The organism is Thermosynechococcus sp. QS41, assembly GCF_031583515.1.
Taxonomy (GTDB): Bacteria; Cyanobacteriota; Cyanobacteriia; order Thermosynechococcales; family Thermosynechococcaceae; genus Thermosynechococcus.
Map to the genome: position 1 here is coordinate 631677 of NZ_CP134181.1, position 57671 is coordinate 689347.

General features: G+C 53.1%; 50 protein-coding genes, 2 tRNA genes and 2 pseudogenes (2 of these 54 cut by a window edge). 31 read left to right on the plus strand and 23 right to left on the minus strand.

Annotated elements, in window-relative coordinates; translation table 11 throughout:
• Positions 1 to 274 carry the end of a Crp/Fnr family transcriptional regulator gene (locus RHJ80_RS02920; protein WP_310744077.1) on the plus strand. It extends 329 nt beyond the left edge of the window, so 274 of the gene's 603 nt are visible here — the last part of the coding sequence; the start codon falls outside the window, past its left edge; its stop codon occupies positions 272 to 274.
• 98 nt (positions 275 to 372) lie between these two features.
• Here the strand turns inward: RHJ80_RS02920 and dnaG are convergent, their stop codons facing one another.
• Entirely contained in the window at positions 373 to 2451 is a 2079-nt protein-coding gene (gene dnaG, locus RHJ80_RS02925) for a DNA primase (protein ID WP_310801425.1), read from the minus strand.
• A gap of 192 nt (positions 2452 to 2643) precedes the next feature.
• Between dnaG and RHJ80_RS02930 the strand changes: the two genes are divergently transcribed.
• Positions 2644 to 3753: an ATP-dependent 6-phosphofructokinase gene (locus RHJ80_RS02930; RefSeq protein WP_310801426.1), complete on the plus strand. Its 1110-nt coding sequence runs from the start codon at positions 2644 to 2646 to the stop codon at positions 3751 to 3753.
• Positions 3754 to 3764: 11 nt separating this feature from the next.
• Here RHJ80_RS02930 and miaB read toward each other — a convergent pair whose 3' ends face one another.
• Complete coding sequence (gene miaB / locus RHJ80_RS02935; protein WP_310801427.1) at positions 3765 to 5117, minus strand: tRNA (N6-isopentenyl adenosine(37)-C2)-methylthiotransferase MiaB; 1353 nt, start codon at positions 5115 to 5117, stop codon at positions 3765 to 3767.
• A gap of 15 nt (positions 5118 to 5132) precedes the next feature.
• Entirely contained in the window at positions 5133 to 5819 is a 687-nt protein-coding gene (gene grpE / locus RHJ80_RS02940) for a nucleotide exchange factor GrpE (protein WP_226971942.1), read from the minus strand.
• A 326-nt stretch (positions 5820 to 6145) separates the two neighbouring features.
• On the opposite strand from grpE, the gene RHJ80_RS02945 reads away from it, so the two are divergent.
• From RHJ80_RS02945 to cobJ, 8 genes are all read left to right on the plus strand, one after another.
• Positions 6146 to 6592 carry a hypothetical protein gene (locus RHJ80_RS02945; protein WP_302677310.1) on the plus strand — a complete coding sequence of 149 codons (447 nt, stop codon included), beginning with the start codon at positions 6146 to 6148 and terminating at the stop codon, positions 6590 to 6592.
• Positions 6593 to 6739: 147 nt separating this feature from the next.
• Entirely contained in the window at positions 6740 to 7435 is a 696-nt protein-coding gene (locus RHJ80_RS02950) for an aldehyde oxygenase (deformylating) (protein WP_149820418.1), read from the plus strand.
• Between the two features lie 44 nt (positions 7436 to 7479).
• Positions 7480 to 8508 (plus strand): long-chain acyl-[acyl-carrier-protein] reductase, encoded by a 1029-nt coding sequence (locus RHJ80_RS02955; RefSeq protein ID WP_302677311.1) that lies wholly within the window; start codon positions 7480 to 7482, stop codon positions 8506 to 8508.
• A gap of 23 nt (positions 8509 to 8531) precedes the next feature.
• Positions 8532 to 9506, plus strand: a complete 975-nt coding sequence (locus tag RHJ80_RS02960; protein WP_206201000.1) for an acetyl-CoA carboxylase carboxyltransferase subunit alpha — start codon at positions 8532 to 8534, stop codon at positions 9504 to 9506.
• Positions 9503 to 10210: an SDR family oxidoreductase gene (locus RHJ80_RS02965; RefSeq protein ID WP_149820412.1), complete on the plus strand. Its 708-nt coding sequence runs from the start codon at positions 9503 to 9505 to the stop codon at positions 10208 to 10210. The genes RHJ80_RS02960 and RHJ80_RS02965 overlap by 4 nt, the downstream gene beginning before the upstream one ends.
• Positions 10211 to 10257: 47 nt before the next feature.
• Positions 10258 to 10932 carry a GTP cyclohydrolase I FolE gene (folE, locus tag RHJ80_RS02970; RefSeq protein ID WP_310801428.1) on the plus strand — a complete coding sequence of 225 codons (675 nt, stop codon included), beginning with the start codon at positions 10258 to 10260 and terminating at the stop codon, positions 10930 to 10932.
• Between the two features lie 89 nt (positions 10933 to 11021).
• Positions 11022 to 11510, plus strand: a complete 489-nt coding sequence (locus RHJ80_RS02975; RefSeq protein WP_310801429.1) for a TM2 domain-containing protein — start codon at positions 11022 to 11024, stop codon at positions 11508 to 11510.
• Between the two features lie 3 nt (positions 11511 to 11513).
• The gene (gene cobJ / locus RHJ80_RS02980) at positions 11514 to 13343 is read left to right on the plus strand and encodes a precorrin-3B C(17)-methyltransferase (RefSeq protein WP_310801430.1); all 1830 of its coding nucleotides are present in this window, start codon (positions 11514 to 11516) and stop codon (positions 13341 to 13343) included.
• Here the strand turns inward: cobJ and RHJ80_RS02985 are convergent.
• Both RHJ80_RS02985 and RHJ80_RS02990 read right to left on the minus strand, forming a co-directional pair.
• Positions 13340 to 13699: a phage holin family protein gene (locus RHJ80_RS02985; RefSeq protein ID WP_310801431.1), complete on the minus strand. Its 360-nt coding sequence runs from the start codon at positions 13697 to 13699 to the stop codon at positions 13340 to 13342. The genes cobJ and RHJ80_RS02985 overlap by 4 nt on opposite strands.
• Before the next feature lie 17 nt (positions 13700 to 13716).
• Positions 13717 to 13929 carry a hypothetical protein gene (locus RHJ80_RS02990; RefSeq protein ID WP_206201005.1) on the minus strand — a complete coding sequence of 71 codons (213 nt, stop codon included), beginning with the start codon at positions 13927 to 13929 and terminating at the stop codon, positions 13717 to 13719.
• Positions 13930 to 14069: 140 nt separating this feature from the next.
• Here RHJ80_RS02990 and RHJ80_RS02995 point away from each other — a divergent pair, with 140 nt between their 5' ends.
• Positions 14070 to 15317: a site-2 protease family protein gene (locus RHJ80_RS02995; RefSeq protein WP_310801432.1), complete on the plus strand. Its 1248-nt coding sequence runs from the start codon at positions 14070 to 14072 to the stop codon at positions 15315 to 15317.
• A 22-nt stretch (positions 15318 to 15339) separates the two neighbouring features.
• Positions 15340 to 16023 carry a type I restriction endonuclease subunit R gene (locus tag RHJ80_RS03000; protein WP_206201007.1) on the plus strand — a complete coding sequence of 228 codons (684 nt, stop codon included), beginning with the start codon at positions 15340 to 15342 and terminating at the stop codon, positions 16021 to 16023.
• Here RHJ80_RS03000 and RHJ80_RS03005 read toward each other — a convergent pair.
• The 3 genes from RHJ80_RS03005 to RHJ80_RS03015 form a co-directional block, all read right to left on the minus strand.
• Positions 16024 to 16096: transfer RNA gene (locus RHJ80_RS03005), tRNA-Trp, on the minus strand.
• Positions 16097 to 16104: 8 nt separating this feature from the next.
• Complete coding sequence (gene rplS, locus RHJ80_RS03010; protein WP_149820398.1) at positions 16105 to 16467, minus strand: 50S ribosomal protein L19; 363 nt, start codon at positions 16465 to 16467, stop codon at positions 16105 to 16107.
• A 65-nt stretch (positions 16468 to 16532) separates the two neighbouring features.
• The gene (locus tag RHJ80_RS03015; protein WP_149820396.1) at positions 16533 to 17129 is read right to left on the minus strand and encodes a nucleoside triphosphate pyrophosphatase; all 597 of its coding nucleotides are present in this window, start codon (positions 17127 to 17129) and stop codon (positions 16533 to 16535) included.
• 113 nt (positions 17130 to 17242) lie between these two features.
• Between RHJ80_RS03015 and RHJ80_RS03020 the strand changes: the two genes are divergently transcribed.
• The 5 genes from RHJ80_RS03020 to RHJ80_RS03040 all read left to right on the plus strand — a co-directional run bounded on the left by RHJ80_RS03020 (position 17243) and on the right by RHJ80_RS03040 (position 22835).
• Complete coding sequence (locus RHJ80_RS03020; RefSeq protein ID WP_310801433.1) at positions 17243 to 19219, plus strand: long-chain fatty acid--CoA ligase; 1977 nt, start codon at positions 17243 to 17245, stop codon at positions 19217 to 19219.
• Positions 19220 to 19224: 5 nt separating this feature from the next.
• Positions 19225 to 19671, plus strand: a complete 447-nt coding sequence (locus RHJ80_RS03025; protein ID WP_399375675.1) for a YlqD family protein — start codon at positions 19225 to 19227, stop codon at positions 19669 to 19671.
• Positions 19672 to 19736: 65 nt separating this feature from the next.
• Entirely contained in the window at positions 19737 to 21011 is a 1275-nt protein-coding gene (locus RHJ80_RS03030; protein WP_310801434.1) for a dihydrolipoamide acetyltransferase family protein, read from the plus strand.
• Between the two features lie 3 nt (positions 21012 to 21014).
• Positions 21015 to 21662 (plus strand): energy-coupling factor ABC transporter ATP-binding protein, encoded by a 648-nt coding sequence (locus RHJ80_RS03035; RefSeq protein ID WP_302677321.1) that lies wholly within the window; start codon positions 21015 to 21017, stop codon positions 21660 to 21662.
• 3 nt (positions 21663 to 21665) lie between these two features.
• Positions 21666 to 22835 carry a family 10 glycosylhydrolase gene (locus tag RHJ80_RS03040; RefSeq protein ID WP_310801435.1) on the plus strand — a complete coding sequence of 390 codons (1170 nt, stop codon included), beginning with the start codon at positions 21666 to 21668 and terminating at the stop codon, positions 22833 to 22835.
• Here the strand turns inward: RHJ80_RS03040 and ilvB are convergent.
• From ilvB to efp, 3 genes are all read right to left on the minus strand, one after another.
• Positions 22832 to 24640 carry a biosynthetic-type acetolactate synthase large subunit gene (gene ilvB / locus RHJ80_RS03045; RefSeq protein WP_302677323.1) on the minus strand — a complete coding sequence of 603 codons (1809 nt, stop codon included), beginning with the start codon at positions 24638 to 24640 and terminating at the stop codon, positions 22832 to 22834. The two genes, RHJ80_RS03040 and ilvB, sit on opposite strands and share 4 nt — an antisense overlap.
• 176 nt (positions 24641 to 24816) lie before the next feature.
• Positions 24817 to 25296: an acetyl-CoA carboxylase biotin carboxyl carrier protein gene (gene accB / locus RHJ80_RS03050; RefSeq protein ID WP_315863361.1), complete on the minus strand. Its 480-nt coding sequence runs from the start codon at positions 25294 to 25296 to the stop codon at positions 24817 to 24819.
• Between the two features lie 11 nt (positions 25297 to 25307).
• A complete protein-coding gene (gene efp, locus RHJ80_RS03055; RefSeq protein ID WP_149820380.1) occupies positions 25308 to 25865 on the minus strand; it encodes an elongation factor P in 558 nt (185 codons plus the stop codon).
• Between the two features lie 179 nt (positions 25866 to 26044).
• Here efp and RHJ80_RS03060 point away from each other — a divergent pair, with 179 nt between their 5' ends.
• From RHJ80_RS03060 to RHJ80_RS03080, 5 genes and pseudogenes are all read left to right on the plus strand, one after another.
• Positions 26045 to 26287, plus strand: a complete 243-nt coding sequence (locus RHJ80_RS03060) for a NifU family protein (protein WP_206201015.1) — start codon at positions 26045 to 26047, stop codon at positions 26285 to 26287.
• A 29-nt stretch (positions 26288 to 26316) separates the two neighbouring features.
• On the plus strand, positions 26317 to 26799 hold the full coding sequence (locus tag RHJ80_RS03065; RefSeq protein WP_310801437.1) for a CRR6 family NdhI maturation factor: 483 nt from the start codon (positions 26317 to 26319) through the stop codon (positions 26797 to 26799).
• A 15-nt stretch (positions 26800 to 26814) separates the two neighbouring features.
• Entirely contained in the window at positions 26815 to 28074 is a 1260-nt protein-coding gene (locus RHJ80_RS03070; protein WP_310801438.1) for an FGGY-family carbohydrate kinase, read from the plus strand.
• 186 nt (positions 28075 to 28260) lie between these two features.
• Positions 28261 to 28831: pseudogene (locus RHJ80_RS03075) on the plus strand (transposase).
• A 186-nt stretch (positions 28832 to 29017) separates the two neighbouring features.
• Entirely contained in the window at positions 29018 to 31666 is a 2649-nt protein-coding gene (locus tag RHJ80_RS03080; RefSeq protein ID WP_310801439.1) for a HEAT repeat domain-containing protein, read from the plus strand.
• Between the two features lies 1 nt (position 31667).
• Here RHJ80_RS03080 and RHJ80_RS03085 read toward each other — a convergent pair whose 3' ends face one another.
• The 5 genes from RHJ80_RS03085 to RHJ80_RS03105 all read right to left on the minus strand — a co-directional run bounded on the left by RHJ80_RS03085 (position 31668) and on the right by RHJ80_RS03105 (position 36501).
• Entirely contained in the window at positions 31668 to 33056 is a 1389-nt protein-coding gene (locus tag RHJ80_RS03085) for a GTP-binding protein (protein ID WP_310801440.1), read from the minus strand.
• Between the two features lie 51 nt (positions 33057 to 33107).
• Positions 33108 to 33181 (minus strand) — tRNA-Arg (locus RHJ80_RS03090).
• A gap of 38 nt (positions 33182 to 33219) precedes the next feature.
• Entirely contained in the window at positions 33220 to 33804 is a 585-nt protein-coding gene (locus RHJ80_RS03095; protein ID WP_302676859.1) for a peroxiredoxin family protein, read from the minus strand.
• 29 nt (positions 33805 to 33833) lie between these two features.
• Positions 33834 to 35018, minus strand: coding sequence for an NAD(P)H-quinone oxidoreductase subunit H (locus RHJ80_RS03100; protein WP_149820368.1), 1185 nt, complete (start codon positions 35016 to 35018; stop codon positions 33834 to 33836).
• 193 nt (positions 35019 to 35211) lie between these two features.
• Complete coding sequence (locus RHJ80_RS03105; RefSeq protein ID WP_302676858.1) at positions 35212 to 36501, minus strand: glucose-1-phosphate adenylyltransferase; 1290 nt, start codon at positions 36499 to 36501, stop codon at positions 35212 to 35214.
• 143 nt (positions 36502 to 36644) lie between these two features.
• Between RHJ80_RS03105 and RHJ80_RS03110 the strand changes: the two genes are divergently transcribed.
• From RHJ80_RS03110 to RHJ80_RS03130, 5 genes are all read left to right on the plus strand, one after another.
• Entirely contained in the window at positions 36645 to 36851 is a 207-nt protein-coding gene (locus RHJ80_RS03110) for a translation initiation factor IF-2 (RefSeq protein WP_206201021.1), read from the plus strand.
• A gap of 21 nt (positions 36852 to 36872) precedes the next feature.
• Positions 36873 to 37364 carry a photosystem II cytochrome c-550 gene (gene psbV / locus RHJ80_RS03115; protein ID WP_302676857.1) on the plus strand — a complete coding sequence of 164 codons (492 nt, stop codon included), beginning with the start codon at positions 36873 to 36875 and terminating at the stop codon, positions 37362 to 37364.
• Positions 37365 to 37393: 29 nt separating this feature from the next.
• Positions 37394 to 37921: a photosystem II cytochrome PsbV2 gene (psbV2, locus tag RHJ80_RS03120; protein ID WP_206201023.1), complete on the plus strand. Its 528-nt coding sequence runs from the start codon at positions 37394 to 37396 to the stop codon at positions 37919 to 37921.
• A 99-nt stretch (positions 37922 to 38020) separates the two neighbouring features.
• A complete protein-coding gene (gene petJ / locus RHJ80_RS03125) occupies positions 38021 to 38359 on the plus strand; it encodes a cytochrome c6 PetJ (RefSeq protein ID WP_302676856.1) in 339 nt (112 codons plus the stop codon).
• Between the two features lie 199 nt (positions 38360 to 38558).
• Positions 38559 to 42611: a GAF domain-containing protein gene (locus tag RHJ80_RS03130; protein WP_310801441.1), complete on the plus strand. Its 4053-nt coding sequence runs from the start codon at positions 38559 to 38561 to the stop codon at positions 42609 to 42611.
• Here RHJ80_RS03130 and RHJ80_RS03135 read toward each other — a convergent pair.
• From RHJ80_RS03135 to rpsF, 3 genes are read right to left on the minus strand one after another with little or no spacing between them, the layout of a single operon-like run.
• Positions 42608 to 43477 (minus strand): S-methyl-5'-thioadenosine phosphorylase, encoded by an 870-nt coding sequence (locus RHJ80_RS03135; protein ID WP_310801442.1) that lies wholly within the window; start codon positions 43475 to 43477, stop codon positions 42608 to 42610. The two genes, RHJ80_RS03130 and RHJ80_RS03135, sit on opposite strands and share 4 nt — an antisense overlap.
• 60 nt (positions 43478 to 43537) lie before the next feature.
• Positions 43538 to 45157, minus strand: coding sequence for an ABC transporter substrate-binding protein (locus RHJ80_RS03140; RefSeq protein WP_206201027.1), 1620 nt, complete (start codon positions 45155 to 45157; stop codon positions 43538 to 43540).
• 40 nt (positions 45158 to 45197) lie between these two features.
• Positions 45198 to 45542: a 30S ribosomal protein S6 gene (gene rpsF / locus RHJ80_RS03145; protein WP_206201028.1), complete on the minus strand. Its 345-nt coding sequence runs from the start codon at positions 45540 to 45542 to the stop codon at positions 45198 to 45200.
• Positions 45543 to 45657: 115 nt separating this feature from the next.
• Here rpsF and RHJ80_RS03150 point away from each other — a divergent pair, with 115 nt between their 5' ends.
• Positions 45658 to 46467: a fumarylacetoacetate hydrolase family protein gene (locus tag RHJ80_RS03150; RefSeq protein ID WP_206201029.1), complete on the plus strand. Its 810-nt coding sequence runs from the start codon at positions 45658 to 45660 to the stop codon at positions 46465 to 46467.
• Between the two features lie 102 nt (positions 46468 to 46569).
• Here RHJ80_RS03150 and RHJ80_RS03155 read toward each other — a convergent pair.
• A pseudogene (locus RHJ80_RS03155) lies at positions 46570 to 47375 on the minus strand (IS630 family transposase).
• Between the two features lie 148 nt (positions 47376 to 47523).
• Here RHJ80_RS03155 and phoU point away from each other — a divergent pair.
• On the plus strand, positions 47524 to 48162 hold the full coding sequence (phoU, locus tag RHJ80_RS03160; protein ID WP_310801443.1) for a phosphate signaling complex protein PhoU: 639 nt from the start codon (positions 47524 to 47526) through the stop codon (positions 48160 to 48162).
• Positions 48163 to 48294: 132 nt separating this feature from the next.
• Positions 48295 to 50172 (plus strand): caspase family protein, encoded by a 1878-nt coding sequence (locus RHJ80_RS03165; RefSeq protein ID WP_310801444.1) that lies wholly within the window; start codon positions 48295 to 48297, stop codon positions 50170 to 50172.
• Here RHJ80_RS03165 and RHJ80_RS03170 read toward each other — a convergent pair.
• Together RHJ80_RS03170 and yqeK are read right to left on the minus strand one after the other, a co-directional pair.
• Positions 50169 to 51014 (minus strand): ABC transporter permease, encoded by an 846-nt coding sequence (locus RHJ80_RS03170; RefSeq protein ID WP_149820969.1) that lies wholly within the window; start codon positions 51012 to 51014, stop codon positions 50169 to 50171. The genes RHJ80_RS03165 and RHJ80_RS03170 overlap by 4 nt on opposite strands.
• 45 nt (positions 51015 to 51059) lie before the next feature.
• Positions 51060 to 51710: a bis(5'-nucleosyl)-tetraphosphatase (symmetrical) YqeK gene (yqeK, locus tag RHJ80_RS03175; RefSeq protein ID WP_149820967.1), complete on the minus strand. Its 651-nt coding sequence runs from the start codon at positions 51708 to 51710 to the stop codon at positions 51060 to 51062.
• A 356-nt stretch (positions 51711 to 52066) separates the two neighbouring features.
• Between yqeK and RHJ80_RS03180 the strand changes: the two genes are divergently transcribed.
• On the plus strand, positions 52067 to 53635 hold the full coding sequence (locus RHJ80_RS03180; RefSeq protein ID WP_310801445.1) for a serine/threonine-protein kinase: 1569 nt from the start codon (positions 52067 to 52069) through the stop codon (positions 53633 to 53635).
• A gap of 23 nt (positions 53636 to 53658) precedes the next feature.
• Here RHJ80_RS03180 and nrdJ read toward each other — a convergent pair whose 3' ends face one another.
• Positions 53659 to 57671, minus strand: partial view of a ribonucleoside-triphosphate reductase, adenosylcobalamin-dependent gene (nrdJ, locus tag RHJ80_RS03185; protein ID WP_310801446.1) — the 3' portion only. 352 nt of this gene lie beyond the right edge of the window; only the last 4013 of its 4365 coding nucleotides appear in the window; its start codon lies off the right edge, out of view — the gene reads right to left on this strand; the stop codon is at positions 53659 to 53661.

Consider the following 57671-nt stretch of genomic DNA (forward strand, 5'->3'; position numbering starts at 1 on the left):
GCGTCATTTGGTGAGTCTTATAGAAGACCTTTCCTTTAGACAGGTGCCCCAACGCCTAGCAGCCTATTTGTTGCAACGATTGGCCACTAGCGATCGCCCAGATAGTATTACCCTAGATTTGAAAAAAACAGAGCTGGCCGCTTTGCTAGGCACTATTCCTGCAACGCTGTCGCGGGCGTTTTACGACCTGAATACCCAAGGCATTCTGAAGGTAGAGGGCAATGAGATTACCATCTGCGATCGCCAGCGGCTACAAAGATTGAGTGAAGAATAGTCGAGCTTTTTCCCCAAGGCTCAACCGGCTCAAAACCTTCAGAAACAATTTTGGGGAGCGATGAAGGGGCTCAGTATTGAACAGCGCCAGAACTAGACCTAGGTATAGCTGCGAATTGCGGCCAACGGCGGACAGCGCTGCTGATCCAATTGCTGCAGGTATTGGCGATGCTGGTAGTAGTCACGGCGCAGTTGGGCAAGCACTTGCAGTCGCTCTGGCGCCACACCGGGGATGTCCTCAATCGCAGGTTCGTTGTCGGTGAGTAGGCGATCCAAATACTGGCGCAGGGCTTCGCTGGCAAGGGATTCACTTAAAATCAGCGCGACAGTTTCCTGCCAAGCCCGGAGAATATAGCGACATCGCTTTTCAACAGCAATGCGCTCAAGGGCTGCTGCCGCTGCTTGGATCACGAGTTCAGGACGATCCAGACTCACGGCAGTCGTTTCATCCAAATGGAGTAGTGGAGTAATGAGGGCGGCCTCCTCCGCCTCATCGAGGCGATCAAAAAGGTGCGTGACCAAATCTAAATCCGTGAGTTGGGTTCCTGTTTCCGTGGGCGAATGAAGGGGCCACTCAGTGGTATAGGGATCATCGGGCGCTGGCAGACCGGCACAGTACGCTTCTTCAATGGCCAAGATCTGCCGCCACAGCCAACGATGGTGGGAGAGGCTAAATTCAATGTCCCGCGCTTGCAGGGCTTGGCGAATCAGGGGACGATAGTCGCCGCAGTGGAGGTAGAGGCGCAGCAGTTGTTCTTCCGCCGCTTGACGGAGGTTATAGTCCGCCGGACGTTGCCATTTTTGCGATCGCCCCTGCCAACGTTGACCCCGCACCTGTTGCCGCAGGGATTCTTCTAAACGGAGAACGAAGCGACTATCATGGCCTCCCAATAGCTCAGCACAGTGGTGAATGTAGTGGCTGCGCAGTGTGGCATTGGGCAGTTTTCCCAACAGTTGGCTCAGGGCTTGGCTCGCCTGCTGAAATTGATCACTTTGCTTGAGATCGTACTGCTGCACAATGGTTTGCATTTGCCAATCCAGCCACAGGGGCGCTTGATCCAAGAGAGCTTGGTAGTGCTCCCGCTGTGCTTCACCCGCGCTGAAAAAGTCAGCCGCATCTTTGCCCGCTGGTAATGTGAGAATTCGCAGTTGCAGATCACCCCGATAGGCCAAATCGGCAGCCTCACCAATGGCGCGATCGGCCGCCCGTTCTCCCGCTGGGTCGGCATCAAAGTTGAGAATAATTTGCTTCGACTCGGTGTAGCGCAGCAGTAATTTAATTTGAGCTTGGCTGAGGGCCGTTCCTAGACTGGCCACCGCTTGGGAAAACCCCGCTTGGTGCAGCGCCATCACGTCAAAGTAACCCTCGACAACAATTGCTTGATCTTTGCGGGCGATCGCCTGCCGCGCCTTATCCAGCCCAAAGAGCAACTGACCCTTGTTAAAAATCGGGGTTTCTGGGGAGTTGAGATACTTTGGCTCTTCGTTGCTGAGGGTACGACCGCCAAACCCCACCACCCGTCCTTGGGCATCCATAATCGGGATCATCAGGCGATCGCGAAAGCGGTCATAGTAGCCGTCCCCTGTCTGCCGAGGGATAATCAAACCGGCCTGTTCTACCAGCTGAGGGGGATACCCTTTTTGCTCCACAAGGTAGGTGTAGAGCACTTGCCAACCCGCAGGGGCATAGCCCAAGCGAAATTGCTGAATCGTCTCCTCTCGCAGATGGCGTTGCCGCTGCAAATAGTCTTGGGCGGCTTGGCCAATGGGTTGCCGCAGGGCATGTTCATAGAAACTGGTGGCGATCGCCAGAATCTCGTAGAGTTGCTCTTGAAGGGAGAGCCGCGCTTGTAGAGCGTGTTTTTGCTCACTATCGAGGGTGCGCACTGGAATCTGATGGCGTTGGGCAAGGTCGAGTACCACCTCGGCAAAGGAGCGTTTTTGCAGTTCCATCAGGAACTTAATGGCATTGCCGCCCGCCCCACAGCCAAAACAGTAATAAAAGCCCTTCAGGGGACTCACCGTAAAACTGGGGGTTTTCTCCTCATGAAAAGGACAACAACCCACGTATTCTTGCCCACGCTTGCGTAGGACAACGTGCTCGGCCACCACATCGACAATGTTGACCGCTTGGCGCACCGCCTCAATCGTATCGGGGTGTAGGCGAGGAATTTCCATAGATCACTAGTCTAAGCGATCCCCCTAATCAGATATTCCCCGCCGCAAAATTCAACGATTCCTAAGGATGTTGCAAGCTCTTAACTCAAGCAGTCAAGGGCGATTGACCTTCGCTAGGATGTTGACGGTGTCGTTGTTAGGCGCAGAGGCAGGCTTTGAGGCCATAACCGTTCACATAGGGAGCAAGGATTCATGAGTACCAGCCGCAAACGACTTGGTGTGTTTACGAGTGGCGGAGATTGCCCGGGTCTAAATACGGCCATCCGTGCTATTGTTGCCCATGCTACCTTAAGTTACGGTTGGGAGGTGCTTGGCATTCTCCACGCCACTCAGGGGTTAATTGAGCGGAAGGCGATCCCCCTCAATGCCGAGGGTCTCGGGGGAATGGATGTACTGCTCAACATGGGGGGAACCATTCTCGGAGCAATTAATAAGGGCGATACCCTTGGCCATGCCGATGAAGTCATTGCTGGGTACTATGAATTGGGCTTGGATGCTCTTATTGCCATTTGTGGCGATGGCAGCCTGAAAATTTTGCATCAACTGGCGCAAAAGGGAAACTGGAATTTCCTTGCCGTGCCGAAAACCATTGATAACGATGTCGCCTTGACCGATCGCGCCCTTGGCTTTGATACCGCCGTCAACATTGTGGTGGAAGCCCTGAGTCGGATTACCTCCACCGCCGCTAGCCATGATCGCGTCTTTGTGGTGGAAGTGATGGGGCGCACTGCCGGTCACTTGGCTCTGTATTCGGGGATTGCTGGGGGTGCCGATATGATCCTCATCCCAGAAATTCCTTACTCCATTGAAGGCATTTGCCAGCATCTGCAAAAGTTGCGCGATCGCTGGGGACGTAAGTTTGCCCTCATCGTCGTTGCCGAGGGTGTCAAAGAACTGGAGCAGGACGCCCACCAGCGCCGCCATTGCAGTATTGGTCAGTACATTGCCGATAAAATTGCCCAGCACAGTCCCATCCCCATTGAGCTGCGGGTTTCGGTGTTGGGGCATATTCAGCGGGGGGGTGCCCCCATGGCCATGGATCGGCTGTTGGCAGCGGGCATGGGCCATACCGCTGTGGATTTAGCCGCTCAAGGGACATTTGATCGCATGGTAGCCTGGCAGGCAGGACAGGTGGTCACTGTTCCCATTGCCGATGTGGTGGCTCAATGCCCACGCCATGTGGATCCCAATAGCTTTTTAATTCGCACGGCTCAAGGCCTAGGAATTTACGTTGGCGATAAGCCGATGCTGCCCTACGTGGATCCCACCCTCTGCCGCGATGAAGTGATTTGTGCGATCTAGCCCCCCCTAAATCAGCCAACCAAGGAATGAGCTGTAAGAGGCATGCCACTGAGGCTAAAGGCTCGCGCCTCGGTAATGCGGACCCGCACCAGTTGTCCCCGTAGGGTCTCAATATCGCCGGGCAGGTACGTGAGGCGGTTGCCATCCGTGCGGCCATAGACTTGTTGCGGATCCTTGGGATTGACCCCCTCCACCAGCACCACCTCTTCCCGTCCAAGATAGCGTTGGGAGCGATCGCTGGCGATCGTGGCCACTAAATGATTCAGCCGTTGCAGACGATCTTCTTTAATCTCTTCCGGTACTTGATTGTCCCAGGTGGCTGCTGGCGTATTCGGGCGCGGTGAATAGGCTGCCGTATTCAGTTGGTCAAAGCCCACCTCCGCCACCAGATCCAGGGTGCGTTGGAATTGGGCTTCTGTTTCGCCGGGAAAGCCGACAATGGCATCGGCACTAATGGCGGCATCCGGCATATAGCGGCGAATCGTTTCAATGATTTGTAGGTAACGCTCGCGAGTATAGCCCCGTGCCATTGCCCTAAGAATCTCATTATCTCCCGACTGAAAGGGAATGTGGAAATGCTTACACACCTTGGGCAGTTCGGCACAGGCTCGAATCAAGCGTTCTGTAAAATAACGGGGATGGCTGGTGGCAAAGCGAATCCGCTCAATGCCGGCCACATCGTGGATGTAATAGAGCAGATCCGTAAACGTGTGCTGTCGTCGCCCCTCTGGGGTAATTCCCGGCAAATCGCGACCGTAGGCATCAATATTTTGCCCAAGGAGCGTCACTTCCTTGTAGCCTTGAGCCGCCAGTTCCTCAATTTCAGCGCGGATTGCCTCGGGGCGGCGGGATTGCTCTTGCCCCCGTACCCCCGGCACCACACAGTAGGTACAGCGTTCATTACAGCCATAGATCACATTGACCCAAGCAGTGACCGTACTATCGCGGCGGGGTTTGGTAATGTCCTCAACAATGTGCAGTGGCTCCGTTGCCACCACTTGGCTGCCATTCCACACCTGCTCCAGCAGCTCGCCAAGGCGATTGGCATACTGCGGCCCCATCACCAGATCCACTTCAGGCACTCGCCGCAGCAATTGTTCCCCCTCCTGTTGAGCCACACAACCGGCCACAATCAGCGTTAGGTTGGGGTCTTGATGCTTGCGCTTGGCTTGCCGCCCTAGGTAAGAATAGAGTTTCTGCTCGGCGTTGTCGCGAATCGTGCAGGTGTTGTAGAGCAAGACATCGGCCTCATCCGGCTCGGCCACCGGTTCTAAGCCCATTGCTTCTAAGACCCCGGCCATGCGCTCGGAGTCGGCCTTGTTCATTTGGCAGCCAAAGGTGGTGATGTAGTAGCGGCGTGGCATTCCCTTGAAGTGCCCCTATACGTCCGTCACATCATTGGTGGGATTCGTGTCACTGGCACTACCCTCTTCAGGAGGAGCGGCCACTTTGACCATGGCATGGCGCAACACGCGATCGCCCAGCATATACCCCCGCTTTAATTCTTCAATGACTGTGCCTTCGGGGTGTTCATTGGTGGCTTCGCGCAGCACCGCCTCGTGGAGATTGGGATCAAAGGGCTTACCCTTGGCCTGCATGGCTGAAACACCAATGCGCTTAAGGCATTCCACCAGTTGCTTGTAAACCCCCTGATAGCTGCGGTGAATTTTTTCTTCCGCCTCTGTTTCGGTTTGAATGTGGGTGCGGGCTAGCTCAAAGCTATCCACCACCGGCAGTAAATCAGCAATGACGCTGCACTTAATCTGTAGCTCTAGTTCCTCTTTTTCTCGCTGGGTGCGTTTGCGGAAGTTTTCAAAGTCAGCGGCAAGGCGCATATATTGGCTATTGCGCTCCTCCACCACCTGCGAAAGACTAGCCTTGGCAGCTTCAAGGGCAGCAATTTTCTCTAGCAAGTCCGCTGCATCCGCAGGAGTATCCGTAGAGGTCGCCTCAGATGCTTGACCCTCTTCGCTCGTGGTGGCCTCTGCATGATTCTCAACGACATCGGGGGTAATTTCGCCTTCTTGGGCTTCAGCAGCGGGGTTGGTTACGGTTTCATCACTCATAGGTTGACTCAGGTTATGCCCTCTAGACTGTGGATTGCGCACCGCAGTGCGTTTAACTCGTGCAATCGTTTTAGCCTATCACTTTACCCATTGTATCAATAGGGGCGGGGCGTCCGTCTATTACGGACTTCTCTACTACGGCTCTTTTCCCAAGGCTGGCACGCAGCCAAAAACCTGAGGGGCACTATGGAAGAGGATTGCCTCCCCTTTATGGATCCCCTATTTTAGGACAAGGTTCATATTGGGTTTGGAACTGAAAGATTCAGTTGCTCGTCACTTAAGGGCATGACTGCCAAAGCAAAGTTTAGGAGTGGGAGTTTGCGTTGATGTCCTTTCACCCCATGACATTCAGCCTGATTCTAGCGTGCGCGTTGACAGGTATCAGTCCAGTGCTGGCACAGACAGAGCCACCACCACGGGAAAACTTTAATCCCTTTGGGGTAGATAATCCAGTCCTCCAGCGGGCACGGAATTGGGCACGACAGGCAGCAGAGCGGGCGAATGGCGGGTTGAGTCGCTACCGCGCTGAAGCCTCCATGTTTGGGCCTGCGAGTCAATCTCCCTACGTGGACAATGGTGATGGTACGTTTACCTTTCGCTTTCTAGGGGGGGCACCTGCGGAACCACCAACTATTGAAAGTATTGTCACGGTCAACCCCGACCCCAGCAATCCGATGATTCGCATTGACTACAATGGCCCTATTCAGTCGGTCGCTCCTCCCCCTCAGCTGTTGCCAGAAGTGCCACCCCCAAGCAATATGGGCAGTTTCTAGTGCTATCGGTGCATAGAGATTCGCCTATTCAGGAACTCGAAAATCTCTGGCACGCTGCCCCTCGTCAGGGGATCGCTGCTGCGCTATGATAACGGAAGCCCTGCTACCTCATAACTTCTAATAAATTTGTGTTTAGGAGAGTTCGCAATGACAACGGCTACCGCTACCCCTGAGTTGGACTACCATAGCGATCGCTACAAGGATGCCTACAGCCGCATCAACGCCATTGTCATTGAAGGTGAACAGGAAGCTCACGACAATTACATTGACCTAGCCAAGCTGCTGCCCGAGCACCAAGAAGAACTCACCCGCCTTGCCAAGATGGAAGCCCGCCACAGAAAGGGGTTTGAGGCCTGTGGTCGCAACCTGAGCGTGACCCCAGATATGGAATTTGCCAAGGCCTTCTTTGAAAAACTGCACGGTAACTTTCAAGCGGCACTCGCAGAGGGGAAAATTGCGACTTGCTTACTGATTCAAGCTTTAATCATCGAGTGCTTCGCGATCGCCGCCTACAACATCTACATCCCGATGGCAGATCCCTTTGCCCGCAAAATTACTGAGGGTGTGGTCAAAGATGAGTACAGCCACCTCAACTTTGGCGAAATCTGGTTAAAGGAAAACTTTGAGAGCGTCAAAGCGGAAGTTGAAGAAGCCAATCGCGCCAACCTGCCCTTGGTCTGGAAAATGCTCAACCAAGTGGAAGCAGATGCCAAAGTGCTTGGCATGGAAAAAGACGCCCTTGTGGAAGACTTCATGATTCAGTACAGTGGTGCCCTAGAAAATATCGGCTTTACCACCCGCGAAATTATGAAGATGTCGGTTTATGGCCTAACTGCGGCATAAGGGTGGCTTAACATATCGTTACATTTTAGTCACCGCACGCTTGTATGTTTGGATTAATTGGTCATCTGACGAATCTGGAGCACGCCCAAGCCGTTGCCCACCAGTTAGGCTATCCCGAATACGCCGATCAAGGCTTGGAATTTTGGTGTATGGCACCGCCGCAGATCGTCGATGAGATTACGGTGACAAGCGTCACGGGCAAAACTATCTATGGCAAATACGTCGAGTCCTGCTTCTTACCGGAAATGCTGGCCAACCAGCGGGTGAAGGCGGCGACTCGCAAAATCATTAACGCCATGGCCCATGCCCAAAAGCATGATATTGACATTACGGCGCTGGGGGGCTTCTCCTCGATCATCTTTGAGAACTTTGATCTGGAGAAAATGTCCCACGTTCGCAATATCGAGCTAGACTTTCGCCGCTTTACCACGGGGAATACCCACACCGCCTATATCATCTGCCAACAAATTGAGCAGGCGGCGCCCCAAGTGGGGATTGATTTGCGTCAGGCAACTGTGGCTGTCTGTGGGGCTACTGGGGATATTGGCAGTGCCGTCTGCCGTTGGTTGAATACCTGCTTGGATGTGCAGGATCTCTTACTGGTGGCACGAAATCGCGATCGCCTGCTAGATCTACAGGCGGAATTGGGACGGGGGAAAATTCTAGACTTAATGGATGCCCTGCCCCTTGCCGATATTGTGGTTTGGGTGGCCAGTATGCCCAAGGGCGTCGAGCTGAGCGTTGAGCAGTTAAAACGCCCCTCGCTGATGATTGATGGCGGCTACCCCAAAAATATGGGCACTAAAATTCAGCACCCGCAGATCCATGTTCTCAATGGTGGCATTGTCGAGCACGCCCTCGATATTGACTGGAAAATTATGGAAATTGTGAATATGGATGTGCCCTCACGGCAGATGTTTGCCTGTTTTGCGGAAGCCATGCTTTTGGAGTTTGAGGGCTGGCACACCAATTTCTCTTGGGGGCGCAATCAAATCACGGTGGAAAAGATGCAGCAAATTGGTGAGGTCTCCCGTAAACACGGATTTCAGCCCCTACTGTTGAACCCTCAGTAAAACCAAAAGGAACCCAATCGCCTATGGCAAACGAACGTCGCACGCTTCTGTTGGAGTTTGAAAAGCCCCTTGTGGAGCTAGAAGCCCAAATTCAGCAGGTGCGGGATAAGTCCTCGGAGTTTGGCGTTGATGTCTCGGAGCAAATCCGTGAATTGGAAGAGCGCGCCAAGCAGCTGCGCTATGAAATTTTCAGTAAGCTGACGCCGGGGCAAACCCTGCAGGTGGCTCGTCATCCGCGCCGTCCCAGCACGCTGGATTACATCCAAGCCATTAGCGAAGAGTGGATTGAACTCCATGGCGATCGCCGAGGCAGCGATGATCCAGCGATTGTCGGTGGTATTGGTCGCCTCAATGGTCAACCCGTCGTGATGCTGGGGCAGCAAAAGGGTCGCGACACCAAGGATAATGTGGCTCGCAATTTTGGTATGGCCTCACCGGGGGGCTATCGCAAAGCCCTGCGTCTGATGGAGCACGCGAACCGTTTTCAGATGCCCATCCTCACCTTTATTGATACACCAGCGGCTTGGGCTGGGGTAGAGGCGGAGAAGTTTGGCCAAGGGGAAGCGATTGCCTACAATCTGCGGGAGATGTTTCGCTTTGAGGTGCCGATCATCTGTACCGTGATTGGTGAAGGTGGCTCAGGGGGAGCCTTGGCCATTGGTGTCGGCGATCGCCTGCTGATGTTTGAGCACGCCGTCTATAGTGTGGCGCCCCCAGAAGCCTGTGCGGCGATTCTCTGGCGCGATGCCCAAAAAGCGCCCCAAGCGGCGGAAGCCCTGAAAATCACCGCCCGCGATCTGCTGAAGCTGGGGATTATTGATGAAATTGTGCCCGAGCCTGTCGGCGCTGCCCATAGCAACCCTGTAGAAGCGGCGGAAAATCTCAAGGCGGCTCTCCTGCGAAATTTGGCGGCAGTGCAAGCCCTCAGCAGTAGTGAACGGCGGGAGTTGCGCTATCAGAAGTTTCGGCGCATGGGCGTCTTTAGTGAAGCGATATGACCCAACAAGTCTTAATCACGGGCGCCAGTAGTGGCATTGGGGCCGCCACGGCCATTGCCTTTGCCCAAGCAGGGTTTAATGTCGTGCTGTTGGGGCGATCGCCCGCCAAACTTGCTGCCGTTCATGCCCAAGTGGTGGCCTGTGGGGTTGAAGCCCATACCTTTAGCGTGGACTTTAGCGATCCTGAACCCCTGCGATCGCGCCTTGATGAGATTCTCGCTCGTGTTGGCGATGTCCATGTACTGGTGAATAATGCCGGTATGGCAAGAACCGTGCCCCTGATTGATCAACCCTTGGCGGACTGGCAGCAAATTCTTAACGTCAACCTCACCAGTGCCCTCATTTGCTCGCAAGCGGTACTGCCGCAATTGCGATCCCGCCAGTGCGGTACGATAGTAAATGTTGTTTCAATTGCTGGACGCCAAGTTTTTCCCGACTGGGGCGCCTACTGTGTCTCGAAGTTTGCCCTCATGGCCTTGACCAAAACGATGGCAGCTGAAGAACGCGCCCACGGTATCCGCGTGATTGCCATCTGTCCCGGCGCCGTTGATACCCCCATTTGGGAAGACGTAGCAGGAGACTTTGACCGCACGGGGATGTTAACCCCTGAACACGTTGCTAACACGATTTTGTACACGACTCAATTGCCGCAAACGGCTTTTGTGGAAGAGCTAGTGGTGATGCCCCTTGGCGGAACCCTCTAGGCTCCCTTTGTCCTTCACTTGTCACTCTTTCTATGACAACGTTCAATATGCCTGATTCGATCATTAACGGTAAAGCGACCACTCCGGCAATTCTGCCCGATCGCAACACCCACCAAGGCAAAGAAGCGATTCCCCACCCACCCCCCCCAGATGTTGCCAAAGAAGAAATGATGGCCGCAGTGCGCACAATTCTGCTGAATGTGGGTGAGGATCCCGATCGCGAGGGGTTACTGAAAACCCCCAAGCGGGTTGCTGAAGCGATGCAATTTCTCACCAGTGGCTATAGTCAATCCCTTGAAACCCTTGTCAACGGCGCGATTTTCGATGAAGGCCACGATGAAATGGTCTTAGTGCGCGACATTAACTTCTTTAGCCTCTGTGAGCATCACATGTTGCCTTTCATTGGCAAAGCCCATGTGGCCTATATCCCCAACCAGCGGGTGATCGGCCTGAGCAAACTGGCACGGGTTGTGGAAATGTATGCGCGGCGACTGCAAGTGCAGGAGCGCCTGACCCGTCAAGTGGCCGAAGCCATTGAAACCGTTCTCGATCCGAAGGGGGTGGCTGTGGTCATGGAAGCCAGCCATATGTGCATGGTGATGCGCGGTGTCCAAAAACCCGGCTCTTGGACGGTGACCAGTTCGATGCTGGGGGTTTTCCGTGAAGATCAAAAGACCCGTGAGGAGTTTCTGAATCTGATTCGCCATCAGCCGAATTTCTAGGACGTATTCTTGGGGGGCGATCGCTAGCCCCCGCAGTGGTTTTCAGAAACTTAGGTTAGGATGAGAAATAGCGGAATCCTCCTGAGATCATGGGGCAAACACTCTCCTTTTCCAAGCATCGCCAACGCTGGCAAACGCAGCCAAAATTCCTCAAGGTGGGGGTTGCCTATTTGCTGTGGTGCTTGAACTTTGTGGGTTTCTGTGGCCTGCAACGCTTCTATGTTGGCCAGCCGATGATTGGCTTTTTATACCTGATCACCTTTGGCTTTTGTGGCATTGGCCAATTCATTGATCTCTTTTTAATTCCGGGGATGGTAGATCACCGCAATACCTACCTGCGGGGGCGCTATCTGACCGCATGGGAACAAGCCGACCTCAACCCCACGACGCCCATGCACCGCTTACTGCAAGTGGCTAAGGAACACGGTGGCGTCCTTTCTGCCGCCCAAGCCGCACTTTATACCCATTTTGATGCCCAAACCGTTGAGGAACTGCTCTTTGAAGCCCAACGGCTGGGGTATGCCACTGTGTTTAATGACCCAGAAACGGGCGCAGTGCGCTATCGCTTTGATGTCTAGTTCATGCCACGGTTAGACCAGTTTCAACCCATTGGGGCGATCGCCACCACTGCCCAGGGGCTGGCTCAACTGCAACGCCTTGTTGACACGGGGATTCCCCTGAACATCTGGGTACCCAGCCATTTAGCATCCACTCACCCTAGGGTACAAACCTACGATCGCCCCCTTGCCGCGCATCTCGAAAACCACTGGTGCCACTATCAGGCTTGGATTTTTGCCCTAGCCTGCGGCGCGGTGGTACGGTTAATCGCGCCCCTGTTGACCCACAAAAGACAGGATCCGGCGGTCTGCGTTCTGTCTGAGGATGGTCAATGGATCGTGAGTTTGCTAGGTAGTCATGGGGCTGGGGGCGATCGCCTGTGTCAAGTGCTCAGCGCCGCCATTGGTGCGACACCCATTCTCACGGGAGCAAGTCATGCCCAAGGCTACTTTGCTGTGGATACGTGGGGGATGGCCTTGGGGTGGCAACGAGGCAGCGGCGACTGGAACGCGATCGCCCGCCAACAAGCTCAAGGAAAACCGCTGCAAGTGTATCAAACCTGCGGTAGCTCTTTGTGGCGCACGGCTCTTAGTTCAGATCACCCCCTTGAGTTTGTCAGCACCCCACCCCTAGAAAATGCGGTTTGGATTACCGAAAAAGCGTTGCCCTCCTCTTTGATCTCAGGTGTGGCTTGGCATCCACGGGTACTGTGGCTCGGCATTGGCTGTGAACGGGGAACATCGGCAGCCCTGATCCAGCAGGCCATTGACCATACCCTTGCCCAAGCCGAGTTAAGCCCGCTGGCGATCGCCGGCCTTGCCAGTATTGATCGCAAAGCCGATGAAGTGGGGTTATGTCAGGTGGCTGCGGCGCACCATTGGCCAAGCCGCTGGTTTTCCGCTCAAGAATTGGCGCCTGTTAGCGTACCCACCCCCTCAACCATTGTCGCCGCAGAAATGGGAACGCCCAGTGTGGCTGAAGCCGCAGCAGTATTAGCCAGTGAGGGGGGGCGTTTAATTGTTCCTAAGCAGATTTACCGTCAAGGGGGTGAACCCGGTGCGGTGACGATCGCCATTGCCCAGTCTGAACGGGAATTCATTCCCCGCCAAGGTGCCTTGAGCCTGATTGGCACTGGTCCGGGAGCCTTGGATCAACTCACCCTCGCAGCCCGTTCTGCCCTTTTGGCCGCCGATATTCTCGTGGGCTATGGGCTTTACCTAGAGTTGCTGGCCCCCCTGCGGCGACCGGGACAGATGGTCGCTGCCTATGCCATTACCCAAGAGCGACAACGCGCCAAAGATGCCATCGATCTAGCCCAGTGGGGACTCAATGTCGCCGTGGTCTCCTCTGGGGACTGTGGCATCTATGGCATGGCGGGTCTGGTGCTAGAGCTATTGGCAGAAGTGGGTATCAGCGATTTACCCGTAGAGGTGTTGCCGGGGGTGAGTGCCGTGAATGCTGCCGCTGCCCGCCTAGGGGCACCCCTGATGCATGACTTTTGTACCATTAGCCTCAGCGATCGCCTGACCCCTTGGCCAGTGATTGAGAAGCGCTTACGGGCGGCGGCTGAAGCCGATTTTGTGACCGCCCTTTATAATCCGCGTTCGCGCGATCGCCAGCAGCAATTGGTGGACGCCAAAGCCATTTTCTTAAAATATCGTTCACCGCAAACACCCGTGGCGATCGTGCGTGCCGCCTATCGCCCTGAGGAGCAGATCACCCTCACCACCCTTGGCGCCTTGAAACCGGAAACGGTGGATATGTTCAGCTTGGTGCTGATCGGCAATGCCAGTACCCGCCGCTTCCATGATTGGCTGATTACCCCTCGTGGCTATCTAGGAAAGGCATCCTAGAGCAAGCCGGCCTGACCCAGCAGACTAAAGCAAGCCCAGTTGACAATACTGAGGGCGGTCGAGCCAAAAAAGGCGCTCCAAAAGCCATTGCGTAGTCTAAAGCCATCGACAAGGGCTGCTGCAAGGGCAAAAATGGCGGCATTGATAATCAGCGCAACCAAACCAAACGTCAGAAAAATAAAGGGGAATGCAAAGAATTTCAGGATAGCCCCCAACGTGGCATTCAAAAAGCCGAAGACAATCGCCGACCACAGCGCGGTTGTGAATTTATCAATTTCCACACCCAAAAATGAGAGGCGCGACACAATAAACAAACTAATACTGGTCACAATCCAAGTAATGAGTAAACCCCACATACGCAGCTCCTCACCAGTTAAACAACAATCAAAAAGAAGGGCAGTACGGGTATCCCAAAAGTCACGCTAAGCCAGTAGCTGATCAGACTGAGGAGAAGGCTCAGGAGCAGTGAGAGACACAATGACCACAGCAAATGGGAGCCAAACTCCTGCAACCCTTGCCAAAAGGAATCAAAGGACACGTCTAGGACATGGCCATTGGCAGACACCAGTACAGGGGCTTGAGACATCGCACCATCCTCTAGCAGCGTTGCCTTTATTTTAGGCCAGAGATGGGAAGGTCACGTTTTGAGACGCAAATTTTTGTAAATCATGTGTATTCAGGATCTGGGGCGATAATGGAGATAGAGCGCGATGCACTGAGGTGGGCATGGGACAAGGTTGGCAAGTGGGGCGTGTCTTTGGCATTCCCCTCTACATTGATCGGTCGTGGTTTCTGGTGATTCTGCTGTTTACCTTTCTCAATGGCAGTGACTGGCAAGCCACCTACCCGCAGTGGGGAGCACTGGCATGGGGAATGGGATTTGTCGTTTCCCTGCTGTTGTTTGCCTCAGTCTTGCTCCATGAATTGGGACACAGCTTGGTGGCACGTTCCCAAGGGATTACGGTGCGCTCGATTACCCTCTTTCTCTTTGGCGGCATGGCGGCCATTGAACGGGAATCCAATACCCCCGGTCAAGCTTTTCAGGTGGCGATCGCGGGGCCTTTGGTGAGTTTTGCCCTTTTTGCCCTGTTGCAAGGGGCAGCCGTGGTACTGCCGGGGGATCATCCCCTCCATGAACTGTTGCTCTATCTGGCCAATATCAACTTTGTCTTGGGGGTTTTTAACCTTCTGCCGGGACTTCCCCTCGATGGGGGTCAAGTGCTCAAGACAGCCGTTTGGAAATTGACAGGCAATCGCTTTCAGGGGATGCGTTGGGCGGCGCGATCGGGACAACTGTTGGGCTGGTTGGCCATTAGTTTTGGGCTGTTTGTGACCCTCCTTGGCAGTGGTAATGGCCTGTGGTTGGGACTGTTGGGTTGGTTTGCCCTGCAAAATGCGATACTCTACCACCGTCTCAGCCAGCTCCAAGAAACGCTGCTCACTCTAACGGCTGCCGAGGCCATGACACGGGATTTTCGCGTCATTGAGGGCACGCTCTCTCTGCGGGAGTTTGCCGATTGCTATCTCCTCCTAGCTGATCGCCAGCCCACAGCCTACTTTGTCGCCACCGATGGTCGCTACCGCGGTTATTTGGATCCCCAAGCCTTGAACCATGTGGAGCGCAGCCGCTGGGAAGTGACGCCAGTCGAAGAGTTAGCCGTCCCCCTGCGGGCGATCGCCACCGTCAAAGAATCAGACTCTCTCGCCAAGACGGTTTGCACCCTAGAGGAGCAGCAACAACGCTTTGTTACGGTTTTAACCCCTGCCGATGCCGTGGCGGGCGTCATTGATCGCGGCGATGTCCTACTGGCTCTAGCCAAACGGTTGCACTGGCAACTGGGGAAACAGGACATTCAACGCCTCAAGCAAGAAAAGCACTATCCCCCTGAACTGCAATTATTGGAACTGGCAAAAACAGCGCTGCAATTTCAGGGGAGCGATCGCGGCACACCCCTCGTCTCTGAAGTTCGCTAGGTATCGTTTTTAATGGGTAATAATGGCTACTGCAACGGCGATCGCTCGAGCAATCATCAACTTTCGGGATTTAGAGACCAAATTAGGTCTCGTTAAATCCACCAACCCTAACTTTTTTCCTGAGTGGCAATCGGAAACAGCACAGCTCAGCGATAGGGAAATAGAGGCATTAAACCGCTTATCCCAACGGTATTTACTCTACTTAGAAGAAAGTGAAGTGAGCGAGGGAACGCTAAACATTATCTTGCTATCCCCCTTACTAGACGCATTAGGCCTGTGTGACCCCCCCTATCGCATTCGCGGTGAAACATGGGTAGAAATCCAAACGGAAGTTGATAGTGAGGAGGGCAAAGTCAGCCTAGAGGGACGGATAGATGCGCTGACGATTCGGGACAACTTCTGGCTAGTCGTGATTGAAGGTAAACGGAGTGGCTTTAGTGTCTTACGGGCTGTGCCCCAAGCCCTTGCCTATATGTCTGCCTGTCCCGACCGCAATCTCCCTATTTTTGGCTTGGTGACGAATGGCTATGACTATCTTTTTGTGAAACTCATTGGCAATGAATTTGCGCTATCTCATAACTTTACTTTGCTTTCCGATAGCGATCGCAATCTCATCCGCGTCGCCCAGATACTCAAGCATTTAGTCCAGTACATCCCTGTTGCAAAGGACTTTAAGACACCAAAACCTTCAGATCAGATTAACTAACGCGCCCTGGAGGACTCGAACCCCCGACATCCGGTTTTGGAGACCGACGTTCTACCAACTGAACTAAGGACGCAAGGCTGTTTACAGAGGGCGATCGAACCGTGCTTTGATACGCGAGGCTTTACCCACGAGGTTGCGCAGGTAGTAGAGTTTGGCACGGCGGACTTTACCCCGCTGGATTACTTTTATACTATCAATTCGTGGCGAATGTAGCAAAAAGACGCGCTCAACGCCCACTCCTTGGAAGACACGGCGCACGGTAATGGTGCGGTTAATGCCCGTGTTGCGCATAGCAATCACATCCCCTTCGTAGGGTTGGACGCGCTCTTTACCGCCTTCTTGAATTTTGACTCCGACCCGAACGCGATCGCCCACATGAATCACGGGCAAGTCAGTCTTCATTTGCTCCGCTTCAATCGAGCGAATAATCTCTTGGGCGTTCATGACAGTTCCTTAACTCGCAATCTCTTAGCATACCCTAAGCATTTAGACTTGTCTAGGCTAGTTTTTCATTTCTTGCCTTGCACATCGCCAAGGGTGTATCCCAAGCTCAGCAGCATCCGCCGCAGTAGGGGCAAGCTCAAGCCAATGACATTACTAGGAGTCCCGACAATTTTCTCGACAAAGGCACCACCTTGGCCATCGAGGGCAAAACAACCAGCACAGGCAAGGGGTTCACCAGAAGCGACATAGGCAGCGATTTCGGCATCGCTAATATCGGCAAAAATAACTTGGGTGGACTCCACCTCAACACAGGTGCGCCCCTGTGCCAAGTCAATCAAGGCATGGCCTGTCAGCAATTCTCCCGTTTGACTGCGCATTTGTTGCCAGCGGGCGATCGCCACCTCCGGTGAGGCTGGTTTACCATAAATTTCTCCCCCTAGAACCAGCACAGAATCACAGCCCAAAATGAGGGCGGGGGGTGGGTAGGTTTGAGCCACTGTTTCTGCCTTACACCGTGCCAGTAATCGCACCAGTTCCGTGGGAGTAGTTGCCTGAATCACGGATTCATCAAAGTGACTGGGTTGAATAATGGGATCAATGCCAACCTGTCGCAGCAGTTGGCGGCGCGCCGGCGAGGCAGAGGCAAGAACAAAGGGCACCATAGGACTGCTTGCTCAGTAACCGATTCTTATGATCTCACATTGAAATTGTTAAACCTGCATGAGGTGTCCCATTGAGGGTTTATTATCTAGGTGTTGCGTCTGGAGCCAAACCAATGACCAGTGCGGCCTACACCTACACTCCCCCCGGCGGCCTCCCCCAAGATGCCTCGTTACCCGATCACTTTTTGGCCTACAAAACCCTCCAGTCGCTGCCGGAAATTTGGCCTCTCCTAGCGCAACGCCATGGGGAGGTGGTGGCTGTTGATGCGCCCTACGAAGACCCTCCGACGCGCATTACCTACAGTGAACTCTATCAACGCATTCAACGCTTTGCTGCTGGCCTACAAGCGCTGGGTGTCGCTGCCGGCGATCGCGTGGCCTTATTTGCTGACAATAGTCCCCGCTGGCTGATTGCCGATCAAGGCAGTATGATGGCCGGTGCCATTAATGTGGTGCGCAGTGGTACCGCAGAGGCCCAAGAACTTCTCTACATTCTCCGTGATAGTGGCGCAACCCTGCTGCTGATTGAAAACTTGGCCACCTTGCGCAAACTTCAAGAGGGTTTAGCAGAGACAGGGGTGGAAACTGTTGTGCTCTTAAGTGCAGAATCCCCAGAACTTGAGCATTTTCCCCTGCGGCTCTTGAATTTTGGTCAAGTCTTTACGGAAGGACAATATGGCACAGTGCGGGCAGTCGCCATTACCCCCGATGACTTGGCAACGCTGATGTACACCTCCGGTACCACAGGTCAACCCAAGGGCGTGATGGTCACCCATGGGGGGCTACTGAGTCAAATTGTCAATCTCTGGGCAATTGTGCAACCGCAGGTGGGCGATCGCATTCTCAGTATCTTGCCCATTTGGCATGCCTACGAACGGGTGGCCGAATACTTTCTCTTTGCCTGTGGTTGTAGCCAAACCTATACTAACCTCCGTCACTTCAAGAATGACTTAAAACGGTGTAAGCCCCACTACATGATTGCCGTACCTCGTATCTGGGAAGGCTTTTATGAAGGGGTGCAAAAGCAACTGCGCGATGCCCCGGCCACAAAGCGGCGTCTTGCCCAGTTTTTCCTCAGTGTTGGCCAGCAATATGTCCTGCAACGGCGACTGCTCACCGGCCTCAGCCTGACCAACCCCCATCCCAGCGGTTGGCAAAAATTGGTTGCCCGTCTGCAAACCTTTTTCCTCAAGCCTCTCTACGAACTGGGGGAGAAGCGTGTCTATCGCAAAATTCGTGAAGCCACGGGCGGTGAAATTAAACAGGTGATTAGTGGTGGCGGTGCCCTTGCCCCCCATTTGGACACATTCTATGAAGTCATCAACCTAGAAGTGCTAGTGGGCTATGGCCTCACAGAAACGGCTGTGGTACTGACCGCTCGCCGCTCTTGGGCAAATCTACGCGGCTCCGCCGGCCGTCCCATTCCCGATACCGCGATTAAAATTGTGGATCCCGAAACTAAAGCCCCCGTTGAGTTTGGCCAAAAAGGACTGGTGATGGCCAAAGGGCCACAAGTGATGCGCGGCTACTACAACAAACCGGAGGCCACTGCCAAGGTGCTGGATGCTGAGGGCTGGTTTGACACGGGCGACTTGGGCTACCTCACCCCCAATGGCGATTTGGTGCTGACGGGGCGGCAGAAGGACACGATTGTTCTCAGCAACGGCGAAAATATTGAACCGCAGCCCATTGAGGATGCCTGTATCCGCAGCGCCTACATTGACCAGATTATGCTGGTGGGTCAAGATCAAAAAGCCTTGGGTGCCTTGATTGTGCCTAATTTGGAAGCGCTGGAGCAGTGGGTGGCTGCCAAGGGGTACCGGCTAGAGTTGCCGAACCGACCGGCACCAGCGGGCACGGGTGAACTGGTGACGCTGGAGAGCAAAGTGATTATTGATCTCTACCGCCAAGAACTGCTGCGGGAAGTGCAAAATCGCCCGGGCTATCGCCCAGATGATCGCATTGCCACATTTCGCTTTGTCCTCGAACCCTTTACGATAGAGAATGGTCTTTTGACCCAAACTCTAAAAATTCGTCGTCATGTCGTGAGCGATCGCTACCGCGATATGATTAACGCCATGTTTGAGTAATCTCCATGACAGACCCTATGGATACTAAACTGCTCCTGCGGCGCCAGATTATGGTGAAAGCAATCGTCACTCCCGAGTGGAAAGACGATGCCCAAAGGCAGCTTCAGACACAACTAAATCAAGTGGATAGCCAAATTCAGCAGTTAGATTTTCAATTGCAGCAGGTGATTGAGGAACTGCGCAAAAGCACTGAAGCGCCAGACGTAATCAATGCCCGCATTCAAGAGGTTCAAGGGCAAGCCAACAATCAAAAGGCGCAACTGTTGCAGCAAAAAAATCTGATTCTGCAGCAACTCGATCAGGTACAGCGCCTCCAAATGGGTCAGGAAGTCGATCAAGGGCAGGTGGATAACTTCTTCTATGTCACTAAAGGAGACAACTTGATCCAAAAAATGCAGGTGGAGATTCTCCTGCGCAATGGCGTCATCGAAGAAATTCGCGGCACGCTCTAACTTTTACCTTTCATTTTTAGTGAATTTGACTCCCTCTCGATTGCCAACCAAGGATAGCAGCCTCTATGATTCGTGAACTGTTCATGCCCGCCCTCAGCTCCACCATGACCGAAGGGAAAATTGTCTCTTGGGTGAAATCTCCCGGCGATAAGGTGGCCAAAGGGGAAACCGTGCTGATTGTGGAATCCGACAAGGCCGATATGGATGTGGAGTCCTTCTACGACGGCTATTTGGCGGTGATTACCGTGCCTGCTGGCGAAGTGGCACCCGTCGGTTCCACCATTGGCCTTGTGGCAGAAACAGAAGCAGAAATTGCGGAAGCAGAGGCAAAGGCGAAGTCCCTTGGTAGCGGCACGAGTGCTGCGACTCCGACGACGACAACCGCGGCGGCCACCACGAATGGCTCCGCAACGGCTCCTGTGGCAGTGGCTTCTCCCACCAGTGCTGTCGCTGCAACTACTGGGCGAGTGATTGCTTCCCCCCGTGCCCGCAAATTGGCCAAGGAACACAAAATTGATTTGCAGACGCTCAAGGGAACGGGCCCCAATGGTCGGATTACCGCCGCTGATGTGGAAGCCTTGATTGGTGCGCCTGCAACTCCCGTTACACCAGTAGCGACACCCCCTGTCCCCACAGCCGCCCCTGCGACTGCCCCGGTCGTCGCCAAAGAGGATCTGGTGCCCCTGACAACGCTACAAAATGCCGTTGTGCGGAATATGGTGGCCAGCCTTGGCATTCCCGACTTCCATGTGGCCTACACGATTACAACGGATGCGTTGGATCGGCTGTACCAGCAAATCAAGTCAAAAGGGGTGACAATGACGGCGCTCCTTGCCAAGGCGATCGCCCTGACGCTGCAAAAACACCCGATCATGAATGCCTATTACACAGAGCAAGGGATTCAATACCGCCGCGACATTAACATTGCTGTGGCTGTGGCGATGCCGGGAGGGGGGCTGATTACACCGGTGTTGAAGAACGCTGATCAAATTGACATCTACAGCCTCTCGCGCACTTGGAAAGACTTGGTGGAGCGGGCGCGCGCCAAGCAACTGCAACCTGAGGAGTACAGCACAGGTACCTTTAGTCTCTCCAATTTAGGAATGTTCGGGGTTGACTTCTTCGACGCCATTCTCACCCCCGGTCAAGGAGCCATTATGGCGGTGGGGGCGTCGCGTCCAACGGTGGTTGCCACCGAGGATGGCCTGCTGGGGGTAAAACGGCAGATGAAGGTGAATATCACCTGTGATCACCGTGTGATCTATGGTGCCGATGCTGCTGCTTTCCTGCAGGATTTGGCGAAACTGATTGAAACCAATCCCCAAGCCCTGACGCTCTAAACTGTGACTGCCCTGCTGGAAATCAGGGATCTCCATTTTGGCTATGGGGCAACCCCCTCACTACTCCAAGGGATTGATCTCACGGTGCAGGGGAGCGATCGCCTAGGCATCATGGGGGACAATGGTTCTGGCAAAACCACACTTCTGCTGCTCTGTGCGGCTGTTCTTGCGCCACAGCGGGGAACGATCACCTGCTTGGGACAGTCAGTGGTGGCTGGACAGTTTCAACCGGCGGTGGGGGTCGTGCTGCAACATCCAGCGGATCAGTTAATTGGGGCTACCGTGGCCGAGGATGTCGCCTTTGGCCCTGAAAACTTGGGCTGTCCGACCGCAGAAGTGCAGCAGCGAGTTGACCAAGCCTTGGTCAAGACAGGAACCAGTCACTTGGCCAATCGCATGCCCCATCAACTGTCGGGCGGCGAACAACGCATGGTGGCGATCGCGGGCATTTTAGCCATGCAGCCCCAGTTGATTCTCTATGATGAACCCACGGCCTTTTTGGATCAGCGAAGTTGTGGCACGTTGATCGAGTTTTTGCAGGCGGATACCACCCCCGGTCTCATCGTCAGTCATGACCCTGCATTTTTACGCAGAGTCTGTACTCAGATTTTTCTCCTAGAGTCAGGACATCTCCGTCCACTGGCGTTGTAACCTATGCTGCATCGTCGCGTTTGGCTGTTATTTTTTCTCTTCTGTTGGAGTTTGTGTTGGACGATTTGGCCAGTACAGGCAAAAAACTCAACGCTGATTCGCGGCGTCTGGCTGACAACCAATGATTTACCGATCCTGCGCGATCGCCCGCGGTTGGAGGCAACCCTCAATGATTTACAGCGGTTGAACTTCAACACTCTCTATCCCGTTGTTTGGAACTCTGGCTATGTCAGTTTCCCCAGTGCCACGGCCAGGAATCTGGGCATCCAACCCTTTGTCCTGCGGGGAATCCAAGACTACGACATTCTCGGAGAACTCACCCAGCAGGCGCACTGCCGTAATCTCTTGGTCATTCCTTGGTTTGAATTTGGCTTTATGGTGCCAGAAACCTCAGAACTCGCCCTTGGCCATCCAGACTGGCTTACCCAGGGGGTCAATGGTCAAACCACTCGCTTAACGGCGGCCGGGGAAGTGGCGTGGCTCAATCCCTTTCATCCGCAGGTACAAGCCTTTCTCACTAGTATTGTCCTTGAGGTGCTGCGGCAGTATCCAGTGGATGGTGTACAGTTTGATGACCACCTCAGCCTGCCCGTGGAGTTTGGCTATGATGACTACACCCGTGCCCTCTATCAGCAGGAAACCCAAAACCCCGTTCCCGATAATCCCCGTGATCCCGACTGGATGCGCTGGCGTGCCGACAAACTCACCGCCTTTGTGCAAACGTTGCGGCAGCAGGTCAAACAAGAATTTCCCAATGCCATTTTTTCCGTCTCACCGACCACATTGCCCACCGCCTACCAGACATTTCTCCAAGATTGGCCGCAGTGGGTCGCCCTCGGACTCCTCGATGAAGTGATTGTACAAGTCTATCGCTACAATCTTGCCAGCTTTGTACAGCAGTTGACTCAGCCGGAGATGCTCCACGCCCAAGCCAAAATTCCCACCGCCGTTGGTGTCCTTACAGGGCTACGTACCAACCCTGTGCCCATCGAACTGGTGGATGCTAAGGTAGAAGCCGCGCTGCGATCAGGGTTAGGGGTGTCCTTTTTCTCCTTTGAGACGTTATGGGGGCGTGGTCCTGAACCGCGCGATCGCCGCCAAAATACACTTCGCTTCCATTTTCGCCAGCCCCTGCCAAGGCGATTGTTTGCTCAAGCCTGTCCAACTCCCTAGAGCTTACTGCCGCACTCTGGACAAAAGCGATGGGTCGAAATTGTCTTTGCCCCACAGTTGGCGCAGTAGATCAATTCGGCAGCCTTTTCCAGCACCTTCCGTTCCGGCAGCCCCAGCATTTGGGAGTTGGCCTTGCCGGGGGCCACCATCGGGTAGCAATTTTCATCGCGGGTGACATGGGCATCCAGTAGCACGGGGCCATCGTAGGCCAAAACCTCTTGGACAATTGCATCCAAATCGTGGCGATCGCTCACCCGCAACCCCTTAACCCCGTAGGCCTCCGCCAATTTCACAAAATCGGGCATCCCCTTGGCCATATTGGAATGGGAATAACGCTCCTCGTAAAAGGCTTGCTGCCACTGGCGCACCATTCCCTGCCAAAAATTGTTAATAATCACCGTCTTGACAGCAATACCGTACTGAGCCAATGTGGCCAACTCTTGGGAATTCATTTGAAAACTGGCATCGCCACTAATACAGATCACCTGTTGATCGGGTAGTGCCACCTTCACCCCCATTGCTGCGGGCATGCCAAAGCCCATCGTGCCCAAGCCAGCACTGGAGATCCAACGCCGAGGGCCATTTTTCAGGAATTGCGCTGCCCACATCTGGTGCTGACCCACATCAGTCGTGTAGTAGGCATCAGGCGCATGGCGGCCAAAGGCAACAATCACCTCTTGGGGTGAGAGTTCACCACTGGGCTGCGGCACGACAAGGGGATAGTCCTCTTTCCAGACCTTGATGCGCTCGAGCCACGCTTGGGTGACGGGTTCAATGGCTTCACCACTGTCTTCAATGTGCTTGAGGAGTTGCTGCAGCACCGGTTTAACGCTGCCAACAATCGGCACATCCGGCACGCGGTTTTTGCCCACCTCGGCAGGATCAATGTCAATGTGAATCACCTTAGCGCGGGAGGCAAATTCATCCAGCTTACCGGTGACGCGATCGTCAAACCGCGCCCCCACGGCAATTAATAGATCACACTCACTGACGGCAAAGTTGGCATAGGCGGTGCCATGCATCCCCAACATACCCACGGAGAGGGGATGGGACTCAGGAAACGCCCCCTTGCCCATCAGGGTTGTTGTCACCGGAATCTGGAATAGCTCGGCTAACCTGAGCACCTCCTCGTGAGCACCCGCTGTAATTGCACCGCCGCCCACATAGAGCAAGGGTCGCTTGGCCTCACGAATCAGTTGAACCGCTTGGGCAATTTGGCGGACATTGCCGCGAATCGTGGGACGATAGCCCCTTAGCTTGACTTGCCCCGGCTCGATCGGTTCATACTCACAGACTTCTAGGCCGACATCCTTGGGAATATCCACAAGCACAGGCCCTGGCCGACCGGTGGTGGCAATGTAAATGGCTTCAGCAACAATCCGTGCCATGTCCTTGGCTTCGCGCACGACGTAGGAGTGCTTGACAATCGGCAGCGTAATGCCAAAGATATCCGTTTCCTGAAAGGCATCGGTACCAATGGCGGAGCGAGGCACCTGACCGGTAATTACCAGCAGCGGAATGGAATCCATGTGGGCTGTGGCAATGCCTGTCACTAAGTTCGTCGCCCCCGGCCCTGAAGTACCAAAACACACCCCCACTTGACCTGTGGCACGAGCGTAGCCGTCAGCGGCATGGGCTGCCCCCTGTTCGTGGCGTACCAGAATGTGCTGAATGATTCCCTTTGACTCAGCACGGTACAGTTCATCATAAATCGGTAAGATTGCGCCACCAGGATAGCCAAAAATATGCTTAACGCCGTGACGGCATAGGGTATCAATAAGAATGTATGCTCCAGTTGCTTGCACAGGCCAACCTCGTCAGGCAGTGGTGGTAGATGTTTCTAAATTCTAATTTTTCAATTAGGGTCTCGGCAAGAGCGCAAAGGCTTGAAAGCATTGAATTCTTGGCCTTAAACTCCTCGATGCTTAACATATCTTTACAATTAGTAGCTGCCTCTCCTTGCTGAAAGAACGCTGTTGATTTAGTTAGGTAAAATGCGCATTAAGGTTTGGCCATACTCAATTGGTTCAGCATTTTGCACCAAAATTTCCACCACTTGGCCATTGACTTCGGCTTCAATTTCATTCATCAGCTTCATGGCTTCAATGATGCAAACCACTTGGCCTTTTTTGACTGTATCGCCCACTTCGACAAAAGGGGGTTCATCGGGAGCGGGGGCACGATAAAAGGTACCTACCATTGGCGCCACAATATCCACGGTTTTACGGTTGGCGGGAGGTGGCGTTGGTTCCGGATCGGGGGTAACGGCTGGCGGGGGCACAGGGGTGGGCGTGACGGTTGATGCAGGAGCTGGAGCCACAACCACGGGAGCGTTGCCACTGAGCTGCTCACGCTTGCGGAGTTGGAGTTCCAGTTCGCCACTTTTGAGGTTGAGTTCGGTGACGCTGGTTTGGTCAAACATTAGTAGCAGTTCGCGTACTTGGTTGAGGTCAAGCTCCACACCCATTACTCCTATTCGCGGCCAAGATATGTATCTGAGCGAGTATCAATGCGAATCCGCTCGCCTACGGAGATAAATAACGGTACCATGACTTGGGCACCGGTTTCGACAATGGCAGGTTTCGAGCCACCGGTGGCAGTATCTCCCTTCACCCCAGGGTCGGTTTGCACCACTTCTAAAACAACGGAGTTGGGTAGCTCCACCTCAAGGACTTGCTCACCCCATTTGACAATATTGACTTCCATTCCTTCTTTGAGATACTTGGCGCGATCGCCCATTTGTGCGGGCGTGAGGCGAGCCTCTTCATAGCTTTCCATGTCCATAAAGACATAGTCTTCGCCATCTTTGTAGGTATGCTGCATGGTGCGTTTTTCAAGGGTGGCTTGGGGAACGGTCTCGCCGGCGCGGAAGGTGCGCTCAATCACGTTGCCCGTTTGCACATTTTTCAATTTTGTTCGCACAAAGGCTGAACCCTTACCGGGCTTGACGTGCAAAAATTCGACGACTCGCCAGACGGCACCATCCAGCTCAATACTTACACCAGGGCGAAAATCATTACTGGAAATCATGTCCTACCGTGCAGTTCACCAAGCTATTATTGTATCCTTGAGCGTTGCCCTTCCTAAACATTGTTCAGCAGATTTCCCTAGAGTCAGATCCATTGCCATCCCTTGCAATTCCCAAAGGGCGATCGCCCCTGCAAATGCTAGACTAAGGAAATGTGAACGATACGCCAAGGACAGTAACAATGGCTGCAACCCTTGAACTAAGTCAAGAAAACGTCGAAAAAGTCCTTGATGAACTGCGCCCCTATTTGATGGCCGACGGCGGTAATGTGGAACTTGTGGAAATTGAAGGACCTGTGGTACGACTGCGCTTACAGGGTGCCTGTGGTGCTTGTCCCAGTTCGACGATGACACTGCGCATGGGTATTGAGCGCAAGTTAAAAGAAGCGATTCCAGAGATTGCTGAAGTCCAACAGGTGCTTTAATCTCGCTGGCTGCTGGGGAGAGATAGAACGTGGCGATCGCGATCCAGTTAACGCCAGATCAGATTGATCGTCTTGATCTATCTCCCCTGCAACAAGTCCTTGCTCCCCTGATTGCAAAGCAGCGGCTTCTAGATCATCACCAAGCACTGCGTTTTCTTATTGATTATCCTCGGCCAGCGGATGAGCCTGATCTAGAGCTTTCGGAATTGCCAGCTGTGCGCCTTTGGTTCATTCGTGCTGATGTCTGCTACCCATGGTTGCCCTATTTACTGGATTGGTCAGCGGGTGAGTTGGTGCGCTATGGGGCAATGCTGGTGCCCCATGAATTTCATCCGCAGCAGGGTATTATCTTCAACCCCCAAGCCCTTGATATTTTTGTGATGGCCAAGGTCTTTACCCTTTGGCAATGGCTTCAGGGACAGGGCTATCCTGCCGCTGAAAAAATTAAAGGCATGGCAGCGATGTTTGGCTATGAGCTTGATACGGCTCTTTTTGACCTCCTTGAGTTTTGAAGGCGCCCTAGCGCTATGGCGGTCATCGCACTGGGGATTGATTTTGGTACCTCGGGAGCGCGGGCGATCGCCATCGATCCTGAAGGCAAGATTCTCGCCACTGCCCGTCGTCCGTTGCACCAGCCCGATCGCCCCCAAGAATGGGCGGCAACTCTGCGGGCGTTGATTTTAGATATTCCAAGCGCTATCCGTCAGCAAATTCAGCGGATTGCTATTGATGCCACCTCTAGCACCGTTTTCCTCTGTGATGCTCAAGGGCAGCCCTGCTCACCCGTTCTCCTCTACAACGACGATCGCGCCCAAGATCAGGTTCAAACGCTGCGGCAGATTTTAACCACGGATCACCTTGTCCTGAGTGCCACCAGTAGTCTCGTTAAGCTGTTGTGGCTCCAGACCCACTACCCCACGGTCAACGCTGTTTTGGTACACCAAGCGGATTGGCTGGCCTTTTTGCTCCATGGTCAACTGGGCATTTCCGACTGGCACAATGCCCTGAAGTTGGGCTATGATCCGGCAAAGGAAGCTTACCCCGACTGGTTCAGCCACCCCACGCTTGCGTCCTTGCAGCCCCTGCTCCCTAAGGTCATTCCCCCCGGTACAGCTCTGGGAAAGGTCACAGCCACCGATTTAGGCTTGTCTCCAAAGTGTGAGGTGTGTGCCGGTACCACCGATAGCATTGCCGCCTTTTTAGCGAGTGGTGCCTCGGAGGTGGGTGAGGCGGTGACATCCTTGGGGTCAACCCTTGTGCTCAAGCTCTTGAGTGCCTCTAGGGTAGAGGATTTGGCAGCAGGTATCTACAGTCATCGCTTGGGCGATCGCAGCTCGCGCGCCGTAGGCGATCGCTGGCTAGTCGGGGGTGCCTCCAACTGTGGCGCCGCAATTTTAGCCCAGTTTTTTACCCCAGCGGAACTAGAGCGCCTCAGCGCCCAAATAGATGTCAATCAACCCACGGGGTTGGACTACTATCCTCTGCTCAAGCGGGGTGAGCGCTTTCCCATCAACGATCCGCATCTTGAACCGCGCCTAGAACCCCGACCCGACGACCCTCGCCTCTTTTTGCAGGGACTTCTCGAAAGTCTCAGCCGCATTGAAGCCCAAGGCTATCAACAATTACAGCGTCTGGGTGCCTCGCCCTTGAAACGGGTCTGGACGGCGGGGGGCGGTGCCCGTAATCCCGCATGGTTAGCCCTCCGCCAGCAATACCTAGGGGTTCCCGTGGCCGTTTCACCTCAAACAGAGGCCGCCTATGGAACAGCTCGTCTTGCTCAATCATAAAGTTATGTTTGTTTTTTGATAAATTACAACCCTTTTCTTAAATATTTGACAAAGATTGGATACATATAGCCATTTCGAAAGGAGATGAGATATTTTCAAGAAGGATAGGTTATACTCAAAGCGTCATGAATGTTACTCAAGAATATGAGCTATAGCTTGGACTGACGAGAGCGGGTTGTCTCCTATATCAAGCAAGGTGGCAAAATCAGTGAAGCAACTCAAATCTTTCAGGTCAGTCGCGCCACCATCCATCGCTGGCTGAAGCGAGAGGACTTAGCCCCCACAGTTGTCCCCCGTCGTCCTTGGAAGCTGGATTGGGCGGCCTTAGCAGCGGATGTTGCTGCCCATCCCGATGACCGTTTAATCGACCGTGCCCAGCGATCGAGTAGAGTGTGAGTATGGGTGGTCAGCGCGAGGCGAACGAATTGATGGAGAGCGAGCGGGGAAGCGTAAGAAAAGAGAGAGTTTAGTCGCAGGACGGTATAGACACCAGAAAGACTTCATCGCCCCAATGCTGTTTTGCGGATACTTGAATGCGGTAGGGTTTGTGAGCTGGCTGAGTCAGTACTGTTTGCCGGCATTAAAGAGACCTTCGTTGTTGATGATGGATAATGCACCGATTCATCCGAAAGGGGCGATTCAGGCAGTGGTGAAAGCGGCGGGTCACGAGGTGTTATTTTTACCGAAATACTCTCCTGATTTGAATGTGATTGAGCACGACTTCAGTGCGGTGATTCGCAAGTATTGTGCTGGATAATGTCTCATTCTTTATTGGAATTACTATAAAAGTTGAGCACATAAAATGAATGTCATCCTCTTCTAGGGTGACTTGTGCGGTTTTGTGTGTCTTCTATCCTTGTCAAAAGAGCTGTATCAGACTTTGCGATAGTGACAAAGGATCGTCTATTCTCAAAAAAAGTAGAACTCCTATGTTCTGAAGATCATGTATGTTCTGAAGATCATGTCTTTCCTAGAAGCTATGCGCAGAAAAATTCTGTTTGAGTTTACTGCTACCCACCTCGAATCTGTTTTTATACCTAGCTTCCTCAAACGCTGGATTGTTCACCAGCATGATTGCCCTATATTCCTTCAAGAGACCCTAGCTAGAGATACTCACTGGCAAGTGCGTCAAGCAGCAGCAACAAATCCGGAATGTTCACCTTTACTCTTGGAAACCTTGGCTAAAGATACTGAATGGCGAGTCCGACGAGCGGTTGCTGCCAATCCTAATTGTCCTCCAATCTGTCTTGAAACACTGGCAATGGATAGCTATTTTCAGGTGCGTCAGCAGGTCGCAGCTCATTCTCAATGTCCCCCCGCCATTCTCAACTGCCTTGCTCAAGATCAATACTATCAAGTGCGGCAGGCTGCTGCTAGCAATCTGCAAAAACTTACCTCTTCTCCCCTTGAGCAGCTAGCACAGGATGACTACTGGCAAGTACGAGCCACTGTTGCCGCCCATCCCAACTGTCCCGAAACTATCCTAGCTCAGCTTGTTAAGGATCAGTACTGGCAGGTACGTATAGCTGTCGCTCGAAATGCTCAATGCCCCCTTACCCTGAAGCAGACTTTTGAACATGACAGACGAGTTTTTATTCTTCACCAAATACTAAACAGGCACTTAAGTTTACTGGGTTTTTCTCTCTTTGTAAAACGGTTGCTTGCTGGGTGCAGATATTGTCCTCTTTGGATTATTGAGGAGCTAGGAAAGGATCAACATTGGAGAGTGCGTCAAGCTATTGCCAAACATCCCAAATGTCCCCTATCTGTTTTAGAGAATCTAGCCAAGGACAGCTCATGGCAAGTGCGTCAGGCTACTGCTAGTCATCCTCAATGTCTTCCTTATCTTCTAGAGACGCTTGCCCAAGATAAGAGCAGTGAAGTGCGTCAGTCTATTGCACAGCGATCTGACTGTCCAGCACATTTGTTAGAAAGACTTTCCCAAGATATTTGTTGGCAAGTACGACAAGCAGTTGCTGAAAATGTAAACTGCCCTCCTACTGCTATAGAAATTCTAGCAAGAGAACGGTTTTTATGGTTAGAGGTGTCAAGGAATCCACAGTGTCCTCCTCAGCTTTGGGAAGCGATGCTCAATCAGGAAAAAACTATTCTTTTGGATCGGTTTCTACAGAAATACATCTATTCTTTTTTAACATGGTTACCATTTTTTCTCAAAGAACAAGTAGCCAATTGGGTGATTAAAAGTTCCAAGGGATGGTCTGAGGCTTTGGTGAGAACATTAGCGAAAGATCCAGATCAAAGGATGCGGTTACAGGTAGTCAGAACCCTGCCCTTTTGGTTTGAAGTGCTACACACTCTTATTCAAGATAAAGACATTAACGTTCAACTAGCTGTTGTCCAGCGCCCAGACTGTCCACCGCAGACATTAGCTATAGGTGCTCAGACGAGTGACTCTTGGTTTGTCCGCAAGACTATTGCTCGGCACCTGAATTGTTCACCTTCTGTCCTAGAGATATTAGCCGCTGATACCTCTGCCAGAGTACGCTTAGCCGCTATTCAAAATCCGAATTGCCCTCCCAATCTTTTAGAGGTATTAGTTAAAGGTGCGCATCAGCCTTTAGATACAGTGATAGCGAGTGGAAATGTATCTACCCCCCATCCATTTCAGATTCTGACTGACGATGAGAAGCTGAGCTTGTATTTGGCAGTTGCTCATCATACCAATTGTCCCCCCTCTCTTCTTGAGGGTTTATCTCAGAATACTAATTGGCACGTGCGCCAAGCAGTTGCTAGCAGTTTGAATTGTCCCTTATCACTTATAGAGAAGCTAGCGGTAGATCAGGATGCCCATGTTCGAGCAGCAGTAGCTATACGTCAGGATTGTCCCTTACCTGTTCTCCAAAGCCTACTGAAGGATACAGATACACTGGTGCGGAAAGCAGTCGCCAAGAATCCCCAACGGCAAAAGTTAGCTAGTACACTGAACGTTTCTTCTGAAGTCTTAACTATCCTTTCTCAAGATCAAGAGGCTAGTGTCCGTGAAACTGTTGCCAAAAATCCAAAATGTCCTTCCCAAGTACTGGAAATTCTAGCCAAAGATACATATGCCCAAGTAAGACTTGCAGTAGCATTAAGTAAAAGTACTTTATCTTTTTCCTCAATAGAGCTACTATCTCAGGATCCAGTATCTGAAGTGCGCGTCGCAGTAGCTAACCGACTCGATTGTCCTGCCAACATTTTGTTAGCCCTAGCCCAAGATAGCTGTCGTGAAGTTTGGCGAGCAGTCATTAGCAATCCGGAGTGTTCTGAGCAGATTTTATGCTCTTTTGCTAAACATCCAGATGTGGTTGTGCGCGAACTTGTAGTGAAAAACCCGAAGTGTCCTCCTCAAATTTTAGCTACTCTTACCCAAGATAAGGAAAGTCAGGTAAGGCGAGCAATCGCAGAACGAGTAGGATTCTTACCCCACCTGCTAGAGACTTTGGCTAATGACCAAGACTGGCAAGTACGATTAGCCATAGTGAATAACCCCCAATGCCCTAGCCATCTTTTGCAGGCTCTCAGTCAGGATATTCACGCAGAAGTAAAGCGAGCAGCCACCAAACGCTTGCAAGAATGCACTAAACACTAGACTAAGCTAAATTCAAATGAGCCTGAATTTCTGACTTCAGCCGATTGAGGATATGGCGCTGATCTAGTTGACTGAGGATTTGTTGTACTACGGTTTTCGGCCCAGCAGTTCCCCAGCCTGCGCCGTTGGCAAAGTAGGTTTTGGCTACTTGTCCCATCGTATAGGAGGCAAGGCCAGCAATCCCCGCTTGGGTCATGGCGACTGAGAGGTAAGGGCCAAAGGCAATGCCGCCACTCATGGGTGTAGCTAATCCCAACAGTCCCTTGAGGGAACTGAGTCCTAAGTTGACAGCAAATTCCCCTAAACTGATGCTGCCCATGGCGAGGGCGATTGTTTGTAATAGCTCCCTGGCGCCTGCTTCTGTGAGTTCAATGCCGTAGAGGCGCGAGAGTAGTTGAATCGTGGTCAAGTCAATGACGGCACTGCTGACCATATCGAGCACGGTAACAGGGTTGAGGGCGATCGCCAGCGCCTTGGCGACAGCTCCTTTCCAAATCAGTTGGTTGGCCTCCTGATCCCGCAGTTCCAGCTTGTAGCGGGCTAATTCTTCACTGACTTTATTGGCAAAAAGCATTGAGTTCAGGGCAATCAGAGCCTTCCCTTCGCGATTGAGCACCTCCAAGATCTTTTGCTTCAGGGGTTCCACTTGGGGAGCACCGACGGTCATTTTCACCTGTACTCGTCCTTGGCGATCGCGATTCACTTGGGGGACAAGGGGCGCTGCCGCTACCATGACAATCTCTTCGGGGGAGAGGAGTTCTTTGACGCGCTCATCGCGGATTTTGTTATAGATGGCCTCGCGATCCGCCTCTGGATACTGATCCACTTTGTTAAACACTAGAATCATCGGCTTGCCTGCCTCCCGCAACTCACTGAGGGCTTGGTACTCAAGACGGGTCAAATCCCCGGCAATGACAAAGAGAATCAAATCCGCTTGGGCTGCTACCTCCCGTGCCAGTTGCTCCCGTGCGGCGCCATTGACTTCGTCTAACCCCGGTGTATCAATGAGGCGGATGGGATTGCCACGCTGAGCTTCCGAAATTTGCCACAGGGCACTGGCTTCTTCTTGAGTGACGCCATGAATCGGCCCAGTCGCAAAGTAGGGTTCCCCTAGCAGCGCATTTAGTAGGGAGGACTTTCCCCGCCCCACCATACCAAAGACGGCAATTTGCACGACACCATAGTGGAGCTTGTCGAGCATTGCTTCGAGGTCAGCGATCGCGCGGGCGAGGGAGGCTTTTTCGCTGCCAGTCGCTTTGCACTCGAACAGGAGTTTTTCAAGGGCACTTTTGGCCGCTTCATAGCTGCGGGCGCTTTGATAATCATCAAGGTCATCAATCGTGCCTTGAAGTTCCTTCAGCAGAGAATTCGCTGGCGATCGCTCTATCACAGATGCAACACTGACGTTACAAAGATTCGCTTTTTATTCTAAGGGCAAGAACGGGACTGGTGCGATTTGAACGCACGACCTAGCGCTTAGGAGGCGCTCGCTCTATCCGACTGAGCTACAGCCCCAAAGAGATACCTTCTATCCTAGCGAGTTTTGATCGCCCCTAAGCTGCTGTCGCCACTGTTGCCCTCAGGGCATCAATTTCCTGAAACAAGCGCTCTAGGGGAGCATTGGGTTCTAGAAACGAGAAGAGATGCTTGTAGCGCAGCTTACCTTCCTGATCAATGAGAAACTGTGCGGGCAGTGGTGCCCCCAAGGCTTGACCCGTGCGGTATTTGCGAAAGACTTGGCAACTGGGGTCATAGAGCAGGGGCATCTTCAAGCCCATATCGTCCTTGACCTTTTGACTTTGCTGGGCATCGGTACTGGTGATCACAAGAACGGCTACTCCCTTGCCTTGGAATGTTTCATAGTGTTCATTCAAGGCCTTGAGATAGGGGTAGCACAGCGGACAGTATTGATGCTCCGTAAAGATACGAGTAAACACCAGTAGGAGCGGCTGCTCTTGCCACACCGTTGAGAAGCGCACGGGCACGGTTAGCCCTACGCCCGGTAGCTCCCAATCAGGAACCACTGCACCCCGCTGTAGTTGATTTTGGGGTGGCAGTGGCCACGCGTTCTGCCAAAACCGCTCATTAAAGAGGCCACTGAAGTTGGTGGAGGTAAAAAACGGTAATTGAACAGCCATGGCGCCCTCGCTGGTGGCTCAACATTTTCCTAGCGATCGACAGATCCCATAATCACATCGATACTGCCAAGGATAGCAACAATATCCGCCACTTTCATCCCCTTGAGCAACTGGGGCAGGACTTGCAGGTTATTGAAATCCGGTGGACGAATCTTCCAGCGCCAAGGGAAAACATTATCATCGCCAATCAGGTAAATCCCTAGCTCCCCTTTCCCCGATTCAACCCGCACATAGTGTTCGCCTTTGGGAATTTTGAAGGTGGGAGCCAGCTTCTTGCCGATGTATTGGTAGTCAAAGCCATTCCACTCCGACTTGGCACCCTCGAGCATCCGCTTGGCTTCGAGGTTTTCGTAGGGACCACCGGGCAAACCATCCAAGGCTTGGCGAATGATTTTCACCGATTCGCGCATTTCTTGAATACGGACAATGTAGCGGGCAAGGCAATCACCTTCTGTGGCCACGGGTACATCCCAGTCAAAGTCGTCATAGCACTCGTAGTGATCCACCTTGCGCAGATCCCACTTCACCCCAGAGGCACGGAGCATCGGCCCCGATAGCCCCCAGTTGATGGCATCCTCACGGCTAATTTTGCCCACCCCCTGTAAGCGACGCACAAAGATGGGGTTGTTGGTGATCAGGCGCTCGTACTCATCCACTTTGGGCAGGAAGTAATCGCAAAAGTCGCGGCACTTGGTTACCCAGCCATAGGTGAGGTCGGCAGCCACTCCCCCCATGCGGAAGTAGTTGTTGTTGATGAAGCGCATGCCTGTGGCAGCTTCAAAGAGATCGTAGATGTATTCCCGCTCACGGAAGATGTAGAAAAAGGGTGTCTGGGCACCGACATCCGCCAAGAAGGGGCCTAACCACAGCAGGTGATTGGCAATGCGGTTCAACTCCAGCATGATTACGCGGATATAGCTGGCGCGTTTGGGCACAGGAATACCAGCCAACTTTTCGGGAGCGTTGACGGTAACCGCTTCGTTAAACATCCCGGCGGCGTAGTCCCAACGACTCACGTAGGGGATGAACATAATGTTGGTGCGGTTTTCAGCAATTTTCTCCATGCCGCGATGGAGGTAGCCAATCACCGGCTCGCAGTCAATCACATCTTCGCCATCAAGGGTCACCATTAACCGCAAGACCCCGTGCATTGAGGGATGGTGCGGCCCCATGTTGATGACCATGGGTTCTGTGCGAGTCTCTATCGTGGGCATAGATGGCAGTTCCGCTAGAGGGTTGGACGCTTACTTTACAGCCCTTTTCTAAAATGTGGCATACATGAAGGGAGTGCAATTTCCTCCCATAGTGGCTTTCGCGGTTTTAAGCCTGTTCCATCTGTGAAAAGGGCTGTTCTTTTGATATGCTACACAGGTTTTCCCCGCTTGCCAATTCAAATTTGCTTATGGCTTAGATAACGGTGCCATCGGGGATCATGGCATTTTTGATAATCACCACCACCCCGCTGCGGATATAAAATCCTTGATCTTCACGGTTGGATTCTTCAACATGGTCTTTGTTGATGATTTTGACATCGTGGCCAATGGAGGCATTTTTATCGACAATTGCCCCGCGAATGACACTGTTGGCACCAATGCCGATGGGAATTTTATGTTGCAACAGGAGCTGGCTGCGCTGCGCCGAGTCTTGGTAGTAGTCGGCGCCCATCAGCAGGGAATGATCAATGACACAACCGGATTCTACGCGCGATCTCACCCCCAAAACGGAATGGTGAACTTGGCATTCCTTAAGAATGCAGCCCTCGCTAATGATTGACTCGGTGATCGTGCAACTGAGAATCTTACTGGGGGGTAAATAGCGGGGACGGGTGTAGATGGGGGCGTTTTCGTCGTAGAAGCTAAAGGGTGGTTGGGGTTGTTGGGTGAGGGCAAGGTTAGCCTCGTAGAAGGATCCAATCGTGCCAATATCTTCCCAGTAGCCATTAAAGACGTAGGTTTGGACAAGATGAGAACGGGTCGCAGCGGGAATGATTTCCTTGCCAAAGTCCGTGGCATCGGCCATCTGTTGCAGCAGATCAATCAGCACTTGCCGCTTAAAGACATAAATCCCCATTGAGGCAATGTAGGGTTTGCGATGGGCTTCCTCGGCACTAAGGCCATAGCGGGTTGTGTCCACGCGCATATCCCGTAGGGCATCACCGCTGGGTTTTTCGCGGAATTCAATAACTCGCCCTGTGCCATCTACCTTAATCAAGCCAAAGCCAGAGGCGGCTTTTTCATCGACGGGCAAGACGGAGAGGGTAATATCGGCGCCCGTTTCGCGATGGCGCTGCACAAAAAGGCGATAGTCCATGCGGTAGAGGTGATCTCCTGAAAGAATCAGGTATTCATCCACGTCCCAATCGGCTAACAGCCACAGGTATTGACGCACCGCATCGGCAGTGCCCTGAAACCAGTTGGGATTTTCTGGGGTTTGTTGCGCTGCTAACACTTCGACAAAGCCGCCCGTCAAGCCGGGGAAGGTATAGGTACGAGCAATATGACGGTTGAGGGAGGCCGAGTTGAATTGGGTAAGGACGTAAATGTTATTGATTTCGGAGTTGATGCAATTGCTCACAGGAATATCAATGAGGCGATATTTTCCAGCAAGGGGAACCGCAGGCTTGGCTCGACGCTTGGTCAAGGGATAGAGACGTGTGCCGGCACCGCCCCCAAGGATAATCGCCAAGACTCGTTTCATTGAAAACTCCATCTGAACGGCCACATCAACAGTGTACGCTGTGGTGGCACTTCTCTTTGCGAAGGGGACGCTTTTTGGTAAAGAAGCCGCGCAATGGCATGATAATGATACTTGGTCGTTGATCCCAAGCGGAGAGTAGCAGCATGGGATTTGTGGATATTGCGATCGCTGATTTGGCAGCGGACTACGGCGTCTCGGTCGAAACCGTCTGTGGGTTGTGCGATCGCTTGGGTATTCGCTATACCAGTCCGCAAACGCGCCTGCCCCTTGAAGATGCCAAAGCAATCATTTTGGCTTTGACGGACTCTGCTACACCGACCGATCAACGGGACACATCACCGCACTCGTAAGACCTGCTTATTGGGAGAACTATGTTAAGAAAATCCATTTGGCTTGCGGTCGCCCTTTGCCTCTGCCTCTGGCAACTGACCCTAGGTACAGCACTGGCCGCTGAACTGACCCCTGACGTCCTGACCGTTCCCCTCAACAGTGAAGGAAAAACCATTACCCTGACGGAAAAGCAATACTTTGAGGGTAAGCGTCTCTTCCAGTATGCTTGCGCCTCCTGCCATGTGGGGGGGATCACCAAAACCAACCCCAATTTGGATTTGCGCACTGAAACCCTGGCTTTGGCCACACCGCCACGGGATAACATCGAAAGCTTGGTGGACTATATGAAAAACCCCACCACCTACGATGGTGAGCAAGAAATTGCTGAGGTGCACCCCAGTCTGCGCAGTGCCGACATTTTTCCCAAAATGCGGAATTTGAACGAAAAAGATCTGGTGGCGATCGCCGGTCACATCCTCGTCGAACCCAAGATTCTTGGGGATAAATGGGGAGGCGGTAAAATTTACTACTAGTCACAACTCAAGAAGGATCTTCCCAACTCATGCACCAACCTCACTCTCGGCTTCGGCCTGTTGTCTGGCTCTGCAGTGGCCTACTGTTCTTGCTGCTGGGCTGGGCGATCGCCCCGGCAACGGCGCTGGCGGCCTCTGGGGTAGATAACTATGTGATCCAATACCTGAAGGTCACAGATACGGTGGAACTGCCCCTCAATGACGGCGGTGAGACCAAAACCTTTACAGCCGTGGACTTGACCCGTGGGAAACGGCTCTTTGAGGAAAACTGCAAAAACTGCCACGTTGGCGGCAGTACACTCCCCAATCCGTTGGTCTCCCTCTCCCTGAAGGATCTCAAGGGAGCCACCCCCCCACGGGATACAATTACCAGTCTGGTGGCCTTCCAGCGATCGCCGAGATCGTACGATGGCAGCGAAGAGAGTTATTCCTGCCGCCGCGTGAGTGAGGACTGGTTGACCACGGAACAGCTTGAGACCTTAGCTGCCTTTATTTTGCGAGCGGCAGCCGTGGCGCCCGGTTGGGGCGTAGAAAGCTTTCCGGACAGTGTCCCCTAGGTTGGGAACTTTGCTACACTGACCTTTGGTGAACCTTGCACCCCTTGATTTTTGGGGCTTTATCCATACCCTGACGCATTCCATGAAAGGAGAACTCCGTTGAAAAAGCTATTCATTTGTGTTTGCGCGATCGCGATCGCGCTGTTTGTCAGCCTCACCCCTGCGGCCTTTGCAGCAGATTTAGCCAATGGTGCCAAAGTCTTTAGCGGCAACTGTGCAGCCTGTCACATGGGGGGTGGCAATGTGGTGATGGCCAACAAAACCCTGAAAAAAGAAGCCCTTGAGCAATTTGGCATGTACTCCGAGGATGCCATTATCTACCAAGTGCAGCACGGCAAAAATGCCATGCCCGCTTTTGCTGGTCGTCTCACCGATGAACAAATTCAAGATGTGGCTGCCTACGTGCTCGATCAAGCCGCCAAGGGTTGGGCAGGCTAAGATTGCCACCGTCTGAAAAAACGATTGATGAAGGGTGTAGGCGTAGGTGCTACATCCTTTTTTTATTCTGTGACTGCCCTCCAAGTCCTGCAAAGATAGATGTTGTGTTCTGCATCCCCTAGGGAATCCTCTCTAGAACCAGTGCAATTCATATAATGATGAAAGACTTGCTCCTACAAAAAGGCGGTACACTTGGGCTATGCCTGCTGCCCCATTGCCAGCAAATGAACCGGAACGGCAACGTGCCCTTGAGCAGTATCGAGTCTTAGATACGCCTCCGGAACCGATCTTTGATGAAATTACGAATTTAGCGGCAGCCATTTGCGAAACCCCCATTGCTTTGATTAGTCTCATCGATCGCCAGCGGCAGTGGTTTAAGTCCAAGGTGGGGCTAGATGCCTGTGAAACCCCACGCAATATTGCCTTTTGTGCCCATGTGATCCTTCAGCCAGAACTGGTGGTGGTACCGGATGCTCGGCTGGATCCCCGCTTTGCCGATAATCCCGTTGTTACAGGGCCGCCCTATATCCGCTTCTATGCGGGGATGCCCTTGATGACGCCCGATGGCTATGGCATTGGTACCCTCTGCGTAGTGGACTATAAGCCGCGTGAGCTAAACCCCGTTCAACAGCAAACCCTGCGCACCCTTGCTCGCCAAGTCATTAGTGAACTGGAAATCCGCCATCACTTAGAGGTTACCCAGCAACAACTGGCCTACATTCAGCAGATGAGCAGCCTCCAAGAGGCGGTCTTCAATAGTAGTAATCACGCCATCATTGCCACCCGTACCGATGGCATTATCACGCTGCTGAATCGAGCTGCTGAGGAATGGCTAGGATATTCTGCCTCAGAACTGGTGGGTAAAGCAACGCCAGAACGTTTCCATGATCCTCAAGAGGTGGAGCGCTATGCCCAGCTCCTCAGTGCGCAATTGGGAGAACCCATTCCTGCGGGGTTTGAGACTCTCGTGGCTCGGGCGCGGCGGGGCTTGGCCGATGAGCAGGAGTGGACATTTGTACGGCGGGATGGCTCTCACTTCCCTGTGTCTCTGTCAGTCACCCCGATTCATGATAGCCAAGAGCAACTGATTGGCTTTTTGGAGTTAGCGGTTGATATTACCGACAAGAAGCAAATTGAGGCAGAGCTGCGACTGCGGGAGCGAGCGATCATTGCCAGTACTAATGGCATTGTGATTACCGACTACCGCCAACCCGATAATCCAATTATCTATGTGAACCCCGCCTTTGAGCGGATGACAGGATACCGAGCAGCGGAGGTGATTGGCAAAAATTGCCGCTTTTTGCAGGGGCGCGATCGCCATCAACCGGGGGCTGAAGCCATTCGTAATGCCATTAAAAAAGGCCAATCCTGTCGGGTGGTGCTGCGCAACTACCGCAAAAACGGCCAACCCTTCTGGAATGAACTGGCCATCTCCCCGATTTATAACGAATTTGGTGAAATTACCCACTACATTGGCATTCAAAGTGATGTCACCGAACGGCAGCGGGCACAACTGTTTTTACAGCAGCAGGTGAAGCGCACGCTCCTGCTCAATCGCATTACCGAGGAAATTCGCCAGCAAATTGAACGGGAGCACATTTGTCGCACGGCAGTGCAGCAGGTGGGAGCAACCCTCAATGTCAGTCGTTGCCTCTTATTTGTCTATCAGGAGAATGCCCCTTCGCCGATGGAATTGGTGGCAGAGTATTGTGCGCCGGGGGTGTCCTCCGTCAAGGAATGCCCTCTCGATTTGAGCCAGATGCGGGGAGCGTTTTTGGAATCGGTTTTTGCCTCCGATGAGGTGTTTAGCTGCGAGGATGTGGCAACAGACAGTCGTCTAACCTCACTTCATGAGTACTGCGAAGTCCTGAGTGTGAAATCTGCGGTGATTGTGCGCACGGCCTATCGCAATCAAGCGAATGGTTTGCTCATTTTGCACCAGTGCGATCGCCAGCGGCGGTGGACGGCAGCCATTAAAAGTTTGCTCAAGAGTGTGGCGGCACAGGTGGGGATTGGCCTTGCCCAAGTACAACTCCTTGAACAGGAAACCCGCCAACGTCAGCAACTGCAACAGCAAATGCAGCGGGCGTTGCTTCTGAATCAAATTACCGAACAGATTCGCCAGAGCCTCGATACGGAAAGGGTGTTTGAAACAACCGTCACCCAAATTGGTCAGGCCTTTGGGGTCAGTCGCTGTTTAATTCATCGCTACGAGCCGGGGCCACCGCCGCGTATTCCCGATGTGGCTGAATACCTGCAACCGGGCTACCCCTCAATGAGGGGGGTCAGTGTGCCCGTGGAAAACAACCCCCACGCCTTGGAGGTTCTCAGGAGTGATGCCGCCGTTGTTTCCCACGATGTGACTCAAGAGCCCCTACTTGGCAGTGCCATTGAGCTGTGTCATCAATTTCAAATCCAGTCAATGCTGGCTATTCGCACCTCCTATAAAGGCGTACCCAATGGCATTATTGGCCTGCATCAGTGCGATCGCCAGCGGCAGTGGACTCCCGATGAGATTGAACTTCTGGAAGCAGTGGCCGCACAAGTGGGGATTGCGATCGCCCAAGCGGAACTCCTGCGCCATGAACAGCAGCAGCGCCAATTATTGGCTCAGCAAAACCAAGAACTCGAACAAGCCCGCCTGCAAGCAGAACTGGCCAACCGGGCCAAGAGTGAATTTTTGGCCACCATGAGCCATGAAATCCGCACCCCCATGAATGCGGTTTTGGGCTTTACGAATTTGCTCTTGGATACGCCCCTCAATGAGCAGCAACGGGACTTTTTGCAAACTCTGCACCAAGCCGGCGAGGCACTCCTGACAATTATTAACGACATTCTTGACTTCTCGAAAATTGAATCGGGCAAGTTGGTACTGGAGCAGCAGTTCTTTGATGTGCGCGAGTGTGTGGAGGATGTCCTGAGCCTATTGGCCAGCAAAGCCGAGGAGAAGGAGTTAGAGTTACTTTACACCTGTACCCCCGAAACCCCTGCCCAAGTTAAAGGGGACGTGACCCGGCTACGGCAGATCCTCGTTAACCTAGTGGGCAATGGCATTAAGTTTACCCACGAAGGCCAAGTCGTCGTCCATGTGAGCGCGGTCAAGCACGAGGGCAAGGATTTTCTCCAATTTCAAGTTCAGGATACGGGCATTGGCATTCCTAGCGATCGCTTGGATCGGCTCTTCAAGCCCTTTAGTCAAGTGGATGCCTCGACGACGCGCGAGTATGGCGGCACAGGCCTAGGGCTAGTCATTAGCAAACGCCTCTGTGAGCTAATGGGCGGCGATATGTCCGTTGAGAGTACTGAAGGTCAAGGTACAACCTTTACCTTTACGATCCTCGCTGAGGGGCAAAAACCCTATGTACCGCCAACGCTTCATCCGGCTTTGGAGGGCAAGCGTGTCCTCGTTGTTGATGACAATGCCGCTAGCCGTGAGAATCTCTGCACATTACTGCAAAACTGGGGGATGGTGCCTATCGGGTATGGCAATCCCCAACTGGTTCTAGAGGCCGCTCCCCAGTGGGATTTGGCAGTAATTGATTTGAATATGCCCGAGATGACTGGGCTTCAGTTAGCAGAGCGGTTGCAATCAGAGCCGCACTTCAATCAACAGCCGATTATTTTGCTCACACCCCTGAGTTGGCTGGAAACCGCTAGTCGCAAGGAGTTGATTACAGCCCACGTCCCCAAACCCATTCGCCCTCTCACCCTACGGCAAACCCTAATTAAGACCCTTAGCAGTGAATCTGCAACTCAACCTGCCCTGACAAAAACAGGCATTGATCCCAACTTGGGCAGTCGCTTTCCGCTGCGTATCCTCCTTGCCGAGGATAATGCTGTTAACCAAAAGGTGGCACTGCATATTCTCAAGCGGATGGGCTACCGTGCCGATGTGGCGGCCAATGGCCTCGAGGTGCTTGAAGCACTGCAACAGCGCCCCTACGATGTTGTGCTCATGGATGTGCAAATGCCAAAGATGGATGGCCTCGAGACCACCGAACGCATCTGTGCCCAATGGCCTCCCAGCCAGCGTCCTTGGATTATTGCCATGACGGCAAATGCCCTAGCTGGCGATCGCGAACGCTGCTTTGCGGCGGGGATGGATGACTACATCAGTAAACCGATTAAAATTGAAGCCCTTGCCGCGGCCCTCAACCGCTGTCGCTGCCTCAGTCCCAAGACCACCTATCCGCAACTGTGTGAGCAGATCAGCTTTGAGGGTGATCAGAATACAGCAGAGTCTATGACCTAGAGATACTTAGCCAAGAGCAGATGCAGTTTCTCCTTGGTGGCTGCGGGTACCTTGTCAAGGGGAGTGAGAATGGCATTCTTTAAGGCACGGTGGGCTTTAGAGGCTGGTGGATTGGCATGGAGGCGTTTGACGGTTTCACAGATAATGGCTTGGGCATTTTTGACATTGCGCTGCAGGTTGGTCACAATCATCTCCACAGTAACGGAGTCGTGTTCTGGGTGCCAGCAATCGTAGTCAGTCACCAGAGCCAAGGTTGCGTAGGCAATCTCCGCTTCGCGAGCTAATTTGGCCTCTGGTAGGTTGGTCATACCAATCACCGTTCCGCCCCAAGAGCGGTAGAGATTCGACTCCGCAAGTGTCGAGAAGGCAGGCCCTTCCATACACACATAGGTACCTTGGCGGTGCAGGGTGACATCGGGCAGGTTGAGATCGGCGATCGCATCAGCAAGAACAGCAGCAAGGGCAGGACACACCGGATCGGCAAAGCCAATGTGCGCCACAATGCCATCCCCAAAGAATGTGGAAATGCGGTTACGGGTACGGTCAATAAACTGATCGGGCACCACCATATCAAGGGGTTTCACCTGTTCCTGTAGGGAACCCACCGCAGACGCAGAAAGCAGGTACTCGACCCCAAGGGATTTGAAGCCATAGATGTTGGCACGAAAGGGAATCTCCGTCGGCAGTAGATGGTGATCGCGGCCATGACGTGCCAAAAAGACGACTGGAACCCCAGCAATCTTGCCGCAAATAAAGGCATCGGAAGGATCACCAAAGGGCGTAGTCAGACGTACCTCTTCGACATCGGTGAGGGCCTCCATCTTGTAGAGACCACTACCGCCAATAATGCCAATTTTTGCAGTCATGGAGATTCCTAAAACACCAATCGGCAATAGCTTAGCACTAGTTGCCCCAATTTTGATGGTTTAGAGGCTACCGAGGGGGTTGAACTGGTAGTTGGAGCCTTTAGGGCCATTGGGTCCCGGTGCTGCTTGCACCAGAGGAACTCGATCAAAGGTACCACTGGCGGTTTGCCCCTGAATTTGTACCCCTTGGCGGAGCAGTTGTTGGGTGCTGGCGCGATCGCCCCCTTGAACCATCGCTTGGGCAAGGGCTTGAGTTGCATCGTAGGCAGTTGTGGTGCGCCAACTAATTTGCCCCCGCCACGCTTGTGCGGCCTGCTGCGCAAAGGGATCATTGGGGTTAGTACTCCAAGGCACTGCTAGAATCATGCCATTGATGGCGCTATCCCCCTTGATCAGTAAATCAGGGCTGTAGAGTTGATCACTACCAAACAACTGCACGGGGGTAGTTTGGGTTTGATTGGCAATAGCAAGGGCAACGGCATCATTCACCCGGGCGCGACTCATGGCCAAAATGACCACATTGGCTCCCGCTTGCTGTGCTGTGGTCATTGCTGTATTGGCATTAAAGCCGGGGGCGGCCACATCCATCTGTTGCACCACTTGCGCACCAAACCGAGGCAGAGCAGCGACTAATTTAGTTTTCAGTTCATCACTGTAGGGACTATCGCTGTTGTAGAGAACAGCCACTTTGGCATTAGGGACTTTTTTCGCAGCGGCTTGGGCGAGGGTATTGGCGGCATTGTCAAGGTAGGTATTGAGGAGTTGTTGCCCCTTTTCACTCAAAGATAGGGTTTGCACTTGAACCGTGCCGTTGTCTTGGGGGATGACATTCGTGGTCAGGGGAGAAAGAGCCGCAATCCCCGCTTGCTCATAAACCTGTAGAGCGGCACGACTATTGGCGTCGGTGCCATGACCCAGTACCCCTTGGATTGAACTGTTGATCAAATCTTCGGCCAAACTGGTTACACCATTGGGGCTGTTTTCATTGACAATGGCGACTTCAAGGGCACGACTGGGGCCACTGGCATTAAAGCGCTCTTGGTACTGAGCGACCCCCCGCAGAATTTCCTTGGCAGTATCGGGGCTAGTACCAATGGGAACAACGGTGGCCATCGTCATCGGATTGCCGGCTTGGCGGGCACGGGCATTGTTAAGATAAATGCGCGCCTCTGGATCATTGGGATCGAGGGTGACGAGTTCTTGATACTTGGCGATCGCCTGTGCCCAATCTCCCTGATCAAAGGCAAGGGCGGCTTCTTGCTTCAGGGCTGCTCGCTGCGGATTGGGTTCACTGATCAGGATGCGCTCCCCTTGGCTAATATAGGCTGTGTTGCGAGCAGTGGTTTTGCTCACCAAGTGGTTGCCACTGGTTGTCCCTCCTATCGGCAGTGGCGTAGTGCCGTTGCGGTTGGCAATAAAGATTCGATAGCCAAGGAAACCAATACCACCCGCGAGTAATAGAACCACCCCAAGGGCAGCAGCAACTAGCGGTAGTTTCCACTTTCCAGCCCCGGCAGCACTATTACCACTGGCAGGATTCATGGCCTCACGGGGTAGTCCGCAGATGTCACAGTCGGGGCCAAAGTTTTCATAGGGGGGGTGGGCACCGCTGGCATTGGGGTAGGATTTACCGTTTTTAGGTACGCCATCGCACTTCCAAGAACCGGGAGATGGTGCCATGATGCCCCCCTTTCAAGTGAATTTGGATCAGTGTACTGTCCTAAGCACGGGCAAGAACAGGATTGTCGTCTTCGGCGTCTTCGGTGTCGGCCTCTTCTTCAAGGACAATCGTCATGAAGCGGAGGATGTTTTCATTGAGGCGCATAGCGCGTTCTAGGGGGGCGATCGCCGTCCCAGCAGCGGTATAGGTCATCAGAATGTAGTAGCCCTCCCGCAGTTTCTTGATCGGGTAGGCAAACCGACGCTTGCCCCGATTTTGCACCTTAAGCTTTGTCGCACCCTGTTCTTCTAAAAAAGTGCGAAATTGGCTAATGGTTTGTTCCAGTTGTTCTTCGCCCACATCAGGACGAACAATATAGAGCGTTTCGTAGTTCCGTGTAATCATTGAGGTCAACTCCCTTTGGACAAATGGCCTTTTGACGGATGCAAAAAGCAAGGCTTTATAATTTTAGCACCGCAGTTTGCCATTCTTGGCAAGGAAAAAAGGGGACTAATTCACTATGGTGGAACGGTTTGTGCGGGTACAGACCACGGGGGGACAGATTCATTACGGCACACTGCAACTCAACCGCGAAGTGATGATTTGGGATGCGGCACCGTGGCTCCACGGCCAACCCACGAACCAAGTCCTCAGTCCCGATAGCTATCAACTCTTGGCTCCCTGCTCCCCCTCAAAAATTGTTGCTGTCGGACGCAACTATGTGAAGCACGCTGCCGAAATGGGCGATAGCGTGCCCCCTGAGCCATTAATTTTTCTAAAACCACCGACAACGGTTCAAGCCCCCGGCTGTCCCATTTGGTATCCGCCCCAAGTAAAGCGGGTGGACTATGAGGGGGAATTGGCGGTGGTCATTGGTCGTCGTACCCGTGCCTGCCCTGAAAATGAAGCTCTTGAGCATATTTGGGGTTACACGATCGCCAACGATGTCACGGCTCGGGATCTGCAGCAGCGGGAGCAGCAATGGACGCGGGCCAAGGGGTTTGACACCTTTTGCCCCCTAGGGCCTTGGATTGTGCGAGAGGTTCCTAGCGATGCGCGGTTGCAAACCTTTATTAATGAGGCCGCGCAACCCGTCCAATCAGCAACGATTGATCAAATGGTTTTCTCACCCGCCAAGTTGGTGAGTTTCATTAGCTATGTGATGACACTGCTGCCGGGGGATGTGGTATTGACGGGGACACCCGCAGGAATTGGTGCATTACAGGTGGGCGATCGCGTGCGCGTCGAAATTGAAGGCATTGGCAGCCTCCTGTCGGTAGTCACAACACCGGAGACCCCTTGGACACCCCCCTTAGGTCGCGCCTATTAGGAATATCCCTCTTTAATGACTTTAGGCGGATGAAAAGACACATTGTCGGCTCCATTGATGCACCAGTGGACAGATATAGCTATTCCAATAAGGAATGAGATATCATCCAGCACAATACTTGCGAATCACTTCATCAATCGAACTGTTTGACCCTGCATACATCCGCGCTCGCTTCAACGCACTGAAGTCGTGCTCAATCACATTCAAATCAGGAGAGTATTTCGGTAAAAATAACACCTCGTGACCCGCCGCTTTCACCACTGCCTGAATCACCCCTTTTGGATGAATCGGTGCATTATCCATCATCAACAACGACGGTCTCTTTAACGTCGGCAAACAGTACTGACTCAGCCAACTCACAAACCCTACCGCATTCAAGTATCCGCAAAACAGCATTGGGGCGATGAAGTCTTTCTGGTGTCTATACCGTCCTGCGACTCAACTCTCTCTTTTCTGACGCTTCCCCGCTCGCTCTCCATCAATTCGTTGGCCTCGCGCTGACCACCCATACTCACACTCCACCCGAGAGTCAAACCCCCTCTCATCGATAGACACCACCGTTTCCTCCCCATGGCTCTCTACCCATGTGTCGAGCTGCTGTTGGTACGCTTGTCGCTCTTCTTCACACCGTTCTTGGTAACGCATCTGTTTTTTTTTCGGGTGATGCCCATCTGGGCGAGGGCATAGCTAATGGTGGAAACTTGGACGCCAAATCGCTGGGCACGGTCGATTAAACGGTCATCGAGATGGGCAGCAACATCGGCTGCTAAGGCCGCCCAATCCAGCTTCCAAGGACGACGGGGGACAACCGTGGGCGCTAAGTTCTCTCGCTTCAGCCAGCGATGGATGGTGGCGCGGCTCACCTGAAAAATTTGAGTCGCTTCACTGATTTTGCCACCTTGCTGGATGTAGGAGACAACCCGCTCTCGTCAGTCCAAGCTATAGCTCATATTCTTGAGTAACATTCATGACGCTTTGAGTATAGCCTATCCCTCTTGAAAATATCTCACTCCCTTTCGAAATAGCTATAATGTTACAAAGAGCTGGTCTGAGGCCGTGGCCACCCATTTTGAACGGCAATTACAACGTCTGCGCAGTGACTTGCTGCGACTGGGAACACTGGTGGAAAGTGCCTGTCAGTTGGCCTATGGTGTCTTGATTGAGCGACATCTCCTCAGTGTCGAGCAGTTGATCCAAAGGGAGTGGGACATTGACCGCAGCGCCCAAGAACTCAATCGTGAGGCGATCGCCCTGCTGACATTGCAAGCTCCTGTGGCCGAGGATCTCCGATTTTTGGTCATGCTCTCGCACCTCTGCCGCGATCTAGAGCGGATCGGCGATTATGCCCTTGAAATTGGCCGTGCGGGTCAAACGCTGCTGCGCTATCCACCCCCACCCTACCTTGAGGACATCCGCTTGATGTTCCAGCGATCGCAACTGTTACTATCGGAAGCCCTATCCGCCATTGCCAATTTGGATCCTGAGGTGGGGCTAGCCCTTGCCAACTGCGATGATGCCGTCGATGCCGACTATCAACGTCTTTATGAGCGACTCTGCACCCCTTTGGATCCGCAAGAACCAGTGGAATTGCGCTTAATCCTCCTGCTGCTGATTCGCAACCTAGAGCGCATTGGTGATCATGCGGTAACCATTGGCCAGCGCGTCTGCTTCATTGTGCGGGGGGAAGACCCCTAGGAAAAATTGACGTTTTATGCTCGCTGTGCGCTGAATTGCGTCCACAACCTTTGAGAATAGAACTAGTCCTAATTCATAAGTGTTGTCGTGCCTGTGCTCGAATCTGAGGATGGGCCTGTTGGGAGGTAAGGCATGAGGTTAAGCCGTCGTTCTTTTTTGTACGGTGCTGCGGCACTGACACTGATGCCGTGGGTTTGGCAAACGGCAGGCGGCTCCTTGGCAGACTCTCTTCGTCCGTGGCGAGCACTCCTGATTGGCATTAACCACTATCCCCAGTTAGTGGGTGTGCCCCCTTTAGGCGGTTGTCTAACGGATGTTGAGCTAGTGAAAAACCTATTGCTAGATGGCTGGGGGCTAGCGGACAGTGACATTACGCTACTGACGGAACAGGCGGCAACCCTCGATGCGGTTCAAGAAACCCTAGGGGTGCTGGAGCACGCGGGTCAGCCCCTGTTAGTTTACTTTAGTGGCTACGGCACGCTTTGGCAGCAACAACCAGCACTGGTTTTCGCCGATGCCACCGCAGCAGGTGAGGGCATCTTACCGCTTGCTGAATTACTGCGTACCAAAGGGGTACAGGTATGGCTCGACACCCGCTTTAGCCCGCCACTCATTGAGGGGGAGATGTTGCGCTGGCGATTTGTGCCGTTGCAGCCTGTAGAGAGCCGTGGCACAGGCCAAGTTCCCAAGGATCATCTGCTCTGGGCCGATTTGGGGGTAGAAACGCACCTGAATGGCGTTCCTATGGGACTCTTTACTGCTAGTTTGAGCCATTATCTAGCGGCTTTGGGGGGCGATCGCCCTTTGGCGACGAGCCTGATGTACACCGCCGATGAACTGCGCTGGCAAACCGGGGCAGAAATTCATCTCGTCAGCGATAGCTTGCCGGGGAATGTCCCCCTATCCCACGGCTTTGACGGTGTGGTGCAAAGTACCGGTCACGATCGCGCCCTTCAGGTTTGGTGTGGCGGCCTCAGTCCTTGGCTATTAGCCCATTGTCATCCCCACAGTCGTTGGAGCACTGCTGACGGTGCCACGGTCGTTGACATGGTTAGTTTTAATGGCATCATGGCTCAGGGGGTAAGTGGTCAGCCCCTGCAAGTGGGCGATCGCCTCTATGAGCAACAACGGCGCCTAGGGAAAAATCTGCAGCTACAAGTGGCACTAGACCCCAAGCTGAGCAAGATTGAGCGGGTAGATGCCATCAATGCGCTGACCAACGAAGAGAACGTTGCTGTGCTCAACGGCAGTGAGTCGCTCCCAGATGTGGTTCTCACCAGAAGTGCCACAGGGGGTAGCTATGGATTGGAATGGCCGGTGGGAACGTTGCTCCAACACAGTTGCACAGGTACCAATGAAGCTGCTAAAGCCAGCATCCGTCGCTTGAACCCCCTGCTGAATGCCCTGCTGGCTCAAAAATGGCTGACACTGACCTTGAACCCCACCTCTAGTCAGGTGGCCGTGTGTACAACCCTTGAGCAACTATCGCCAACCGCAAAACTCTTAAGCCGCCAATCCCCACCCCGCAGCCCCAATTCCCTGCCGGAGGTCCTGAGCACCAAGCTGCCAGCCACGAACTTAGACACGCCCCTCACCTTGGCCAAGGGGGATACTTGCCGCTGGAGCCTCTACAATTATGGCGATCGCTCCCTCAACATTGTCGCCTTTGCATGGGATAGCAGTCAGGGCATTCTCCTCCTGCCGCTGCAAACACAGTCGTGGCAGTTGGCGGTTGCGCCGGGCTTGAATATTCCCCTTTATACGTGGACGCTGAATCGCCCTTGCCAATGGCTGAAGGTTTTTATCATCAGCAGCCACCGCCCCCTGACTCGTTTTAGTCAACTGAGTAGCCACCCTAGCCATTCAGAGCCATTGCTAATTTCTGGTGAGGATAGTCTTGCCTTGGTTCTCGGTCTGCTAGGGGATCTCAGCAGTGAACCGGAAGGGAATGAGTTTTGCTTGGATGTGCGGGAGTGGTGTACCCAAGGCTTCACGCTGCGGGTGGTCTAGGCCAAGCGCCGCCGCAACAGGGGTTGAATGAGTAGGCTCATCCCCACGGCAACCGCCAAAAGAATCAGCAGCGCTGCTCCCAAGCTTAGGGATCCCCAAGGCGCTACCATGACCACATCACTAAACTGCCAGTCAGGATGTAAATAGACATAGCGAATCGGTTCAATCGCCAAACTGAGGGGGTTGAGGCTGGCAATCCACTGCAACCAGCGCGGCATAAACGACAGGGGCACCAAGGCAGTACTGGCAAAGAGTAACGGCAGGTTGATCACAAAAATCACCGCCAACAGTTCAATGTGACCGGGCAAGGCAAAGGTGAGTCCCAGACTTAGGGCTGTCACACCAAAAACCAAGATTAGTACGGTGGCCAAGACAACTCCAATGCCCGCTAAATTCGGTAGCCCCGTTCCTAGCAGCACCCCTAGGCTGGCGATCGCCACCACCTGAATCAAACTCAGGGTTGTGATGAACAAAGCCGAGGCCAACACAATTGAAAACCGCGAAGCCAATGGCGCCACCAACAGCCGATTCAAAAAGCCAAACTCACGGTCAAACATCACCGGCAGCCCCGCATTGAGGGCACCACTAAAGGCGGTAAAGACAATAATACCGGCACAGAGAAACTGACCGTAATTGGTACTCTCGCCAAACAGACCCTGCGGCACATTCTGGAAGAGGGCACCAAAGAGGATCAGCCAAATCAAGGGTTGTACCACCCCCGCCACCAGTGTTGAAGGGCGCCGTTGCAGTTGGATAAACAGGCGACGGGTCAAAGCGAGCGTTTCCTGAATGAATTCACCTGAGAAAATACCGGGAACAGCCCTTGCTGAAGCGGTGGTCATAACGCAACTCCGAGATCAAACCTGTTTTCTAGGGTAGCAAGGCCTCTAAACCTTGGCGGCGCCTTTCTTTTCGCTCTTTTTCGGTTTTGCTGGTGCCACCTGCATTGCCCAGTTGCGGGTGAGGATCATGCGGGGGTGAATTAAGCGGTGCTGGTCAACCAACCACAACAGCGTGCGATCGCACACCCGCCACACTGCCTCCTGTAAATTTTGGTGAGCCACCTTGCGCAATTCCTCTAGCTCCACTGTCTGGCCTCGCCCCGGCTCCAAGCTATCCGCGAGAAACACAACACAACTCAAGGCATCCATTCCCGGTTGACCCAAGGTATGGTTGGCGACGGCTGCTAAGACCTGTTCATCGGTAATGCCAAATTGCTGTCGCGCCACAAGGGCACTCACATCCGCGTGAAGCAGGTGGGGATCCGCCTCATCCACCTCCGTAATTGGCAGCCCCGCCTCCCGTGCCATGCTCAATAGCCGCTCCGGCGGAAAGTACTTTGCCAAATCGTGTAATAACCCCGCCCACGCCGCCCGATCCACATCCAAGCCATGGTGGAGAGCCAGCTCCGCCGCCATCGTTTCTACCCGCAGGATATGTTGGAGTCGGGGTGCCGGCACATTCTCCGTCAACCACGCCAAAACCTGCTGGCGATCGCACAGCGAATCTTTAGCATCAGTTGTCACAAGCGGGGTCATAGCCAAAGCCACAGCAGGGATGATGAAGTGCTACCCTTGTATCATACCGAAGGCTCTTTTCACAAGGTTGGGAAACTCTTGAAACCGTCAAAGCAACTGTAGAGCAGGATAAACTTTCTCCTTATGCATCCCATATTTTTTTAAGAAAAGGCTGTAAGCGTTTTGTCCAACTTCCGTAATTTCACGGATAGGGTAAGGCAAAGAAAAAAGAGTATCGTAAAAGTACGGAGTCGTCCTGTGGAAGCTATTGAATCATACTAGCGGTGGGGGCACATTCCTGTGAGCTGTGACTTGAAAACAGGTCACCCTATCACCCTTCCCCCTGTTGAACGTGCTGTTCATCCCCTTGGCTGCTTATGAGTTACTGCCTAAACCCAAACTGTGTCAAGCCAGAAAACCCCGATGATGTAGAGGTTTGCCAATCCTGTGGCAGCAAATTGTTGCTCAACGATCAATACAAAGCCATTAAAGTGCTGGGGCGAGGGGGGTTTGGCACGACCTTCTTGGCGATTGATACAAAGTTGCCCGGCAATCCCAGTTGTGTGATTAAACAATTACGGCCAGCCGCCACCGCCCCCCATATCTTGGCTATGGCGCGGGAACTCTTTTTGCGGGAAGCGACCACCCTCGGCAAAGTTGGCAATCACCCCCAACTGCCGCGTCTGCTTGGCTACTTTGAAAATGAAAATGAGTTCTATCTCATCCAAGAATATGTGGGTGGCCTCACCCTGCAACAGGAGGTCAAACGCTTTGGCCCCAAAAGTGAAGAAGAGGTGAAGCAGGTTTTGCAGGAAGTGCTGCCCATCCTTGATTACCTACACAAAAATGGTGTGATCCACCGTGACATTAAGCCTGCCAACTTGATCCGCCGTGATATTGACAACAAGCTAGTGCTCATTGACTTTGGTGCAGTCAAAGACAAAGTCACCCAGGCGATGGTGGAAAATGCCCCAGAGCTATCCACATTTACCAGCTTTGCCGTGGGAACGCCCATGTATGCGCCGCCGGAGCAAATGGCCATGCGTCCCATCTATGCCAGCGATATTTACGCTCTGGGTGTCACCTGTGTTTATCTCCTCACTGGTAAATCACCCAAAGAGATTGAGCGAGATCCGCACACGGGGGAATGGCATTGGAAGCGGTACGTCAAAAATATCTCCCCTGAGTTTGCCGCTCTCCTCGACAAAATGCTGGAGGATAGCGTTAAAAACCGTTACCAAAGCGCGATCGATGTCCTAGCCGATCTCCAGCTCCTTGATTGCCAAGAAACACCTGCGCTGGCTGCCCCTACCGTTACAGCAGAGGATGATGACCTCAGTAATGCCCTTGCAGCCCCTCCCAGCCAAGGCCGACCCCGTGGATCAGCTCAGTCCTCTAGTTATGCCTCCTCTGTGCGTCAAAATGCTGCAGCAGCTCGGTTGCGCCAATCGCGGATGACAGGATCTCCATGGGGTGGGCCGCCAGTTGTGGGGGCAGGCTCGGGTCAGCATCTGCGCCCCAAAGTCACCGTACGGATGACGGCTGCCCAAGTGCTAACGGCCTATAAGCGGGGAGAACGGGATTTTGTGGATATCGATCTCTCCAATGTGGTATTGCGCAATGCCGATCTCTCCGGTGCCAATTTTGCCAACGCCAATTTTACCAATGCTGATTTGAAGGGTTGTATCCTCACCAATGTGGTCTTGCGGGAAGCCAATCTTCAGGGAGCTAACCTGAGTGATGCCAATCTCTGCGGTGCCTATCTGGTGCAAGCCAACTTTGAGCGGGCAAATTTGAAGGGAGCAAAATTGCAGGATGCCTCGATCTCAGGAGCCAACTTTACCGGTGCCGATATTTCTGGGGCAGACTTCAGTATGGTCTCTGGAATGGTTCAAGGCCAACTCGATCGCGCCAAGAAGAACTGGTTTACAAAGTTGCCTAAATAGAGGGGCGAGTTTGCCCCCTTTTCCTAGGACATTAGACACTTATCGGAGTCGCAGCCCGCAGGTCCTGCTTCCATGAGGGGTTGGGTATAGCGGGAGAGGGCTTCATGGAAATCATGGATCCGCTTGCGCCGAGCAACCGCAGCGACTTCCTGCTCGTACCGTTCTTTGCTAATGGGTTCAAAGGGCAGACGCGGGAATGTTTCATGGGCATCAAAGCGTGCCAACAGCGCCGCAGAGATATACCCTTGATCCTGCTGAATCGCCGTGTAAATTGCCGTGGCAAGGGGTTCGACTTCAGGTTCCCGTAGCTCAATGGTGGCACTGGTGTTGTGGGTGGTGTAGTGCTGCTGCACCTGCATATAGAAGTCAAACTGCGCCAAGGCCGAAAACTGGCTAATATCAATCGTGTCTGCCCCCGGCAGATCTGCCCAAGAGACGGCAACGGGAATTTCCACTAGCCACTCGGTACACCGTGGATCAAAGGGATCATCAAGAAGTTTCCCTGTCTCATCCTTATCGGACTGGGAGGGAATGATATTGTAGCCAAAGTCATAGCAGGCCATGGCCACGGGGTCGCCCTTGCGGAAGGTAATCCGTCGAATAAAGCGTTGGGCTTTGGGGGGATGCCAGCCGGGAGAGGCACCCGTCAACAGGGATTTGGTACCGGAGGGTTGGACGGTGGTACAGCGATTGGGGCGCTTGAGGCCGTGGCGATCGCAATACTCCCAGACGGTCTCATGGACAATTTGCCGCCAGTGTTGTAGGAAGGCTGCCTCTTGGGCTTTGAATTCGCGCCCTTGGGGGGTATCCGGTCGTCCTGCGGCCCACCATTCCAGCCAAGGCACACCAAAGGCATGAACACAGAAGTCAAATAGCCCCGTAAAACTGACGCCAACAATGGGATCAATCGCGCGGGAGTATTGATAGCGATCGACAACAAAGCGATGGTTCAACAGCGCTGCCACTGAGACCGCACCAGCCTTGAAGGCTTTTTCCTGTGTGATCGTATCCGCTGGATCAATTTGATTCAGGTGGATTTCCGCAAGGTTGCAGTGGAAATCAGCACCAATAATTTCACCGCAATTGTGAGCAACAAAGCCATTGGCATCAAAGCAATTCGGGCCGGGCACGGTACAGTCATACACTGGCTCAATGCCATCGGGAGTAATTGACTCAACGACAACTGTAAAGCGTTCGGGAGGTAAGGAGTCATTATGGGCGATCGCCCCCAATTCCAGAACCCGAGCCAGCGTTGTGAGATTATCCCCTTGGATAACTAGGGATGATTCTGCAACCACCGAAACGATTCCCAAACGCAGTAGCATGCGCTGAATAAGTGAGGCTAGTTGTCGATCCCCCAGTGTGACATGCAGCCGTGGTATTGATGTTAACTGAGTCGTAACGAAAATCTCTCGGAGGAACCCGCAGTAGAATGCATAGCTGCCTTCCTCGATCGTGATTAGGCGAAAGTTCTTTTCTAAGCTATGGGGGAGTACAGCTATCCAGTCGTTTTGGCGGTGTTTAATCCCTGTGAAACAGCCTGCTGCTTGGGTTTGCACAGCAGTGCTTCCTATGGCAACTTGATAAAGGGCTTGAGCGGCGTAACGGCCTTCTTCCCAAGTTCCCTTACCACCCCAAGGGGTTAGATCACGGTGATTGTGCAAAAGAAGGCGATCGCCCGCGTGTAATTGACCTGCTTCTACCCATTCCGTGTATTGTCTTTTCGGGGTTTGGGCGGTCACTTTCAGCAAACGATGGTTCGCGGTGAGCCGTAGGGTATAGCCTTCACGGGTGGTAAGTTTGAGAACTGGCTGGATACCACTCAGGAAAAAGCCAGCGGCGGTGGTACTAAACAATTCGCCATTGACATAGGTGCCGTGCTGTTGGCCGATCAAATCTTTGACTTGACGCGGCCCTGCTTCTGTGAGTACCCACGTATCGCTTGTAACACAGGGATTGAGGCCATAACGACCCAAGCGGTGAGCCAGCTCCCGCTGATCGATAGTGGGCAACAGTTGCCGCAAAAACGCCTCCCCCTGTTGATTTTCATAGGCACGGAGGAAGGCCTGCTTGAGATCCGCTGTAGTCAAAAGATCGGCATTGGCGCGGGCGATCGCCTCCCCGGCCCATTGAATGGCACCTTCTCCTGAATAGAACTGACTGCGCACGGCATTGGTACATTCCTCGAGGCTAGGCTTGGTGTGAAAGACACGGGTGTGGTTGGCCATCCGCAGCGCATCCCGCTTCGGATCAATTCGCCAATTGCCTTGCTCATCCTGTTGCCAGAGATTTTGTTTAGCTTGGGCAAAAGCCTCATCCTCACTTGCCCCCTGACGCATACCAGCGCTGTTGTGCATCAGATAACCATCACAGTAAAAACAGTGGGCATCTTCGACCTCAATATCATAGGTCTGAACATAGTCATAGCTGCCTAGTTCCTTTACTGTTACGGGAATATCAAGACTAACTTCAGCTTCAGCAATATACCTCTTGTAATTGGTATCCACGCTTCGGGAACCTTCAAAACCCATTTCCCGCATTTGGCTATAGGTATAGGTTTCCCGCATCATAGTTGCAGGAATTGTAAAGCCATGGGCTTCCTGTCCTTGATGAATTTTGCCTTTCAAGGAATACGGTGCAATGAGACTGTTGTAGCGAGCCTTAAAAGCCGGTAGTTTAAGGTGATACTTGAGTTGCCAATGCTCTTTTTGGGAGAGTGTGACACCGATTCGAGTAGCAATTCCCAAACTAGATAAAAGAGCGCTAACTTGACGAGCAAATTTAGGATATACAGTCGTTAATAGGTAAGGTGGCCGCCCACAGGCAGAACCGTCACTATCCACTAGACCTGCTAAGTAAGCGCAACGCACCTCAACCGTTCCCTGCAAGATAAAGCTAGGGACTTCTAACGGTTGTTTAGGTTGCTTAATATAGCGGTGAAAGTATTCTGCAAGACGAATAGAGGTTACTCGCGATCGCAAGGTATTCTCACCTTCAACACACTCTTGTCTGGCTTGTACACCGAAGAGAGTAAGAGCACAGTTGATTTTAGTATGAATCTGCTGAGCAAGCTTGGAATCTAAACTGTTGTAAACCCAACAAATGCTACCAAAGGGTTTGTTGTACTTGTTGCGTCCCAAGCTAACATAACCATCCCCGTGGGTAAAGCCAATTAACCAAGCAACATCAGCCGTCAGTTCTGGAATAGTGATTGCTTGAGAAGTATGACTACCGCGTGGTCGAGAATCAGTCAAGTCTGATGGCAAATGAGTAACTGTGCCGGGTAAAACTTGAGTGTTGTGAAGCAGGCGATCGCCCGGGTTTAAGGCATTGACAAATTTCCAGTGAATTCCCCCTGAAACATCCGCAAGAGTTGCAATCCGATGGTTTAGGGTAGCTCGCAGCAAAGGACCATTGGTTATTACTTCATAAGCCTCTTGGTAGCCTTGGTCAAATTTCTGGGTTACTTGCCGAAACCCTAAGGGCGTTTGCACCCAGTCCCCCACTTGGATGTCTTTGATAGGGATCAGTCCCTTGCTTGTGTGTACCAAAGCATCCTCAGGCAAACAACGCCTCACATTGCCAGCAACAACCACAACGGCTGCCTCATCAATCAGCAGACAACACTCCACAGAGGTCAACTGGCGACCCACCGCCGCATTCAACAGTGCCGCGCAGCGATGGTAGAGGTCTGGCAGCTTTACTGGATTGGCAACTCCCCCAAACCCCTTGAGCCGCTCACCGGTGGGACGCACATCACTAATGTCAATCGTCACCTGAACTAAACCACCGAGTTGAGGGTTGCTGGCGAGTTCAAGCAGCGTTTGGTAGGACTTCACCCACCCTTGGCGGCTATCCCCCACTTTGATGTGACAGGTCTGCCCCGTGAGTATTACAGTTGTTTGCTCTTGACGCGCTTCCTTGGGGGTTTGACCAATTTGACCAATGACAGTCACCTCAAGGCGATTGCAAATCGGCGGCAACTGGGAGATGTATTTCTGCTCTAAGATCGCCCCTGTGCCACAGCCCTGCATGG

Excerpts from the sequence above, each read along its gene's own strand:
- RHJ80_RS02990 (WP_206201005.1), bottom strand. The coding sequence starts at position 13,929 with ATGTCTCAAGCCCCTGTACTGGTGTCTGCCAATGGCCATGTCCTAGAC.
- efp (WP_149820380.1), bottom strand. The coding sequence starts at position 25,865 with ATGATTTCCAGTAATGATTTTCGCCCTGGTGTAAGTATTGAGCTGGAT.
- RHJ80_RS03025 (WP_399375675.1), top strand. The coding sequence starts at position 19,225 with ATGACAGACCCTATGGATACTAAACTGCTCCTGCGGCGCCAGATTATG.
- RHJ80_RS03095 (WP_302676859.1), bottom strand. The coding sequence starts at position 33,804 with ATGGCTGTTCAATTACCGTTTTTTACCTCCACCAACTTCAGTGGCCTC.
- RHJ80_RS03020 (WP_310801433.1), top strand. The coding sequence starts at position 17,243 with ATGACCAGTGCGGCCTACACCTACACTCCCCCCGGCGGCCTCCCCCAA.
- RHJ80_RS03000 (WP_206201007.1), top strand. The coding sequence starts at position 15,340 with ATGGCTACTGCAACGGCGATCGCTCGAGCAATCATCAACTTTCGGGAT.
- grpE (WP_226971942.1), bottom strand. The coding sequence starts at position 5,819 with ATGAGTGATGAAACCGTAACCAACCCCGCTGCTGAAGCCCAAGAAGGC.
- psbV2 (WP_206201023.1), top strand. The coding sequence starts at position 37,394 with ATGCACCAACCTCACTCTCGGCTTCGGCCTGTTGTCTGGCTCTGCAGT.
- RHJ80_RS02950 (WP_149820418.1), top strand. The coding sequence starts at position 6,740 with ATGACAACGGCTACCGCTACCCCTGAGTTGGACTACCATAGCGATCGC.
- RHJ80_RS02955 (WP_302677311.1), top strand. The coding sequence starts at position 7,480 with ATGTTTGGATTAATTGGTCATCTGACGAATCTGGAGCACGCCCAAGCC.
- RHJ80_RS03080 (WP_310801439.1), top strand. The coding sequence starts at position 29,018 with ATGTATGTTCTGAAGATCATGTCTTTCCTAGAAGCTATGCGCAGAAAA.
- RHJ80_RS02965 (WP_149820412.1), top strand. The coding sequence starts at position 9,503 with ATGACCCAACAAGTCTTAATCACGGGCGCCAGTAGTGGCATTGGGGCC.
- RHJ80_RS03180 (WP_310801445.1), top strand. The coding sequence starts at position 52,067 with ATGAGTTACTGCCTAAACCCAAACTGTGTCAAGCCAGAAAACCCCGAT.
- psbV (WP_302676857.1), top strand. The coding sequence starts at position 36,873 with ATGTTAAGAAAATCCATTTGGCTTGCGGTCGCCCTTTGCCTCTGCCTC.
- rplS (WP_149820398.1), bottom strand. The coding sequence starts at position 16,467 with ATGAACGCCCAAGAGATTATTCGCTCGATTGAAGCGGAGCAAATGAAG.
- RHJ80_RS02995 (WP_310801432.1), top strand. The coding sequence starts at position 14,070 with ATGGGACAAGGTTGGCAAGTGGGGCGTGTCTTTGGCATTCCCCTCTAC.
- rpsF (WP_206201028.1), bottom strand. The coding sequence starts at position 45,542 with ATGATTACACGGAACTACGAAACGCTCTATATTGTTCGTCCTGATGTG.
- RHJ80_RS03165 (WP_310801444.1), top strand. The coding sequence starts at position 48,295 with ATGAGGTTAAGCCGTCGTTCTTTTTTGTACGGTGCTGCGGCACTGACA.
- RHJ80_RS03110 (WP_206201021.1), top strand. The coding sequence starts at position 36,645 with ATGGGATTTGTGGATATTGCGATCGCTGATTTGGCAGCGGACTACGGC.
- RHJ80_RS03135 (WP_310801442.1), bottom strand. The coding sequence starts at position 43,477 with ATGACTGCAAAAATTGGCATTATTGGCGGTAGTGGTCTCTACAAGATG.
- RHJ80_RS03040 (WP_310801435.1), top strand. The coding sequence starts at position 21,666 with ATGCTGCATCGTCGCGTTTGGCTGTTATTTTTTCTCTTCTGTTGGAGT.
- RHJ80_RS02960 (WP_206201000.1), top strand. The coding sequence starts at position 8,532 with ATGGCAAACGAACGTCGCACGCTTCTGTTGGAGTTTGAAAAGCCCCTT.
- RHJ80_RS03130 (WP_310801441.1), top strand. The coding sequence starts at position 38,559 with ATGCCTGCTGCCCCATTGCCAGCAAATGAACCGGAACGGCAACGTGCC.
- yqeK (WP_149820967.1), bottom strand. The coding sequence starts at position 51,710 with ATGACCCCGCTTGTGACAACTGATGCTAAAGATTCGCTGTGCGATCGC.
- RHJ80_RS03140 (WP_206201027.1), bottom strand. The coding sequence starts at position 45,157 with ATGGCACCATCTCCCGGTTCTTGGAAGTGCGATGGCGTACCTAAAAAC.
- RHJ80_RS02930 (WP_310801426.1), top strand. The coding sequence starts at position 2,644 with ATGAGTACCAGCCGCAAACGACTTGGTGTGTTTACGAGTGGCGGAGAT.
- RHJ80_RS02945 (WP_302677310.1), top strand. The coding sequence starts at position 6,146 with ATGTCCTTTCACCCCATGACATTCAGCCTGATTCTAGCGTGCGCGTTG.
- dnaG (WP_310801425.1), bottom strand. The coding sequence starts at position 2,451 with ATGGAAATTCCTCGCCTACACCCCGATACGATTGAGGCGGTGCGCCAA.
- RHJ80_RS03100 (WP_149820368.1), bottom strand. The coding sequence starts at position 35,018 with ATGCCCACGATAGAGACTCGCACAGAACCCATGGTCATCAACATGGGG.
- RHJ80_RS03060 (WP_206201015.1), top strand. The coding sequence starts at position 26,045 with ATGGCTGCAACCCTTGAACTAAGTCAAGAAAACGTCGAAAAAGTCCTT.
- folE (WP_310801428.1), top strand. The coding sequence starts at position 10,258 with ATGCCTGATTCGATCATTAACGGTAAAGCGACCACTCCGGCAATTCTG.
- cobJ (WP_310801430.1), top strand. The coding sequence starts at position 11,514 with ATGCCACGGTTAGACCAGTTTCAACCCATTGGGGCGATCGCCACCACT.
- RHJ80_RS03015 (WP_149820396.1), bottom strand. The coding sequence starts at position 17,129 with ATGGTGCCCTTTGTTCTTGCCTCTGCCTCGCCGGCGCGCCGCCAACTG.
- RHJ80_RS02975 (WP_310801429.1), top strand. The coding sequence starts at position 11,022 with ATGGGGCAAACACTCTCCTTTTCCAAGCATCGCCAACGCTGGCAAACG.
- RHJ80_RS03170 (WP_149820969.1), bottom strand. The coding sequence starts at position 51,014 with ATGACCACCGCTTCAGCAAGGGCTGTTCCCGGTATTTTCTCAGGTGAA.
- RHJ80_RS03105 (WP_302676858.1), bottom strand. The coding sequence starts at position 36,501 with ATGAAACGAGTCTTGGCGATTATCCTTGGGGGCGGTGCCGGCACACGT.
- RHJ80_RS02985 (WP_310801431.1), bottom strand. The coding sequence starts at position 13,699 with ATGTGGGGTTTACTCATTACTTGGATTGTGACCAGTATTAGTTTGTTT.
- miaB (WP_310801427.1), bottom strand. The coding sequence starts at position 5,117 with ATGCCACGCCGCTACTACATCACCACCTTTGGCTGCCAAATGAACAAG.
- RHJ80_RS03150 (WP_206201029.1), top strand. The coding sequence starts at position 45,658 with ATGGTGGAACGGTTTGTGCGGGTACAGACCACGGGGGGACAGATTCAT.
- RHJ80_RS03070 (WP_310801438.1), top strand. The coding sequence starts at position 26,815 with ATGGCGGTCATCGCACTGGGGATTGATTTTGGTACCTCGGGAGCGCGG.
- RHJ80_RS03030 (WP_310801434.1), top strand. The coding sequence starts at position 19,737 with ATGATTCGTGAACTGTTCATGCCCGCCCTCAGCTCCACCATGACCGAA.